A 52,813-nucleotide genomic window follows, 5' to 3' on the forward strand; every position below is an offset into this window, starting at 1 on the left:
TGCCGCCTCGATCGCGGCGGGCGCCGGCGCGGCCGGTTCGGGCTTCGCGGGCGTTGCCTGCGCCTCTTCGACCGGGGCGGGCGCTGTGCAGGCCGAGAGCGCCAGCGCGGCGCCCATGATCGGCAGGATGACCTTCATTCCTCATCTCCTCTGAAGCTGCGAGCCTTGTCGTGGACCGTTAACGGCTCCTCGCGGCCAAGCTTGAGACGCGGCACCATATAGGCGCCGAGGAGAAATCTTGCATTAGCGATGACGTGGGCCTGCTGTTCCGGTTCGAGACGGCGCCAGGCGTCGAGCAGCTGGGTCTCGTCGTCGGCGCGATCGGGGTCAAGCTCGACCGGCGGCGTCGGTTGCCCCTCACCCGTCGCGAGCCAGCGTGGATTACGCTCGAGCGCGTCGGCCAGCGCGAAAAGCTGCGCCGGCTTCGGCAATGTCTTGCCATTCCAATAGCCATTGAGCGTCTGCGGCGCGATTTTTGCTTTCCTACAAAGGTCGGCCTGGCTCAAATTCATCTCATGGGCAGACTTGCGGACGCGCAGCCCGACAGCGTCCGCGCCAGATAGCGCTTGACTTTCCGACTTCTCGGATGCTTTATCCGACTTGTTGGATTTAGGAGCGTTCGTCATGTCATCCGCTGCCCCTCATCCCGAGGCGATAAAAGCGGCCCTGCGTATCAAGCATGGGTCGCTCTACAAGTTCGAGAAAAAGTACGATTTGCCAAGGAAATCCGCCGCCGACGTGCTGCGCGGACGCGCGGTCGCCAAGACCGCAACGGCCATCGCAAAGGATCTCGGCAAGAGTGTTCAAGAGCTGTTTCCTGGGCGTTTCAAATCATCCGACTTGTCGGACGCTAGCACCCCTGATTCGGTCGTGCAGCATCTAATTGCGGAGGCGAAATGAATATCGCCGCTGCAACAGCACCTTACGCCGCAACCGAAGTCTTCCAGATCAATCCCGCCGATGTTCGTGTCGGTGAGCGGATTGGCCTGTTCTGGCCGGAAAAGGCGGCTGCGCTCGGCGCGCTGATCGCGCGCGACGGGCAGAGCGACCCGATCAAGGTCATCTTCAACCAGCTGGCCGACCAGTGGCAGCTCGTCACCGGCCTGCACCGCCTGCAAGGCGCGCGCGGGCTGGGCCTCCAGTCGATCGACGCGATCGAGGTCAAGGGTACCGCCGCCGAGCTGCTCCGCATGGAGGCCAGCGAGAACCTTCACCGCCGCGATTTCGGGCCGCTGGAGCGCGCGATGTTCATCCGCGCGCTTGCGGACGATGCCGAGGCGCGCTGGTCGGGCGATCATGCCGGATTGTCGGCGCAGCAGATCGGCCAGGTCAAACGGTGGGAGCGCGAACGCGCCAAGGCGCCGGGCGTCGTCCGCGCCGATCAGGCTGCGGCAATGGAGTCCGAGCATAGTGCGGCCACGATGTCCGGACTATATGGCTGGCAGGAAGAGGTCGCGGAATCGCTGGGCCTTTCCGCCCGCAGCATCCGCCGATCGCTGCTGATCCACCGCCAGCTGATCGCCCCGTTCGAGCGTGAGCTGGTCGACGAGCTGGCGCGCACCGACCTTGGCAAAAAGCAGGCCGCGCTGTTCGAGCTGGCCGACATCGTCGACGAGGGCACGCGCCGCCTGGTGATCGACACGATCATCGGCGACGACGCCGGCGAGATCGGGTCGGTCGCCGACGCAATGATCGCGGCGGGCGCGAAGGCGCGTACCGAGAAGCCCCGCCTGACGGGCGACACCAAGCATATGAACGGCGCGCAGTCAGCGCTGTCGCGGCTGTCGGTCGCGGGCTGGAAGAGCTTTGCCCCGACGCTGGTCGAGATGGTGAAGCCAAGCGCGCTGCCGGTGCTGATGGCCGAGATCGAGGCGCGCATGGCCGAGCTCGGCGACAGCATGATTGGAGGCGAGGAAGAATGACGCGCCGCCCCGTACCCTGCGCGGCGCCGTGTTGTCGTACGCCGGTCGAGGAAGGCCGCTGGCTTTGCCCTACGCATTGGTTCGCGTTGCCCGAGCGTCTGCGCAAGGCGCTGGGGGCGACGTGGCGCGCGCGGCATGTCGCGGCCTTTCAGGAGCTCTGGACCGAGGCGCTGGTCCTTCTGGACCCCGCGCCGCGGCCGTTCGATCCTCCGCGCCATCGCGGCACCACGCCCATGACGATCGCCTATGAGGGAAATCGTCCGGTCGTCTATGCGACGGGGCGGCTGCTGTGAGCGCCGCCGAACTGACCGCGCTGGCCGAGGATCGCCATCCCTGGGATTGGTATGTCGACGAGAGCTGGTGCACCGAGGCGCTGATCGCGACCCTCGGGCTGGGAGCTTTCGCGGGCCAGCATATCCATGATCCGTGCTGCGGACGCGGGACGATTCCCGAGGTCTTCGACCTGTTCGGATTCGAGGTGTCGGGCGGCGATGTCGAGGACCGGCGCGGCTCTTTCGAGTTCGCGGTCGGCGACTGGCCGTTCGCGATCCGAGATTTCTTTCGCGAGAATCCCGAGGGCTTCGCGGAGCCCACGTCGATCGTCTTCAATCCGCCCTACAGCACGCAAAACGGCTGCATCGTCACCGGCCTCACGTCGATGATGGTCGCCAAGGCGCTCCGAATGGTCAGCGACAAGGTGTGCGTGCTCGTCCCGCTCAAGTGGCTGTCGAGCGACCAGCGGTACCGGCTTTTCCAGCGCAAGATGCCCTCGGACATCCTGATCCTGATGGAGCGGCCGTCGATGCCGCCGGGCCACCTGATCCCGAGCATGGGCGAGAACGCCTTCACCAGCGGCAAGGCCGATTATTGCTGGGTGGTCTTCGACAATCGCGTCGTCACCCAGCCTGGTGACACGCGCACCCATTTCGTGAAGCCGCGCGATGCGGCGTTCAAGCAGGCGGAGCGCGGCCGATGACGAAGGCGAAACTGACGCGCGCCGAGCAGCTCGCGCGGCACCGCAAAATCTTCCTCCTCGCGCGCGAGCGCGATGTCTCGCTGGGCGAGGCCGAGCAGCTGCTCGCGCGCGAGGAATGGCTTGCGGCGCAAGAGCGGCTGAAGGCGACGCGCGCCTGTGGCCGCACCTTCGCCGCGCGCCAGATCGAGGGCGGCGCGCCGCGCCGATTCCGCTTTCAGATCAAGGGCGACGAGCCCTGGATGATGAGGGACTGACCCATGCCTGACGCCTGTTACGTCTGCGATTCCCCCGAGCTGGTCGACGGCGCCGACCTGCGCAATCCGACCTGCGCCGGTCATGTTTCGGCGCGCGATCATGTGGTCAGCAACCAGACCGCCCCGGCGCCTTATGGCGGCACCTATTCGCTCGCCATCTGCCAGTGCGGCTGGTCGGTGCGCCGCCTGCGCGGCGGGAAGGCGGTCGCCGACGAGATCACGCGGCTGGTTCGCGCGCATTGGATCGCCGTTGCGGAGGCCGCGCAGTGAGCAATATTCGCCAGATCAGCGACCCGGCGATCGCCACCGCCATGCTCGCGACGATGCAGTCGATCGACAGCTCGCGGTCGGCGCCGTCGAGCATTTCCCAGCCGCGCTGGCGAATCCTGCAGTGCATCGCGAAGGCGGCGCCGAACGTGCCCACTTCGCGCGAGTTGATGCTTTGCAGCGGGCTCAACAGGGCGGCCTTGGCGGAGCATGTCCAGGCGCTCCAGTGGAAAGGCTTGCTCGCAATGGGCGGGTATCGCCTGTCGCCGAGCGCTGCCGCGATGGTGGGGCTGGAGAACGCCCGTCCGTCGAGCGATGCGAAGTCGATGACGTCCACGCCGGCGCCGACGATCATCGGTGTCGACCTGTCGAGCCGCCCTGATATCTCCGTCGAGACGACCATCACTTTCGGCGCTGATGGCAAAATAGCCAAGATCGTGCCGCACTTGCCGATGGACCCCGCCGATGTGCCGGCTTGCATGCGGCCCGATTGCCTGCCGCCAGTGGAGCCCGTGTCCGAAAAATGCGGCATTCTTCGGACAAACAAACAGGGAAACAAACATGGCCGGGGTAGCGCAGCGGTAGCGCGCCCGATCGAAGGGGATGGTCAACTCGATCGGGTCGCTCCCGATCGTGCCCTGCCGACAACGGAGGAGGTCGCAGGTTCGAATCCTGCCCCCGGCCAACCTGCCGAGCGCCGCGTCGCCGATCTGACACCTGAGCTGGTCGCCAGCCTTCGCGCGGGAATGCCGGCGCGGAAGGTGTTGCCGCAGGCCGCCGATGCCGATCTTGTCTGGACGGGTCGCGGCGAGCAGCGCGACGATGGCTGGCAGAGCGCGGCGCGCGCCGGCAGTGCCATGCTTCTTGATGCGCTTCGTCGCCATCACCCCGAACGCTGCGGGGCACGGTGATGGGCAAGCGCCAACCCGCCTTTGACGATCGCCAGCTGGCGTTCAACCTCGACGCGTTCAACGTGCCGATGCCGGAGCGCTTCGACGGGGCTCTCGCCCATCTGCCGCGCATGATCTCTTCGTCGGTGGCGCGGATTCTGCAAGAGGACGGCCGCTCGCGGCACGTCATGGCCGGCGAGCTGTCGCGACTGCTCGGCACCGAAGTCAGCAAGATGACGATCGACGGCTGGGCCAGCGAGTCCCGCGACCGATTCAATATCTCGGCCGCGCACTGGATCGCGCTGCTCGCCGCTACCGACCGCGTCGACGTGCTCGACGGCATCGTCCGCCCGGCGCTGGGCGTCGCGGTGTTCGAAGGCCCGGAGGTCGCCACGGCCGAGCTGGGACACATCGACCGCCAGATCGCCGCGCTGCGCGATCGCCGCAAGAAAATCGAACAACGGGCGGTGCCAATCCGCCGAGCCGAGGGATCACGATGAAGTTCCAAGGGGGGAAATACTGGTTCACCGCTGCCGAGCTCGCCGAGCTGAAGCTGCCGGGGCTCCCGTCGACGAAGCGCAAGGTGAACGAGCGCGCGTCGAAGGAATGCTGGGCGCTTCAGGTCGACGGCGACGGCATGCCGCTGGCGCGGACGCGCCAGGCGCGCGGTGGCGGACTGGAATATCATGTCTCGATCCTGCCCGCGGCGACGCAGGCGGCGCTGATGCGGCGCGGCATCTCGGCGGCCTGTGAGCCGGTCGAGGACGAGCGGCTGCGCCAGGGCACGATGTGGAGCTGGTACGAAGCGCAGTCCGACAAGGTGAAGGCCGAGGCCGAGCGCCGCAACGCAATCCTGACGCAGGTATTCGCGCTGATCGAGCAGGGCATTTCGACGTCGACCGCGGTGTCGGCGCTGTCGATCGGCGAGAAGGTCGGCATGTCGACGCTCTACAGCTGGATGGCGCTGGTCGACGGCGTCGCTGCGTCCGATCGCCTGCCGCACCTTGCGCCGCAGCGGAAGGGCGGCGGGCGCGAGGCCGAGTGTCACCCCGAGCTGATGCAAATTCTGGTCTCGGACTATTTGCGGCCCGAGCAGCCGACATTCTCCTCCTGCTATTGGCGCACCAGCCGCATCGCCGAGGCGCGCGGCCTCTCACTGCCCGGTGAGAAGACCCTGAAGCGTCGTTTCGACCGGGAGATCGACAAGCGGCTCGTCACGGCAAAGCGCGGCGGCAAGGATGCGCTGCGGCAAATGCTGCCTCCGCAGCGCCGCTCGCGCGCGCACTTCCACGCGATGGAAGCGGTGAACATCGACGGCCACAAGCTCGACGTCTTCGTCCGCACGCCCAGTGGCAGGGTGATCCGCCCGATCATGGTCGCGATCCAAGACCTCTTCAGCGGCAAGATGCTGGCATGGCGCCTAGGCGAGAGCGAGAGCGCGCTGCTGACTCGTCTGGCCTTCGCCGACCTGTTCGCCAATTACGGGATTCCCAAGGCCTGCACGCTCGACAACGGCCGCGCGTTCGCGTCGAAGGAAATCACCGGCGGCGCGAAGACCCGATATCGCTTCACGATCCGGGCCGACGATCCGACCGGCCTGCTGACTGCGCTGGGCATCAAGACCAACTGGGCACGCCCGCATCACGGCCAGGCGAAGCCGATCGAGCGCTTCTTCCGGGATGTCGCAGACGTGATCGCTCGCGACCCGCGGTGCGCCGGCGCCTACACCGGCAACCGGCCCGATGCGAAGCCCGAAAACTACGCCTCCAAAGCCGTCGAGTGGGATGATTTCGTGCGCATCGTCAACGCCGGCATGGTGGCGCTAAATGCCCGGCGCGGCCGTCGCAGCGAGACGGCGAACGGGCGCAGCTATGACGAGACCTTTGCCGCGAGCTACGCCACCGCGCCGATCGGCAAGGCAACCGAGGAGCAGCTGCGCCTCGCGCTGCTGACCGCCGACCGCGTCACCACCGACCGCAAGAGCGGCATGATCAAGCTGGCGCACAACCGATACTGGGCGCCCGAGCTGATGCAGATCGCGGGCCAGAAGGTCACGATCCGCTTCGACCCCGACCATCTGCACGGCGACATCCACGTCTATGACGCGGCGGGCCGCTTCCTGGTCACCGCGCAGCTGATCGAGGACAGCGGATTCGACAGCCTGGACGCGGCGCGCGCCCGCGCGAAGCTGGAGCGCGAGCATCGCCGCGCGGCCCGCGAGCTGGAAGAGCGCGAGCAGCTGCTCGCCGCCTCGGCGATCGCGTCGATGCTGCCCGACGTCGGCGAGGACGATCTGCCCGAGCCGCAAGTCATTCGCCCGATCCGCGTCGCACATCGCAACGGCGCCGCCGCTGCTGCGGTCAAGGTCGAGCACCATGAGCCAGTCAGTTTCATGAACAAGTTCGGGGCGGCGGTGTCGCAGCTCCGGATTGTTGAGTGAAAGCCGCGGCGGAGGGGTCTGAGCCTCCGCCGCGGACAGTGTCCCTGAGAAGACGAGAAGGAAAGTAGCATGAACAACCCCGAAAACCAGCCTATCGATATCGAAGACCAGCGCGCCTTCATCATCGATCACAAGGCTGCAACCGGCATGAGCTGGACGGAGATCGGCAAGCGCACCGGCATCGCGGCGGGCACGATCAGCCAGTTCGGCAGCGCCAAGGGTTATGCCGGCGACGAGAAGCGCCTTGCCGAACAGGTCTATCGATATCGGCAGCAGCTCGCCGCTCAGGCCGCGATCAAGGTCACCGCCCCCGAAATTCCGGGTTTCTTTCGCGGGCCGACCGCCCAGGACGTCGAGACCGCGCTTTCGTGGGCGCAGCGGGGCCGCATGGTCGTCATCGCGACCGGCGCCGGCATGGGCAAGACCAAGACGATCCAGAATTATCGGGATAGCGTGTCGAACGTGTGGGTCGTAACGATCGCGCCGAGCAGCGCGGGCGTGATGACGATGCAGCAGAAGACGCTCGCGGCGCTCGGCGATCGGGAGGCCAACGGCCCGCCGAACAAGCTTACCGCGCTGATCATTGCAAAGATCAAGGACACCGGCGGCCTGCTCATCTTCGACGAGGCACAGCATCTGTCCGAAAAGGCGATCGAGGAAATCCGCGCCTGGCATGACGAAACGGGCGTCGGCATCGTCCTGTCGGGCAATATCAAGGTGCTGACCCGCCTCGAGGGCGGCAACCGCCGCGATGCCTTTGCGCAAATCTTCAGCCGCGTCGCGCACCGTATCGTGCGCGCCCAGCCGCTGCAGGGCGATGCCGACGCGCTTTGCGATGCATGGGGCGTTTTCGACGACGCGAGCATCCGCGCGATCCGTGAAATCTGCATGAAGCCGGGCGCGCTCCGCGGCGCGACCTTCACGCTCGAGCTGGCGCACATGATCGCGGCCAGCGAGGGCGTGGCGGTCACCGCGGGCCATATCCGCGATTGCTGGGCGCAGCTTTCGACCCGGCAGGTGGCGGTATGAGCGCGCTCACCAGCACCGAAACCCATCTGGCGGGACAGCTGGGCGTCGCCGACGATCTGCTCTCACGGGCCAATCTGTTCCTGCGGATCGAGGTCTCGGCCGCGATCGAATGTCACAGCACGCTTCGCGGCGAAGGCAATGCGGTGGTGCCGGTACCGGGAACGCTCTGCGCCGATGTCGTCGACGACATTGAGCGCCATGTCCAGCTGATCCGCGACATCGAGGCGCATCTGGCGGGCGAGCCCTGGGAAGGCCCGGTTGGGTGGTTCGATGACGTGATTCAGCGCCGAAACGGCTGGGAAGGCGGTGTGCGATGAGCAGGCTCTCAAAGGTTCGTGATGCCCTGACGCGCAATGGCGTCGACAGCGCGGCGGTCATCCTCGCGCAGCTGGCGATCATCACGGTGGCCGAGATCGTCGCGATCTCGCTGATTCTGCTGATTGCGGGGGCGGGCCGATGACCGCGCTGCGCACCCCCGCCGAGCGGATCGACATGATCATTGAGGAGGCGTGCCAGCGCTGGTCGGTCGACCGTGCCGAGCTGCTAGGCACGTCACGCCTTCCCAGCCTGGTCACGGCGCGGAAGGCGGTCGTCCTCGCGCTGCGCGAGTTCGCGCCGCGGCGGATGTCCTATGAGCAGATCGCCCATGTGCTCTGCCGCACCGGACACGTCTCGCTCCTCCGCCTCGCCAAGGACGGCAGGGCGCTGCGCCAGGCGTCGCCCGGCTTCGCGCGGGGTGTGGACGCGCTGGTCGCGATCGCGCAGGGGAGCATAGCGCGCGGCGGCTCGTTCCTAATGGTCGATCTGCCCGGCGTCGGACTGGTCCCCGAAATGAACCGACCGGCACTGTCGAGGTCGGTCCAGTGAGCGCCCCCGCCCGCCAGACATCGATCGACTCGCGCGATCAGCGCCGCCGCGCGCTGCTCGCAAAGGTCCATATCGCGAAAAAGCAGCTCGGCCTCGACGAGGACGATTATCGCGCCGTCATCTTCCAGTATTGCGGATCGATGTCGGCGGCCGACGCGACCGAGCAGCAGCTGGCAAAGGTCGTCCAGCATTTCGGCCAGCGCGGATTCCGGACCAGCGCCAAGGGCGTGCCGGGCCGCCGAGCGCCTGCCGTGGATACGCCCAGTGCGCGCAAGGCGCGGGCGCTGTGGATCTCGCTCCATCATCTCGGCGCGGTGCGCAATCCGTCCGAGCAGGCGCTGGAGGCCTTCGCGTGCCGCCAGCTCAAATGCGAGCAGTGGCGCTGGTCAGACCAGTCGCTCGCCTATCGCCTGATCGAGGCGCTGAAGGCGATGGCAAAGCGCCACGGCTGGGATGTCGGCGACGGCAAATATGTGAAGCTGCACGCCAGCAAGGCGCGGCTGGTCCGGGCGATTCTCGCCAAGCTGGTCGCAGCCGGCATTGCGCATCCCGACTGGACGGTAACCGACGCTCTGTTCCGTCTTACCGGTGAAGAGATCCGCGCGATCGACCTTTCGATGTCGATCGAGGATCTGACGCGCGCCGCGCAGCTGCTCGGCCGCGTCCTCGCCGACCGTTCCCCGCACGTTTCCCCGGAGGCCTGACATGGACAATCAATCGCTCTATCGGAGCACGCTGCGCCGCGATCGCGAAAATATGGAATTCTGGTCATTGCCCTTACTCGAGTCCGCGGCCGATCGACGCCGGCACAAGGCCGCGCGCGATCGCGCGATCGCCTTTACTCTGGGCAGCGGCCTGACCTTTTTCGCGATCCTCGCGCTGGCCGTGCTTATCTGATTTGTCGGAGACGCGCCGCCTCGATTCCCTGGCATTCGACCAGGTGGCTGCCGTGATCGGCAGCGAGGCGGCGCTGCGCCTGTGCGAGCATTTCGGCGGCACCAGCCTCTATGTCCCGCACCGTATGCATGACGGGCACCCGATCGTTGCCGCGCTCGGCCTGGACGCCGCCACGCTGCTCAGCTCCCATTTTACCGGCGACTTCATCACCCTGCCGAACATCTCGCGCCGGCGCGAGATCCACAACCGGCGCCGCGAGGTGCTGCGCCTCGCGGCCGAGAACCCGAACCGCACCGCAAAATCGATCGCGCTTGCCACCGGCTACACGGAGCGGCATGTCCATAACATTATCGGCGAATCCGGCGGCGACCCCCGCCAGCTGAAGCTCTTCGACGACAATTGAAATAGTTCACCTGACCGCCGCTCGCCCCAAGCGTCAAAGCAGCGGCATGGGGAGCGAAACCAACCAATCCGATATCGCCGGAATCGGCCATAACCTGCCCGAGGAAATTCTCGTCCAGGCATGGTCGACGCGCTACGCTTCGGCCGTCGTCGAGCTGCTGAAGACCGAGGGCGGCTTCGTCGACGATCCCGCCGATCGTGGCGGCACCACCAAATATGGCTGGTCGCTGCGCACGCTGGTCATCGAAGGCAAGGTCGACCTCGACGACGACGGCCGCGCCGACTTCGATCTCGACGGCGACGGCGATATCGACGGCTATGACGTTCGCAAGCTTACGCGCGGCGACGCCAAGTTCCTCTATCACCATTGTTTCTGGAAGCGGATGGGCTGCGACAATCTGCCGCGCCCGGTGGGCGAGATGATGTTCGACCAGGGCGTCAATGCCGGCATCGGCAGCGCGCGCCGCCTTCTCCAGCTCGCGATCAATCGTTGCCTCGAGCGCGCGGCCTCGGCGCCGGCGAAGCTGAAGGTCGACGGCGCGATCGGCAAGCAGACGCTCGACGCGATGAATTGGGTGCTGCGCTGGGGCGCGCTGGGCATGCCCGCGCTGGTCGACGCGTTCCGCGTCGAGGTGCGGCTCCGGTACCGCGCGATCGCCGAGCGCACTCCGTCGCAGAAGAAGTTTCTGAAGGGCTGGCTGGCGCGCGCCGACCGGTTGGGGAGGATTTGATGTTCGGCCTGTCGGGACTTCGACTTTGGGGATCGATCGGGGGTCTGCTGGCGTTCGTGGCGCTGCTCGTCGCGGCGTGGACCGGCATCCAGGCGCGCGCCGATCTTCGCGAGCTCCGCGCCGACGTCAAGGCCTGCTCGGCCGCGGCGGAGAAACAGACGGCCGCGGCCGACCGATGCAGCGAGCCGGTGAAGGCGGCGATCGCCGCGGCCCGCGCTGCGAAGGTCTGCGACATCGCGCTGCAAGCCGCGAACCGCAATGCCACGTCGTTCGCGATCCAGTCGGCGTGCTCGACCGCGGTGAAAACCGAGGTAGCGCATCGCATGACGGCCGAGGCGGCAGCGCTGAACGCGGAATTGGAGGTCGACCGGCTGATCGCCGACCAGGCGAAGATCGCCGATCGCGCCGAAGCGCGTGGTCGAGCCGAAGCCAAACGAAAGGATGAGGCCGATGCCGCTATCAAAAGCGCGCCTCCGGCTGCTGGTGGGGTTGGCAAGCGTTGCGACGCTGGCTGCCTGCGCCGGCTCACCGGAAAAGCCTGACCCCGGCGCCGCGCCCGATCCGGTGATCGAGCGCAAGATCGTCGTCAAGCCCGTCTGCCCACCCGAGCTGCTCCAGGACGTGCCCGTCGCGCCAGCGATGCCCGCAGAGGCACTGGTCGAGGCGAGCGACGAAACACTGCGCTGGCTAGGCGCCATATTCTCTCACGCCGCGCTCCTCGAGGAGCGGCTGCGCGACGCAAGGACCGCGTGCCCCGATGACTAACCCAACAACGATCGAAACACGCCCGATCGAACAGCTCCCTGCTGCGACGGCAGTGTCCCCGGCGGCGTTGACGGCCATTCAGGAACCTGGTGGACCGGTCCAGAAGGTTTCCATCGCGCAGCTGTTGGGTCGCCTGATCTCAACCAACGCGGCGAAGGAAACGCGCGCCAACCTGCTCGCCGACCTTGCGCATGCAGCGAACAGCATCGCGCTCGTTTATGCCGATGCCGATCCGGCGTGGAACGGCTGGTATCGCAAGCAGGGCAATTCGGGGGTCGGCACCTGGCTCCAGTTCGAAAAGCTGTCGTCCTTTGCCGAGGCCGAGGTCCAGCAATGGGTCGAGTATGCCCAGTCGGGGGCGCAGGCCGCCGCGGCGACCGCGAACTTTTATGATGGTGGCTTGCTCGCTGCGCATGCGGCGACAGTCGCCGGCGATTATTTTGCCTGCGAGTTCCCGGCGGGCATCATCAGCTATCGCCGCCGTACCGCCAACGGTTCGGCCCAGATCGGCACGGCGCTGACACCCGCGGCGCTGGCGCGAGAGATGGGGGTCGCGCGGGCGCGCCTGCTGCTCACCTCCGACCAGCCCGCCGATGGCGTGCCTGGCGACGCATGGCTGTCGCCGACCTGCATCTTTTACGAACGCCGTCCCCGCGCGCAGATCATGGCCGGCGGCGTCATGGTCGTCGCGGGCGGCATCGCCCCGGTATCCGAATGGGCGCGCGCCGAGAGCCAGCCCATCGCCACCATCCATGAAGCCCTGGTCAACGAAGGAATCCTGTAGTGTACGACGCCAATCCCACGATCTTCGTTCCTGTTCCCGGCGTCGACAACGGCCCCGCGATCCGCGCCCTTCTGGCGAGCGGCAAGCGCTGGATCCAGATCAACGGGTCGGCGCTGCGCCTCGATACGCCGGTGCTGCTCGAGGACGACGGCGTGCCTGCCGATTTTGTCCATATCCAGCCGCATCCATCGATCGCGACCGTCGTCGTCGATCCCAGTGGCATCGGCCGCGACGCAGGCGATCCGACGAACCCGAGCTACGCTGCGTTCGAATATGGCGGGAAGCGCACGACCGCAGGCTATCTTTCGGCACTGGTCGCTGCTGGGTCGCGCGTGCTGCCGGTCAATAATGGCGCGCTCTATGCGCCCGGCGACTGGATCAACGTGTCGAATGCGTCGACCAATCCCGGCGCGACGCTGCTGCCGCTCGACGGACCCGGCGCGAAATACCGCGTCGAAGCGGTGGTCGGCAACAACCTGACCATCGACAGGCCGACCGAGCGTGCGCACCCGAACAACGCCACCGCCAGCAAGTGCAAACCGCTGGTGGGCGCGATCATCGAAGGGCTAACCTTCACCGGCGACTGCACGGTCGGTATCCATATTCATGACGACATAAACGGCACCTACCGCGGCATCCGCACTGTCGGCTGGACGGGCCGAGTGGGCGTGCTCATTGACAATTGGAATATCGGCTCTCTGATCGACGATTGCTTCATCACCGGAACCACGCCGGGCACCGGCGCTCTGGAAAGCGCGTGGGGCGTTGCGATCGAAGGCGGATCGGGGTCGCGCTACAGCCAATGCGGCGGGACGATGTGCGGTACGGGGATCACGATCAATTATGGCTACGATGTCCGCGGGGTCGATACGCTTGCCTTCAGCAACACGGTCAATGTCGCGCAACTGACCGAGTGCGTCGATTGCTTCAATATCCGCCCCCGCACCGCGAACGCATCGGCCCTCGATGTCTCGGAGTCGGGGAGCAACGTCAATTGCGCGGTCGTCGATCGTCGCCAGGCCACCGATGTCGAGATGGGAACGGGCGACAATACGAAAGCCGAATGGCGATCGCTGACGATGGGCGGGCAGTTCGCCGCCACCGAATCGATCCTGGCCTGCGATGAAAACAACGGCCTGCGGCAGGTGAATCCCGCCACGGCGCTGCTGGCTCTAAAAGTCGACGGGTCGATGGAGCGGGAGAATATCTGGGTCGACAGCCCCCAGAACTATGGCGGCAACGTGCAGCTGTCTAATAATCTTCAGCACTGGGCCATCGGGATGCTGTCGTCGGACCCGTTCCGCGACATGGTCATCTACAATGTAACTGCCGGGCAGGTCGATCTTCGGGTCGCCTATGATACAGGGATGATCACGACGCGTGGCGACGTCAACATCGGCGCGGGCAAGGCGTTGAAGATCAACAATGTCACGATGCTAACCGGACGCGGCGCCGCGATCCCCAATGCGGCGGGCGGCGCAACGGTCGATGTCGAGGCCCGCGCTGCGCTAAACGCGCTGCTGGCGCAGCTTCGTCTCGGGACGTTGCCGACGACATGACGATGACGCCATCCGCCTTCTATGCGGCCTGGACGCCGACGCTGCTGTTTGCCGGCGCCGTGAACAAGGCTTCGCCGGCCGACGTGATGATCGTCGCCGGCGGCTTTGAATGGCCGGTCGTTACGCTGGCGCTTGCCGCGATCGGCGTGCTCGCCGCGCGGCCGCTCGCGCCGAAGCGCAACCCGCCGATGGGCCTGGCGAAGAATATCCTGGTCACCGTGATCATGCTCGTCGCTGCGCTGCTCTGGGTACTCGACAGCCGGCCTGGCCTGCTCTTCGCGTTCGTCGTTTCGATCGGCCTCGGTTTCTCCGGCTACACGGTGATCGAGCTGCTGGGCGAAGAGATCGCCGCCTACATCAGACGCGCGATCGGCGCGCTCCCGCTTCCCGGCCTGAAGGCCGGCCAGACAACCAAGCCCGATCAGGAGCCTTCATGAGCGACGTTTTGCAGCTGGCGATTATCCTCTTCATCATTCTCGGCATCGGTGTCGCCGTGTGGCGGGGCGGCCAGGCCAATCCCGAGGGAACTGGCCGCCTCGGCCGCCGCCTCGGCAAGGTAGAGCAGGCCTTGTCGGGGAAAGCGACGACCGAGGACGTCGGCGAGGTTCAGAACGAGATCGCCTCGCTCAACAACAAAATTGCAAGGCTGGAAGCCGAACAGGCCGCCGATCGACGAGTCAACCAGCTGACCTATGAAGCGGTGCGGCGGCTCGAGGACTATTTCCTGAAAAAGGGCACGGGGGTCTGATCGTGGATGTATTCTCCATCATGGCGCAGCTGCTGGTTGGCTGGCTAATCGCGGACTTCCTTTCCGGGATCGTACATTGGGTCGAGGATCGCCTGCTCTGGGTCGACATGCCGCTGATCAGCAAGGCGATCGTCGAGCCGAACCGCCTACATCATGTCGATCCGCAAGCCTTTCTCGCGAGCCCGCTGCTCTCGCGCAACTCGACGACATGGGCTTCCGCGATCGCGATCGCGCTGGCTTGGCTGATGATCGCCGGCTTCAGCTGGATCTGGCTCGGCGCGATCGCCGGCGGGCTCGCCGTGACCGAGGTTCATGCATACTCGCACCGCCAGACCGCGCGTTCCGGATGGTACCGCGCGCTTCAGGAGATCGGCATAGTCCAGTCGGCGCCGCACCATTGGGGCCATCATGCCGGCAGGATGGACACCCGCTATTGCATCCTGACGGGCTGGCTTAATCCGCTGCTCGATCGGCTGCGCCTGTGGGCGCGCCTGGAGAGCGGCATCGAGGTAATCGGCTTGAAACCGAACCGGGGGACCGCGTGAGCTACACTGACTATCATTTCCAGCATGTCCGGCTGACGATCCTTCGGCTCCTGGCCGAGGTGCCGACATATTCTGCCAACGACAGCGTTCTCAACCAGGCGGTGAACGCGATGGGCCTGAGCTGCACCCGCGACCAGCTCCGCACGAACCTCACCTGGCTCCAAGAGCAGCGGCTTGTTTCGCTCATTCTTCCCACGCCCAGTCTGATTGTTGCCGAGCTGACCGAAGCCGGCGCCGACGTCGCCGCGGGACGTTCGATCGTTTCTGGCGTCCAGCGCCCTTCGCCGGGCGCCTGACATGGCGCGCCCTGCTCGCCCCAAGGCCGCGCGCCACCGCCCGTCGTCGATCGACAAGCTCGACAAGGAGGTGCGCGAGCTGATCGGCCAGCTCCGGATGGATCATGGCTGGACGATCGACGAGATCCGCACCCGGCTGCTCGACATGGGGCAAACCGTCAGCCGCTCGGCGCTCGGGCGGCATGTCCGCACGCTTGAGGATATGGCGGCCGAGCTCCGCGAATCGCAGATGATGGCGACCGCACTCGCGCGAGAGACCGGCAACGCCGACCAGTCGCAGATGCTCGACCTCAACAGCCAGCTGCTCCAGGCGAACATGTTCAAGCTGATGCTCGCGACCAAGGACGGCGAGGGCATCCAGCTCGGCGCGAAGGATGCAAAGGATTTCGCCGACGCGCTGCGCTCGATCGCGCTGACCCGCAAGACCGAGCTCGACGTGATCGAGAAGGCGGAGAAGCGCGCGGCGGAGAAGGCGACGAAGGAGGCGGCCGAGAAGGCGACCCGCGCGGCTCGCGCGAAGGGACTGTCGAAAGAGACCGTCGAATCCATCCGCTTCGCGGTGCTGGGCAGCGACACATGAGGCAGTCGCCCGAGGAGGATTTTAAGCGCGCCCAGGACAGTCGCGCTGAGTGGATCAAGCTGCGCGAAATCCAGGGCGATCGTGCGGCGGCCGAGTCCGCGATCTTTCGCCTGCCAAAGGGCGACCTCCTCCTCGGGTACCAGCAGCGGCCCGTCGACTCCCTCTTCAACGGCACCGCGCTGCTCGTCATCGAAAAGTCGCGCCGTATCGGTCTCACCTGGGGGATGGCGGCGTTCGCGGCGCTGAAGGCGGCAGCGGCGCCGGAGGCAGGCGGCCAGAACATCTGGTACATGGGTTACGACAAGGACATGACGCTGGAGTTCATCCAGGTTTGCGCCATGTGGGCTCGCGCCTTCGGCCTCGTCGCCAGCGAGATCGAGGAAGAGGAGGTGCTAGAGGCCGATGAGAAGGGCGTGAAGGCCTTCTCGATCCGCTTTGCCTCGGGCTTCCGTATCACCGCGCTTCCCTCGGTGCCGCGCGCCCTGCGCGGCAAGCAGGGCATCGTCATCATCGACGAGGCGGCGTTCCACAAGAATGTCGGCGAAGTGATCAAGGCCGCGATGGCGCTGCTGATCTGGGGCGGCCAGGTCGTCGTCATCTCGACCCACGATGGCGTGTCGAACCCGTTCAACCTGCTCATCCAGGACATAAAGACCGGCAACCGCGCAGGCGAAACGATGAAGATCACGTTCCGCGACGCGCTCGACGCCGGACTCTATGAGCGGGTGTCGATGGTTTCAAAGACCAAGGGCGTCGATCTTCCCCCGAAGGAAGAATGGGTCGCCGGGATCTACGCCGCCTATGGCGAGGATGCGGACGAGGAGCTCGATTGCAATCCGAAGATCGGCTCGGGCTCGCTGCTCAACATCGCCGATATCGCCGCGTGCGAGCATGCCGATTGCGGCCTGCCCGAGCTGTACCAGGGCGGCATCTGCTATGTCGGCCGCGACGTCGCGCGTCGGCGCGACGGGCAGGTCCAATATTGCATGGAGCTGCTCGGCGACGTCCTCTGGCAGCGCGATACCTATGAAGAAATTGGCCAGTCGTTCGCGCACCAGGACGCCTTCTTCAACCAGCTCTTCAAGACCCGCCGCATCGGCGCGGCCTGGATCGACCAGACCGGCATGGGCGAGAAGGTCGTCGAAGATCTTCAGCGCCTTCACGGTACCAGCCGCGTTCATGGCGAGCTGCTGACTGGGCCGTCGCGCATCGACCTTGCGCTCAGCCTGCACAAGCGCATCCAGGAGCACCGCATCCGGATTCGGTTCGATCCCTTCACCCGCGCCGACCTGATGGCAATCAAGAAGATCGGTTCCGAGCAGTCGGGCGGCATCCGGATCGTCAATGCCGACGACGAGGTCCACGCCGATCGCTTCTGGGCCTATGCGCTCGCCAGCCGTGCGGCCGACATGCCGCCGGCCTTTTATGCATATCGGGGCGTCAATCGCCGCCCCGATCGAGCCGGATCGGAACGCGGCCCCAGCGGCAGGCGCCGCGACGATCGCCCCGATCGGCACGGCCGCGGTAGCCGTTTCGATAGAGGAGCCTTTTAATGCGTGAAGTCGTCCCGCCTGCACCGAAGGCGCCGCCCCTCGTCTGGTCGAACGGCCAGCTGATGCGAACCGAGACGCTGGCGCGCGAGGTTGCGGCGCCGCGGATGATGTCGGTGCGCTCGATCGTCTCGGGCCACCCGGCGAAGGGTCTGACCCCGGCGCGCCTGGCGAGCCTTCTCCTCCAGGCCGAGCAGGGCGACATGATCGCCTATCTCGAGCTCGCCGAGGAGATGGAGGAGAAAGACCCCCATTATCTGTCGGTGCTCGGTACCCGGAAGCGCGCGGTCGCGCGCATGCCGATCGAAGTCGAGGAGGCCGACGACAGCGAGGAGGCGAAGGCTGACGCACAGCTCGTCCGCGACTGGCTGGATCGGGACATGCTCCAGGCCGAGATCTTCGACATCATGGACGCGGTCGGCAAGGGCTTCAGCGTGACCGAGATGATCTGGGATCTTCAGCCCGGCCTTTGGCAGCCCGAGGATCTGAAATGGCGCGACCCGCGCTGGTTTGAATTCGACCGGGTCAACGGCGAAACCTTGCGGCTGCGCACCGCCGGCGAGCCCGAGGCGCTGCCCGCCGGCAAGTTCATCGTCCACTTCCACAAGGCGAAGTCGGGCCTCCCCATTCGTGGCGGTCTTGCGCGTGTCGTCGCCTGGGGATGGATGTTCAAGAATTTCTCGATCAAGGACTGGGTCAGCTTCCTCGAGACATACGGCATGCCGCTGCGCGTCGGTCGCTATGACAATGGCGAGACCGAGGACAATATCGAGATCCTCGCGCGCGCCGTCGCCGATCTCGGCGCGGACGCCGCGGCCGTCTTCCCGAAGACGATGGAGGTCGAGTTCATCGACGGCAAGGGCGGCAGTGCGCCCAGCGACCTCTGGCGATCGATGGCCGAATATATCGACGACCAGGTGTCGAAGGTCGTGCTCGGCCAGACCAACACCACCGACGCAAAGGCCGGCGGGCTCGGTTCGGGGCAAGCCGAGGTGCATGACGGCGTGCGCGAGGATATCGCCGATGCCGACGCCGTGATGGTCGCCGCGACCCTCAACCGCGATTTCGTCAAGCCGCTGATCATCTTCAACCGCGGGCCGCGCCGGAAATATCCCCGGCTGAAAATCGGCAAGCCCGACGAGGTCGACGTCAAGGCGATGACCGAAGCGGCGGCGGCGCTGGTCCCGCTGGGTGTCAAGGTCGGCGCCGACCAGATCCGCGAGCGTGCCGGATTGCCCGCCCCTGAAGCGGGCGAAGACGTGCTGACGGCCGCCGCATCGCCGACCCCGGAAAATTTGCCCGTAGGAGCCCCTCCAGGCACCGCACCCGCCCAGCCCCAGCGCTCGGGTACCCGACTCGGCCTCTTAGACCCTCTTAAACGGCCTGACGGGCAAATCGGTACCGCCAGCGCACCCCCCAATGATCCATCCAGCCGCGATGCGATCGACGAGGCCGCCGATTCCTTCCTCGACGACTGGACCGCGCTGGTCGATCCCGTTCTGTCGCCGGTCGAGCAACTGATCGCGTCGGCCTCTTCGCTCGAGCAGGTCCGCGACGGGCTGACCGGGCTTATCGAACGGATGGACGCCGGCGAGCTGACCGGGATGCTCGCCCTCGCAGGCTTCGCCTCGCGTCTCGCCGGCGATGCCGCGCAGCAGGGTGACGAGCGGGAGGCGAGCTGATGGATATCGGCCGCGGGCTGTTCGACGCCTGGTTCGATTTCGGCCGCCCGACCGCGGCGCCGCATCGGAACGCCGCGGGTGCGATCGTCGTTGCGCCCGTCGACGCACCGCGCTTCGACCATGATCTCGCGGGTAAGCCCACCGGTCTGCTCGTCGAACCGGGAGCCGCGCTGGGCCAGGCAGACCGCGCGCGGCTCCAGATTGATGCAATCGGAGCCACGGTGGCGACCGTGCTGCACGCCCTGCGCGAGGACGACGGGTCGATCTCCCGCCGAGCCTGGTACAGCCGCGACCCGCAAGTGACGATCGACGCATGCTTGGGTCAGGCGGGGCGCCATATCAGTATCGCGGCAATTCCGGGTTATAGGCCCAACGCGGGCGGCTTTGTCCGGTACCGCGGCGTTGACTGGCAGCTCGCAGGTGTACTGGACGGCGGCGTCGGCACGGCGATCGGCGACGGCAGCGGCCGCGCTCTGATCGAGGGCTGAGATGGCCGACGACGCGATTCCGGTCGGCCTGCCACCGCGCGAGGCGGTCGAATGGTTCCGCGCTAAAGGCTTTGTCTTCGGATTCTCGTGGCAGGATGTCGAACGCGAGGAGCACGGCCGCGCCTTCACGGTCGCCAAGGCGATGACGCGCGATGTTCTCGAGACAATCCGCGAAGCGGTCGACCGGGCGATCGCCGAGGGCGAGACGCTCCAGATGTTCGCGAAAGAGCTGCGCCCGCGGCTGGAGGCGGCGGGCTGGTGGGGTCGGCGGGAAATGACCGACCCCGCGACCGGCGAGACCGAGCTCGTCCAGCTCGGCAGTCCGCGGCGGCTGAAGACGATCTTCGAGACCAACATGCGCACCAGCTATGCCGCCGGGCGATGGGAGCGGATCGAGCGGAACAAGCGCGCCTTTCCCTACCTCGAATATGTGTCGGTGATGGACGGGCGCGAACGGCCGCAGCATCACGCCTGGCACGGCACCGTGCTGCCGGTCGACGATCCCTGGTGGGACACGCATTATCCGCCGAACGGCTGGGGTTGCCGCTGCCTGCCCAAACCGGTGTCGCGCGGCCAGGCCGAACGGCGCGGGCTGAAGCTGACGCCGCCGCAGGCCTTTCCCGATCGCCAGTGGATCAACCGCCGCACCGGCGAGATCCAGTCGATCGAGCGCGGCATCGATCCGGGCTGGGATTATCATGTCGGCAAGGCGCGGAGCGATGGGCTGGCGCCGACGCCCTATCGCGGCGACGGCCTCGCGGCGATGAGCAGCGTCTCAGGCGTCCATGCGAAGGCCGTGAGCGCCTTCTTGTCCGCCTTCGGCATGACGACCGAGGCGGCGCAGATCGCGGGTACCAGCTTCGTCGACGCCGGCGGCTGGCCGATTGCGATCGCGGCGAGCTGGTTTCTGGACCAAGGCGCGACCGTGCTGCCCGCGGGCCTCGCCGCGTCCGGGCTCGTCGACGTCGGAACCGCGATCCGTTCGCCCGCCGAGATCCGCTGGCTCTGGATCGCCGCGAAGGATGGACCGGTGCAACTCGTCCGCCGCTATTTCGGGCCGGCCGACGCCGCCGGCAACGTGATGGTCGTCGATATCGCGCGCTGGTGGCGCGCGCGTCGCGTCTCCGCCGATCGCGCCGCCATGATGCGCAAGGGCATCGTCGCCTGGTCATCGAACGACAGCCGATAGCCTCTGGCCCGAATCGGACGGGCATGCCATGACCGCGATGGGCGCTGCCCTCATTCCCCTGAAATAGTTCATCTGACGCGGCTTGCCCGCCGCCTTCATAGCACCCTCATCGACCGGCGCAGGGCCGGACGCGGGGAGCGTTGTCCAGGTGAACAGGGGGAAGAAACCGTGCGTTGACCAATATGCCGTGGGCGGCGCGATCGCGATCGCGTCGGCCGCCGGTCAGGAGAGCACGCCCCCCAAGGTCATCCAGCTTTTCCGCATTGGCGCGCACCCGTCACGCAACGGCAAGCCGCCAGTCATCCGTATCGACGATCTTGCCCATGCCGAGCGCATCGTCGCGGCCAGCGCCGCCTATCACAGCTCGAACGACATGGTCATCGACTATGATCACCAGTCGGTGTTCGGCGCCAAGCCTGGTGTCGGCGGCCGCGCCCCCGCCGCGGGCTGGGCGCCCAAGCTGTTCGCCAACGACGAAGGCATCTTTGCCGAGGTCGACTGGACCGAGGGCGCGGCCAGCGCGCTCACGAAGCGCGAGTATCGCTATATCTCGCCGGTCTTCACCCACGATCGGCAGGGACGCCCGATCGCCGTCATCAACGCGGCGCTGACCAACACGCCGTCGCTCGATCTCGCCGCAGTGGCGAGCGCCCTTTCACAAACCGATGGAGACGAATCCATGAATTATGGACCCATCGCCAAGGCATTGGGCCTTGGCGAAGACGCGACCGAGGAGGAAGTCCTCCGCGCGATCGCGAACATGAATGGCAGCGCCGCCACGATGACGGCGATCGCCACGGCGCTCGGCGCCGAAGCCACGGCCGATCTGGTCGCCGCGGCGACCGCGCTGAAGGCGAAGGCCGACAACGCCGGTAATCCCGACCCGGCGAAGTTCGTCCCGGTCGAAACCGTCGCGCAGCTGACCCAGTCGGTCCAGTCGCTCTCCGCCGGCCTCGCCGCCGTGCAGGAAACGAACCGCAAGGCAAAGATCGATGCGGCGCAGGCCGATGGCCGCCTGCCCCCCGCGCTCGTCGCCCATGCGTCGTCGATCACCGACGAAACCGCGCTGGACGCCTTCCTGGGCGCGCTGTCGCCTGGAGCGCTCGGCAAACCGGCGGTCGAGGGCGATCCTGGTAGCGCCAGCGGCCAGCTGACCGCCGAAGAACTCGCCGCCTGCACTGCGCTGGGCGTGACCGAGGAAGAATTCATCGCCGAGCGCGATGGTGACGCGAAGGGAGCGAAATAATGGCGTTGGCCGCTGAAAAGGGGACCAAGTCCCGCGATGGCAAGACGTACAACCGCGCGGTCGCGGCGAACGTCAAGATCTGGCAGGGCGCCTTCGTGGCGCTCAGCGCGACCGGCTATGCCACGCCTGGTGCGGTCGCAACGACGCTGAAGGCGGATGGTATCGCGCTTTCGACCGTCGACAACACCGGCGGCGCCGCCGGCGACAAGACCGTCGAGGTGGAAAAGGGCGTTTTCCAGTTCAAGAACAGCACCGCCGGCGACGCCATCGCGATCGCCGATATCGGGAACGATTGTTACATCGTCGACGATGAAACCGTCGCCAAGACCAACGGCGGCGCCACCCGCTCCATCGCCGGAAAGATCGCAGACGTGGACGCCCAGGGCGTCTGGGTCCGCATCGTCTGACGCGCGCACCGAAACGAAAGGAAAGCATCCGTGATCGTCAATACCGGCAATCTCAAGACGCTCGGGACCGGCTTCAGCGCCGCGTTCAACCGTGGCCTTGGCCAGGCTGCATCGCAGCTGGGCGTTATCGCCACCACCGTGCCGTCGACCACTGGCCAAAATGAATATGGCTGGCTCGGCAAATTCCCCAAGATGCGCGAATGGCTGGGCGACCGTGTCATCAACAGCATCTCGCAGTCCGATTATGTGATCAAGAACAAGGACTGGGAAAACACGATCGAGGTCGATCGCAACGACATCGAGGACGACAATATCGGCATCTACAGCCCGCTCTTTACCGAGATGGGCCTCGCAACCGCCGCGCACCCCGACGAGCTCGCCTGGGGGCTGCTGAAGAACGGCTTCGCCACCAACTGCTATGACGGCCAGTATTTCTTCGACACCGATCACCCGGTGCTCGACGAGAACGGCGTCGCCTATTCGGTATCGAACAGCGGCGGCGGGGCCGGTTCGCCCTGGTTCCTGATCGACGACACGCGCGCGCTGAAGCCGATCATCTTCCAGGAACGCAAGAAGGCGCAGTTCGTCGCGAAGGATTCGCCGACCGACGACAATGTCTTCAGCCGCAAGAAGTTCGCCTATGGCGTCGACGCCCGTTACAACGTCGGCTTCGGATTCTGGCAGTTCGCCTATGGCAGCAAGCAGGCGCTCGACGCCGCTGCCTACAAGGCGGCCCGCGCGGCGATGATGGCGCTGAAGGGCGACTATGGCCGTCCGCTCGGCATCCGCCCGACCCTGCTGATCGTCGCCCCGGCGAACGAAGAAGCGGCGCTGAAGATCGTCAACAGCGAATATGCCGCCGGCGGTGAAACCAACCCCTGGAAGGGCACCGCGAAAGTCGAGGTCGTGCCGTGGCTGGCCTGATCCGCGTTCGCGCGATCGCGACCTCGCGCCGTCGCGCGGGCCTTGCCTTCACCCGCGAACCGCTGGTGGTCGGACCGGAAAGCCTGGGCGATGGCCTCGACGCGTTGCGCGCCCTTGCGTCGATCGTCGGCGATCCGGTGCTCGTCGTTGAGACCAGCGGCGAGGATGATCCCGAAGCCTTTGTCGAGATCGGCCACGACGATCGCCAGGCACTCATCGACATGGCGACTGCGGCCGAGCTCGCGGTCGACGAGGACGAGGCGAAGGCGGCGATCGCCGATATCGTCGAGCGGCTGATCGGCACCAAGGAATTGCAGAGCCCGGAAGGGGCCGACGATGAAGGGGACGACGCCGCGGCGCCGGAACCGGAGCCCGAGGCAAAGGCGGACGGCGGCACGATCGCGGCCCCCGCTGTTGAAACCCCTCCGGCATCGGACGCGTCGGCGGCGCCCGGTGAGCAGTCTCGCGCTGGGGCGGACGCATCGGGGGCGGTACCGGCCGCCGGTGCGGACGCAGGGAATCAACCGGAGGACACCCAGCATCCTCCGGTCGCCGAAGCCAAATCCGGCGATGCTTCGAAGGATGAGCCGGCCCCGTCCACGACGGTTGCCAAACCGGCTCGCTCTTCGGGTCGCAAGCCTGCGGCGCCCACGAAGGCCGCGGGCTGACGGGGGAAGGCGCGGCGGCTCCTTGCAGATACGCCGCGCCTGACCTCTCCCTCATTTCCAGCATGAGCACCCATGTCGATCGTCTATGCCACCCTTGCCGATATGCAGGCCACGTTCGAGGAGCGCGACCTTGTCCAGCTCTCGGACTGGGCGGGTGCGGGCGAGATTGACGCGGATCGGATCGAGCGCGCCCTCAAAAAGGCCGGTAACGAGATCGACGGCTATGTTTCCGCCAAATACGGTGATCGCAGCGCGCTGCCGGTCCCGCCGCTGCTGACCGAGATCGCCTGCGACATCGCATTTTACGAGCTGCACCGCTCGACCCCGCCCGAGGGCGTGACCAAGAAGCGCGACAATGCCGTTGCCCGGCTGCGCGATATCGCCTCTGGCAAGATGAAGATCGACGAGGGCGTCATCGACGCCCAGCCGGCGCGGGCCGGCGCGATCCACTTTGCCGGTCGCAAGCGCTTCAGCCGCGAAGAGCTGGACGGCTCGCTATGAGCGGCACGTCCTTCCGCGTCAGCATCTTCGGCGACACCCAGGCGGAGCGTGAAATGGCCGCGCTGGTCGATGCCGGCGAGGATCTGACCGAATTCAATGACGCGCTCGGCCTGGTGCTCGAGTCGAACACGATCGACCGCTTCGACCGCGAGACCGCGCCCAGCGGCGCGCGCTGGCCCAAGAGCATGCGCGCCGAGGTCGAGGGCGGCAAGACGCTGACTGACACCGCGCGGCTGAAGGGTTCGATTGCCTATGAATCGAACGCGACCGAGATCCGCGTCGGCACCAATGTCATCTATGGGGCCATCCACCAGCTCGGCGGCACGATCCGCGCCAAGGGCGGCGGCAAGCTGAAATTCCAGCTGCCCGGCGGGCTGGGTTTTCGCTCGGTCGAACAGGTCACGATCCCGGCCCGCGAATATCTGGGCTTCGGCGCCGAGGATCGCAGCGACGCCGCGGCGCTGTTCGAGGACTTCTTCGCTGGCAAGGCGCCCAATCTCTTCGTCGGGGGCCGCGCATGATCTGGATCTTTCTCGCCATCATTTGGATCGGCGGCATTTTCGGCCTGATGTCGCAGCGCTTCATCCGGTCGCGCACCGATGTCTGGCCGCTCGTCGCGATCTGGCCGATCCTGCTGCTCTACATCGTCTTCATCCTGCTCTATGAGGGCGCCGGCCTCGCCGCGCGCAAGCTTATGGAGCTGCGGCTGTGATCGCCTCGATCGAGCTCGCCATGATCGCGGCGCTGCGCGTCGTGGCGGAGACCCGTCCGCTCGGCTACGCCTGGCGCACGCTCGAAACCTATCCCGAGGAGTGGGACAGCTACCTCAAGGAGAAGGGCGACTGGAAAGCGCCCGCGGCCTGGGCGGTGTTCGCCGGCGCCACGTCGCTGCGCTTCACCGATCTCGGCGGCATCCGCGTCGAGGGGGCACAGTTCGGCCTGGTCGTCGCGGCGGAGAATTTGCGCAACGAGGCCGCCACTCGCCACGGCGGCCCTGAAGGCACGGCGGAGCCGGGCAGCTATCAGCTCGCCCTGGACGCGCTGTCGATCCTCGCTGGCAGCAAGCTCGGCCTCGACATCGATCCGCTTCAGCCGCGCGCCATCCGCCTCGTCCGGCCCTTCGACGCGCTGAAGGAGCGCAAGGTCTCGATGCTCGCGCTCCAGTTCGAGACCGGCTTCGAATTCTCGACCTTCCCGGTCAACGCCGAGCTCGACGCTTTCGAGACGCTGCACATGGATTGGGACGTCCCGCCGTTCGGCGGCATCGATGGCGACGACGAAGAGGACGGCATCCAGCTGCCCGCACCCGCAACCGGTCCCGGCAGCGCCGACGCCGCCGACCATCTGATCCTTCCGCAGGAGTAGTTCATGATCAGCTTCAACCAGATCCCGGTCAGCCTTCGCGTTCCCGGCGCCTATGTCGAATTCGACAGCAGTCGCGCCGGCGGCGGCCTTCCCGCACTGCCCAACCGCGTGCTCGTCATCGGACAGAAACTCGCCGCCGGTACCGCGCCGTCGCTGGTCCCGCAGCGCATCTTCGGAACCGCCCAGGCCGAGCAGCTGTTCGGCAAGGCCTCGATCCTCGCCCGCGCGATCGGCGCGTTCAAGGCGGCGGACCAGTCGAGCGAGTGCTGGGCGATCGCGCTGACCGATCTGGCCGGAGGTACCGCCGCCACCGGCACTATCACCGTCACCGGCCCGGCCACCGCCGCGGGCACGATCGCGCTGATGATCGCGGGCCAGAAAGTACCGGTCGGCGTGGCGAACGCCGCCGCCGCGGCGACCGTCGCCACCGCGATCGCCGCCGCGATCAACGCGAAGACGACGTTGCCGGTGTCGGCCGCCGCGGTCGGCGCCGTGGTCACGCTGACGTGCCTGCACAAGGGCACGGCGGGCAACGATATCGATGTTCGCCACAGCTATTACCAGGGCGAGGCGCTGCCCGCCGGCATCGGCCTGGCCATCGTGCCGATGGCCAACGGGGCGGGAGATCCGGACTATGACGCGCTGGCCGACGCGATCGCGGACGGCGATTACCGCACCTTCATCCTCGCGCACCACTCGGCGCCGGTGCTGACGTCGGTCGAGACCGAGCTGCGCGACCGCATGGGGCCGACGCGGATGCTCGAGAGCTTTTGCTGGACCGCGAAGCGCGGCGACCTTGCCAGCCTTGTCGCCTTCGGCCCGACGCGCAACAGCGAGTTCGTGAGCATCATCGGCACCGGCGTCTCGCCGACGCCGACTTGGGAATGGGCGGGCAATTACGGCGCGGTCGGCGGCTACTACAGCGCGATCGACCCGGCGCGCCCGCTCCAGACGCTACGCCTCGACCAGGTGCTGCCGCCGGCGGAGAATGTCCGCTTCGGCCGTGCCGATCGCGAGGCACTGCTCGCGGTGGGCATCGCGACCTATGCGGTCGGCGGCGACGGCAGCGTGACGATCGAGCGCACGGTCACCAGCTATCAGAAGGACGCCTATGGCCAGCCGTCGACGGCTTTCCTCGACGCCGAGACGACGCTGACCCTGTCCTACATTCGCGTCGCGGTGCGGTCCCGCTTCCTGTCGAAGTTCCCGCGCCACAAGCTCGCCGACGATGGCACCCGCTTTGGCGCCGGGCAGTCGATCGTCACGCCGTCGACACTGCGCGCCGAATATGTCGCGCTGTTCCGCGAGCTCGAGGAGGCGGGGCTGGTCGAGAATATCGACCAGTTCAAGGCCGACCTGATCGTCGAGCGCGATGCGGCCGACCGCAACCGCGTCAACGCGCTGCTGCCGCCCGACCTCGTCAACCAGCTGCGCATCCACGCCAGCCAGGTCCAGTTCCGCAGCTGAAGCAATCGCCGCTGAAGCGGGCGTGAGCGCCCTCTTTGCGGCCCATAAGAGGAGTATCAGATGGCCAATCCCAACCAGGTCGTCGGCCAGGCGCGCATCAAGGTCGACGGCGACACGCTCGACACCGATGGTGAAAGCACGCTCGAGCTCGGCGGACCCGTCCGCGAGGCCCAGCGCGGCGATTACCAGGCAGGCGCCTTCAGCGAGAAGACCGCCGAATCAAAGCTGACGGTGAAGATCCTCGTCAAGCGTGGCACCAGCCTGACCGCGCTGCGCGACATCGACAACGCGACGATCGATTTCCAGACCGACACCGGACAGAGCTTCCTGATCCGCAACGCCTATGTCGCCGAAGTGGTCAGCCTGTCGACGAGCGACGGCAAGGCCGACCTCGTGTTCCAGGGCCCGCCGGCCGAGGAGCTGAGCTGATGCCGGACACCTACATCCTAAAGCACCCGATCACCGAAAAGGGGACAGGCGCTGTCATCATCGGCGAAGTCGTCGTCCGCCGCCCCAAGGGCAAGGACATGAAGGCAGCGGATAAGGCCGAGAGCGACTTTCACGGGTCGATGGTCCTGATCGACCGGCTTTGCTCGCTACCCGGTGGCGGCGACGTGCCGGCGAATTTCTCGGACGAGCTCGACGTAGAGGATCTCGACGCGCTGGGGGAGCTTGTAACGGCCATGCTGCCCGGTGGCCGGAAGACTGGCGCGACCACCTAGGGTTGCTCGCGGCGCGCTTCGGATGGTCGCCGGGCGCGCTGATGGATCTGGAATGGGACGATGTCGAGCTCTGGCTCGACCAGGCCGAATGGACCGCCAAGGCGGAAGCCGGCGAAAGGGTGGAGCGTTAGATGGCGCTGAAGTTCGCCATGATCGTGGAAATGGTGAACCGGCTGTCGAAGCCGGGGCGCGAGGCGCGCCGCGATCTGCGCGAGCTGGGCAAGTCGGCGCGCGATCTCGGGCGCGCCGGCGCAGTCGCCGGTCGCGGCATGGACAAGGCGTCGCGGTCGGCCGACACGATGCGCAACCGGCTCGGCGCGCGTTTGTTCACCAGCGTCCGCCGCCTCGCGGGACCGATGGGCCTGCGGGCGGTCGAAAAGGCAGGCTATGCCACCGGACGCGCGATCGGCTTCACTATCCGCCAGCTCGGCGGCCTCATGGTGCGGGCGGGCCAGTTCACCGTCGCGATGGGCGCACTGGCGACCGGCGCCCTGTTTGGCGGCGCGATCACCAACACCGCCGATTTCGAGCAGTATCAGATCATGCTCGAGGGGCTGGAAGGATCGGCGACGAAAGCAAGGCAGTCGCTCGATTGGGTGCGCAAGTTCGCCAAGCGCACGCCCTATGAGCTTGACCAGGTCATGCAGGCCTTCGTGAAGCTGAAGGCCTATGGCATCGATCCGCTCGACGGTTCGCTCGCCGCCGCCGGCGACGCCGCCGCCGGCATGTCGAAGGACGTGATGCAGGCGGTCGAGGCGCTTGCCGACGCACAAACCGGAGAATTCGAGCGACTGAAGGAATTCGGTATCCGCGCCCGCGTCGAGGGCAACCGGGTCGCCTTCACCTACATGAAGAACGGCAAGGAGATCACCCGCCAGACGTCGAAGAGTGCGGCGGAGATGAAGGACGCGATCACCGGCATCTGGTCCGACCGATTCGGCGGCCAGATGGATCGCCAGGCGGGCACGATGAAAGGCATCCTCGCCAACCTGAAGGACGGCTGGACCGACTTCACGCTGCGCGTTGGCCAGGCGGGCGTGTTCGACAAGGTGAAGGCCAAGCTTCAGGGCGTGCTCGAGTGGTTGAACGGCAAGCTGGACGACGGCTCGATCGACCGCTGGGCGAAGATGATCTCGGATCGGCTGGGCAAGGTCGTCGACAGCATAAAGGGCGTCAACGACGCCGATATCGGCAGTTTCATCAGCGACCTCGCCTCGGTCGCGAAGGCGTGCGTCGAGATCATCCGTCTGCTGGGCAAGGTCGCCAACGCCGTGCGCGCAATCGACAGTGCCTGGGCGAACTTCGACAAGCAGATTGACCGTTGGCAGCTTGGCGGCGCCGGTTGGGGCGATTATCTGCGCGGCCGCACCACTCTATTCGATTTCGGCGCCCCGTCGCGGGCACCCGCCAAGGCCACCGCCAAGCCGGCTGCGCGTGCGCCGGCCCGCGGCGTCCGCACCCAACCCATGAACCCCGCGTTCCTGCGAACGCCGGGCGCGCAGAAGGTCTCGGTCGGCGGCGCGATGGAGGTTCGGATCAAGGCCGATCCCGGCCTTACCGCCCGTCCCGGCAAGATGACCGCTGCGAATGCCGCGGTGCCGCTGGTCTATCGCGGCGGCGCGATGGTGAGCCGCGGCTGATGGCAATCGTTCCCCAGCAAGCGCCGGTACCGGCGCCCGCCGGCGAGACCCCTACGTGGCGCGATCGCTATGTGCAGGGCAGCTTCCGCGGCGTCCCCTTCAAGACCGAACAGCGCGAGCAGACTGGCGGGCGCCGGGTCGCGCTCAACGAGCTGCCGTTCCGCGACGATCCGGTCGGCGAGGATCTCGGTCGCAAGGCGCGCGACGCGCAGCTCGACTGTTTCGTCATCGGCCCCGATTACATGGACCGGCGCGACGCCCTGATCGATGCGCTCGAGGCATTCGGCCCCGGCACCTATGTCGATCCCTGGACCGGAAAGCAGAGCCAGGTCTATTGCGATGACTATCGCGTCGTAGAAACGACCGAAGAGGGCGGCATGGCCCGCTTTTCGATCCTGTTTCGCGAGAGCGGCGCCGCCAAGCCGATCGCATCGAGCGTCGACACCTCGGCTCTGTCGCAGTCGGTCGCCTCGTCGCTCACCGCTGATCTTCCCGTCCAGTTCGCCGACCGCTTCTCGATCGACAAGGCCGCGGGCTTCGTCGAGGATGCCGCCACCAGCCTGGTCGAGGCCGCAGCGATCGCGGCCGAGCTTGGCGCGGCGTCCTCGGGCGGGCTCGGCCAGGCGCTGCGCAGCTTCGAGACCGGCCTGCGCCTTCTTCCCGGCGGTACCGCGTCGCTACTTCGATCACCGCTTGCGCTGGGGCAGTCGATCGTCGGCCTTGTCGCTGCGGTCGCCGCGCTGTCGCCAGCGCCGCGCGCGCGGCTGCGCACGCTTGAGCCGCTGGCCCGCTACGGGGCTGGTTTGGACGCGGTGCCGCGCGCGACGCCTGCGCGCACACGGCAGGCCGACAATCAGGACGCCTTCGTCCACCTCGTCCGCGCCGCCGCCGGCGCCGAGCTGGTCAGCGCCGTCGCGGCGATCCGCTGGACTAACCAGCGCGACGCCACCGCGACGCGCGATCGCATCGCCGCAATCCTCGACGCCCATGCGCTGTCGGCCGCCGACGCGGGCGAGGATCTGCGCGCCGAACAGTTCGACCGGCTGCGCACCGCGCTGTCGCGCGATATCGGTGCCCGCAGCGCGGGGCTCGCCCGCGGCTATCGCTACACCCCGCGCGCGACTGAGCCGTCGCTGGTGATCGCGCAGCGCCTGCATGGCTTCGGCCGCACGATGGAAAGCCAGGCCGACGCGATCGTCGCGATGAACCGAGTACGCCATCCCGGCTTCGTCCCCGGCGGCGCCGCCCTCGATATCGTTGCGGAGGTGCGCAATGGCTGACCCCGCCGCCCCGCCGCGCGCCTCGCTGAAGATCAACGGCCAGCGCTATGAAGGCTGGACGTCGATCCGCATCACGCGCTCGATCGAGAGCCTCAGCGGCGAATTCACGCTGGAGATCGTCGTCCGCGAATATACCGATGCCCCCCGCTGGCCGCTCCGCACCGGCGACGCCTGCATCGTCGAGATCGACGGCGAGACCGTCATCACCGGCTTCATCGACGACATCGCGCCGCAGATCGACGATCGCGGCTATGGCATCACGGTCAGCGGCCGCGATCGCGCCGGAGACCTGGTCGACTGTTCGGCGATCGCCAAGCCGGGCAGCTGGACGGGCAAGAGCATCGAGGCGATCGCCGCCGAGCTGGCCAAGCCCTTCGGCATCGATGTCGTCGCGCGCACCGACACCGGTGAGAAGGTAAAGCGCTTCGCCCTGCAGCAGGGCGAGACCGTGCACGCCGCAATCGAGCGCCTGGCGCGCTATCGCGGCCTGCTCGCCGTGTCGAATGCCGCGGGCCAGGTCGAGCTGATCCGTCCGGGCGCCGGCGAAATTGTCGCGCAGCTCGTCGAGGGTGAGAATATCCTGCCGAACAGCAGCGCCCAGCACAGTGCGCGGGATCGCTTCAGCGACTATGTCGTCAAGGGGCAGGCATCGGGCGATGACCAGGTCAACGGCAAGACCGCGGCCTCGATCAAGGCCGAGGCCCGCGATCCCGCTATCACCCGCTATCGCCCGATGCTGGTCATTGCGGAGGATCAGTCGACCCCCGCCAACCTGCGCAAGCGCGCCGCCTGGGAAGCGTCGACCCGCGCCGCGAAGGCACAGCGCGGGACGATCCCCGTCGCCGGTTGGCGCGCCCCCAACGGCCAGCTCTGGCGGCCCGACCTTCGCGTCGGGGTCACCGCGCCCTTCCTGAAGATCGAGGGGACGATGCTGGTGACCGAGGTCGCGCTGGTGATGGACGAGCGCGGCACGGTGACCGAGCTCAGCGTCACGCCGCCCGAGGCGTGGAGCCTGCTGCCCGTTTCCGAGAGCGCGGACGCATCCGCAGTGGGGGCACCATGATGGAGGCCGTTCGCCGTGCGATGGCGCCGCTCGCCGGGCGCATCGAGCTGATGATCGGGCGCGCCGTCATCGCGGCCGTGAACGACGGTGCGCAGGCGCAGGCGCTCCAGCTCGAGCTCCTCGCCGACGAGGTGCAGGATGGCGTCGAGCGCTTTCAGGGCTACGGTTTCACCAGTCATCCGCACCCCGGCGCCGAAGCGCTGGTCGCCTTCGTCGGCGGCACGCGCAGCCACGGCGTCGTCGTCCAGGTCGAGGATCGCCGCTACCGCGTGAAGGGGCTTGCCGAGGGCGAGGTCGCGATCTTCGACGATCTGGACCAGATCGTCGTGCTGAAACGCGACGGCATCCGCATCGAAAGCCCGAACAAGGTCACCGTCGAGGCGCCCGAGGTCGAGGTCATCGCCGAAACCGTGACCGTCGAGAGCGACGATATCCGGCTCGGCGGCGCCGGCGGCGCCAAGGTCGCGCGGATCGGCGACGACGTCGACCTGGGAACCGGCAAGATCATCAGCGGCAGCGACAAGGTGACGGCGGAATGAGCGGGAAGACGCCAAACAGGGCGAGCCGCAGGGCAAACCGATCTCGCCAGCCGTGCCGTTCTTCCTACCGATGGGAAGTCGAGAAAGGCGACGCATTCGACGATGCCGCCGCCCTGATTAGCAAAATGACGTGTCACGTGTTCAAGGGAAAGCCGTCCCAGATTATTGGAACGCGCGAACGTGCCGGTGGCCGAGTTCTCGGACTGAAGGCGACCTATGGTCGCGGCGAGACGGTCAGAATCCGCTTTCGCAAGGATGGCAGCTACAGCGTCGAATTCGGTCTCTCAATCGCCACGAAGGTGGCGAAATGACCGACATCGCGCTCCTCTGGTCGAACGAGAGCTTCGGCGGCGATATCGCGGTCGACGGCGGCCGCCTGGTCACCGACGACGGCCTGCGCACCGCGATCATTGCCTCGCTGTTCACCGACGCCCGCGCCCGCGCCGACGATCCGCTGCCCGACGAGGGCGCAGATCGCAGAGGATGGTGGGGCAATGCCCATTCGCCTGTCGCGGGGCGGGAGCTCGGTTCGCGCCTGTGGCTGCTCGGCCGCGAAAAGCTGACCCCGCCCGTCGTCGAGCGTGCCCGCGGCTACGCGGCCGAGGCGCTCGCCTGGCTGAAGGACGACGGCATCGTGTCGGCGCTCACCGTCGAGGCAGCGCGCATCGGCAACCAGCTGCTGGCGCTGAAAATCGTCGTCGACCGCCCCAGCGGCCCCGCGCGGCAGGTTTATGATTTCGTGTGGGAGGCCAGCCTGTGAGTTTCATTCGTCCGACGCTGACCGCGCTGATCGAGCGCATCCGCGCCGATCTCGACAGCCGCCTGCCAGGCGCCGACAGCCGCTTGCCGGCCAGCGTCCTCGACGTGCTCGCGCGGTCCTACGCCGGCGCCGCAAGCGGCCTCTATGGCTATGTCGACTGGCTCTCGCGCCAGATCCTGCCCGACACCGCCGACGAAGAGCTTCTCGGCCGCCATGCCGCGATCTGGGGCTTGACGCGCAAGGGCGCGGTTGGCGCCGCGGGCAATGTCGGCCTGACCGGCGTGCAGGGCACAGCGGTGCCGATCGGCACCTCGCTGCTCCGCGAAGACGATGTCGAGTTCGTCACCACCGCCGCGGTCAACCTTGGCCTGGGCACGACGATCGTCCCGGTCGAGGAGGTTGCGGGCGGACCTGCCGGTAACACCGCGTCGGGCACCGTGCTGCGCTTCACCGCGCCGATCGCGGGCGTCAACGCCGGGGCGGCGGTGCAGGCGCCGGGGCTGACCGGCGGCGCGGCCGAGGAGGATGACGAGGCGCTGCGCACCCGTCTTCTCGCGCGCATCCGCACCCCGCCGACAGGCGGATCGGCGGGCGATTATGAACGCTGGGCGCTGGAGGTGCCCGAGGTGACGCGCGCATGGGTGTTCCCGCAGTGGATGGGCGTCGGCACGGTCGGAGTGACCTTCGTTCTCGACGGCCGCGAGGATATCCTGCCCCAGCCCGCGGACCTTGACGCGGTAGAGGCGTGGATCGAGCCGCGCCGCCCGGTCACGGCCGACCTTGTCGTCTTTGCGCCCGACCCTTTCCCGATCGACCTTCGCATCCGGCTGATCCCCGACAGCGCCGAAACGCGCGCCGCCGTCGAGGCCGAGCTGCTCGACTTCTTCGCCCGCGACGCAGAGCCCGGCGGCACGATCTTCATTTCGCGGCTGCGCGAGGCGGTGTCGATCGCCGCGGGCGAGGTCGCGCATGATCTGGAGCTGCCCGAGCTCAACACCACGGCGCCGGCGGGCTCGCTGCCCGTGCTGGGCGATATCGAGTTCCTATGAGCACGGCCCCGTCGACCAGCCAGATCGCGCCGCACAGCGCGCATGCCTATCAGGCGCAGCTCGCCGCGCTGCTGCCCCACGGCCGCGCCTGGCCGCGCGAGGATGGCAGCACGCTGATGCAGCTTGCCCACGCGAAGGCGGAGGAGCTGGCGCGCATCGACGGCCGCGTCTCCGATCTCCTCGAGGAGGTCGACCCCCGCACCACGCTCGAGCTGCTCGACGACTGGGAACGCGTCGCCGGCCTGCCCGACAGCTGTATCGCCGCGCCCGATTCCATCGCCGAAAGGCGCGCCGCCATCCAGTCGCGGATCACGGCGATCGGCGGCCAGACGGTCGGCTATTTCGTCGACCTGGCCGCGACGATCGGCTTCGCGATCACGGTCGACGAATTCCGGCCCTTCCGCGTCGGAAGCGGCGTCGGCGACCGGCTTTGCGGTGAAGGCTGGGCGCATGTGTGGCGGGTCAACGTCCAGCCGCCCGCCGCCGACGCCGGCTTCGGGCTTACCATCCGCTATTTCCGTGTCGGGCAGAGCGCGGTCGGCGAACGCCTCGTCGGCTTTGGCTCGCTCGACCTCGAATGCATCATCCGCCGCGCGGCGCCGGCGCATTCCACCGTCATCTTTGCTTACGACATCGATCCCGACCCCATCGTCTGGTTCGATTTCACCCTGCCTTAAGGAGGCCAAAATGCAGCGTATCGCCGGACCCGGCCATGTCGACAACCGCTTCAGCGAAGGCAATCCGAACATCGGGCAGCAAGCCACGATGGTCACCGCCGCCTTCATGAATTCGGTGCAGGAGGAGATTGCCCGAGCGTGTGAGCTCGCCGGTATCGCGCTCGACCCTGACAACAACGAACAGCTCTATGCCGCCATTCTCGCGATCGCGGTCGGCGCTGCGGGCGCCGGCGGCGGCGCGGTACCGACGACGCGCACCGTCACCGGCGCCGGGCTGGCGACGGGCGGCGGCGATCTTGCCGCCGATCGCGTCATCACCGTGGCCAAGGCGAGCGCGGCCGAAGTGCTGGCGGGGGTCAACGATACCAAGGCGGTGACGCCGCTGGCGCTTCAGGGCGGCGCGGGCGGCCGCCTGCTCGCCGGCATCGGCTATGTCACCATCTTCGGCTTCATCATCCAGTGGGGTACCTACAGCGTCGGCGCGAACAGCTCGGTCAGCGTCACCTTCCCGACGACTTTCCCCACGATGTGCGTCCACGCCGACGTCGCCGGCGGCCGCCTCGACTATGGCGCCCAGGACAACAATCCCGTCGTCAGCGGCAAATCGGCCAGCGGCATGACCGTTTTCAACGCGACCGACGGGGTTGGCGTAACCGGCACCTATCTGGCCATCGGCTACTGAGGAGATCGACATGGACCATTATTTCAGCCCCTCGACCGGCGGTTTCTATAACGAGGCGATCCACGGCGCGCGCATGATCGCCGAGACGCTGACCGAGCGGCAGATCAAGGCCGGCCGCCAGCCGAAGTTCCTGCCCAACCCGCTGTGCCGGATTCCGCCCGATGCAAAGCTGATCAGCAAGGCCGAATGGGAACGGCTGATGGCCGCGCAGGGCGAGGGCAAGGTTATTGCCGTGCAGGTCGATCGCGTCGTCGCCATCGATCCCGCGCCGTCGACCGCCCAGGAACAGATCGCCGCGATCCGCGCCCGCCGCGATCGCCTGCTCGCCGCGACCGACCCGATGGTCACCGTGCCCGACTATCCGATCGCCGACGATCGCCGCGCGGAACTGCTCGCCTGGCGCGCCGCGCTGCGAGACTTTCCCGCCGAGGTCGAGCCGTTGCTCCCGGCCGACACGACGAACCTGTGGCCGCCGCGTCCGCTGTGGCTGGGCGAGAATGGAGAACTGCTATGAGCCGCCGCAAGCAGGCCGCCTTGGCGGTACCCGCGACCGACGAGGGCGCGATCGCGCTGATCGCCACCTATGGCGAGGTCGAGCGGACGATCCGCATATCAGCCGAGGAAGCCGACAGGATCGCCGCGGAAGCGAAGGCTGTTCACGACGCGCTCGTTGCCGAATGTGCCCCGCTTCAGCGTGAGCGGTTCGCCGCGTTGAAATCATGGTGGGAAGCCGGGGGCGCCGCGCGCATGGCCGGCAAGAAGCGGTCGGCCGAGCTCGCCGGCGCGAAGATCGGCACCCGCCTCGGCAACAAGTCGGTGCGCCTGCCGCGCGGCACGAAGGTCGAAGCGATCGTCGAATATCTCCGCAGCCTGCGCTGGATTGGCTCATCGCGCTTCGTCCGGACGAAATATACGCTCGACAAGGACGCGATCATCGCTGCCTGGCCCGACGAAGCCGACACCCGCAAGGTTTTTGAAGACCAGGGTGTCACCGTCGCCCAGGACGACGAATTCTTCATCGACGTCGGCCCGGCCGAGGCGGCGATCGCCGCGAACAAAGCCGACTGATCGAGATGTCGACGATCCCTTCATTGAGGCGCGGCGAGACCTGGACGATCCTGCTCGACGACGTTGATGGCACAATCGCTGCCGACGTCGTGGCGATTACAGCCGATCTGCGCCGGGGAATTCTCACGCCACCGAAGGTTCATCCGGTCGGCAAGCCGAAGGTCGCTTCCTTCGAAATAGCTGCGCGCGCTTCGGAGGGGCAAGGCGATCCGGCTGGGTGGACGCTGACCCTGTCGGACGAGGCGAGCGCCCTCGTTCCGGCGGGCGGTTATGTCGTCGACGCGCGCCTGACCTTCGCGGGCGGGACGGTGCTGGTCACCGACCCGCTGCCGATCCGTTGCGTCGAGCCCGCGACGGTGCCGGCATGACGTGCGCCGCGAACCTTCGCTGGCGCGTTCCCGCGACCTGCACGACGGCGGCGGCCGCCGCGATCGGCCCAGCTGGCCGATCGGCAACATGGATCGAGGGGACGCTGGGCGACGGCGTCGCCGCCGAATTCACGATCACCCACGACCTGGGGACGCGCAACGTCGGGGTCGAGGTCATCGAGAATGCCCCGCCTTATCGGACGCGCATCGCCAACGTCGAGCGGCCGACCGACGACACGGTCAGGATCGTCTTCGGCACCCCGCCGACCGTCAACCAGTATCGCTACATCCTGCACGGCCCGCCGGGCCCGGCAGGGCAATAAGGAGACTTAGAGTGCACAAGATTGTTTTCGATCGCCGGTACAAGCATGGCCGGATCGACTATCAACCAGGCCCGACCTACGGGTTCGAAGACCCTGACGCCGCGCCCTTTTTCAAGGCGCTGGGCATCGCGGCCGACAGCGACGGCGAGGCCGACGTCATCATCACGATCGGCGAATGCGACGTCCATCCCTGCACCGTCTGGGGCACCGGCCCCGACAAAGGGCGTTTCGTGATGCCCGAGCGGGCCGCCGCGGCGCGTGGCCTGACGATCGAAGAGGCCCAGGCTTTCGTCTGGGACGGAGTGGAGAACCTCGATGCCTAAATGGATGAACGACAGCGGCGCCGACGCGGCGCTCAACTGGTGGACCGACGCCGATCGCATGACGGCCTGCTCGGCGCAGCCGGCGACCTATGCCGAAGGCAATGCGACCTATGCGCTTGCCGATGTGGTTCCGACCTTCGACGCGCTTGCGAACGGCGATACGAGCGGGCGAAAGCGCGGCATTCAGGCAAAGTCGGCTGTCGTCGTCGACGTGTCGGGTACGGTGAACGGCATCGCGCTGTTGAAGACCGGGGACACGACGCTGCGATATTTCACGACGACGACCCCGCAGGCCGTCGTCAATCCGGGCACCGTCGACATCGGCGCCTGGAAAATCGAAATCGCAGATCCGGCGTAGTTCGATGTCCTTCCTCCTCGACATGGTGAAGGTCAACGTGACGTCGACCGGCACCGGCACCCTGACGCTCGGAACGGCGATCGCCAGCTTTCTGACTATTGCGGGCAGCGGAGGAGTTGACGGGCGAGAATATTCTTATGTGATCGAAGAGGGTTCGGCGCGCGAGGTTGGCTGGGGGGTGGCCGGATCGAGCGGCACGACGCTGACCCGTAATTGCCTGCGCTCGACAAACTCGAATTCGCCGATCAGCCTGTCGGGCTCGGCGATCATGTATATCTCGCCCAACACCCGTGATTTCGATCAGTTGCCGGGATTGAAGACCGCCTATCGGTCGGGGATGATGTACGGCCCGTCTGGCTGGGTCCAGACGAACGATGCCGACGCTCCCGTCGCTGACCGGATGCAGCTTGTTCCGTGGCCGATCCTGCGCCGGGTTTCGATCAAGAGCCTGCATTTCTACATGGCGACGGGCGCGACCACTGGTCACAAGACGCGCATCCTCATTTATCGCATGGGGCCAAATGGCCACCCGCTCGGCGCACCGGTTTACGACAGCGGTGCCCTGACCACGGAAACCGCAAGCACCGACATCGATATTACCGGCCTTAGCCTCATTCTGGAGGCTGGCATGTATCTGGCGTGTTTCTGGGCCAACAACGGCACCTACCGCTTCGGACGGTGCAATGGGACTACAAACGCCGTGATGATGGCCATAGCAGCCGGCGCCTTGCTCCGGGGCGGTGGTTTCGGAGCGGGGATGGTGGCCAATGCAACGTTCACCGGGTCCGCTCCGACGTTCACCGACACCGCGAGCGAGATGTATTCACCGATTGGCGGGGAGCCGTCCTATTTGGGCGCGGACGCGCCTTGCCTGACGTTCAAGGTGACCTGACATGAGGCTCGAATTTACCCCCGAAGGGACGATGCTCATTGCCGACGATGGCACGCGTCGCGAATTGAAAGAGGGCGAGGATCAGGAGACGGTCGCGGCTGCATTTCGTGCCGAGCATCCCGACAAACCGGGGCCCGTCCCGCAAAGCGTCTCGCCCGCTGACTTCCGCATTGCGCTGGATCAGATGGGGCTGCTCGACGAGGTGGAGGCCTATGTAGCGACGCTGCCCAAGGCCGCGCAGATCAAGTGGCAGTGGGCCGTCTCCATTGACCGCGACAACCCGTTGATCGCCGCCGCCGCGCAGTCCGAAAACTGGTCGGTCGAACAGGTCGACGGGGTGTTCCGACTGGCAGGCTCGCTGGCGAGCTCGCTGGCGTGACGATGCGCGCGATCCGCATCCAGCAGGTCGCGCTGATGATCGCGTTCGCCCTGATCGCGATGCTCTGACATGCTGGGCTTGTATCCGCTTGGCGGGGCGGCGCTGGGGGATGACGGCGCCCCCACGACGCCGACTGCCACGGTCGGCAGCGCGGCCCATGCTCATACGGCGACCAGCCCGACGCTCGGCGCGAAATCGTCGGTATCACCTGCTGACGCAGCGCACGGCCATGCCGCGACGTCGCCGACGCTCGCGGCGAAAAGCAGCGTATCGCCCGCGGCCAGCGGGCACGGGCACAGTGCGACGACGCCTACCCTCGCCGCAAGGAGCTCGATCGCCCCGGCAGACAGCGCGCATGGGCATGCCGCTAGCGCTCCGACGATCGCCGCCAAGAGCGCCGTAGCCCCAGCTTCGGCCGTACATGGGCATGAGGCATCGCAGCCGAGCGTCGGCGTTGCGGGCACAGTATCGCCCGCCAGCGCCCTTCACGGCCACGCTGCGACATCGCCCGCGCTCGCGGCGCGGACCAGCGTGGTCGTGGCAAGCGGCGGACATGGCCATCTCACGACCTCGCCGATCCTTGCGGCCCGCTCGATCGTCGTGCCTGCATCCGCGCTTCATGGCCACGTCACCACAATGCCGCTGGTCAAGCCGCCATCATCGGAAGGGGCAATGTACGTCGGCGCAATGAGCGAGGCCGAATTGTTCGTCGGCACCGAAGGCGCGGCCGATCTGTATGTCGGCGCGGGGAGTTTTTTTTGAGATGACCGGGCTCGATGCGCTCCTGGCGCGACGAAGCACGGAATGCCGCCTGCTCCTTTAAGGGGGAGGCAACGGGCGCGCCAACGCCCGTCACCGCAGGGTTTGGGCCCCGCACCTCGCGATGCCGCGGCATCGCTCCGTTCCCCCGCCGGCCAGCCGGCAGGGGCTGCGATAGGTAGCGAATGTGAACGAAGAATTGACGCATATGGAGCCTGTGGCTCCGACCCGGCCCGTCGCCGGATACATCGGCGGGAAGAAGAAGCTGGCGCCGCGCTTGGTCCAGATCATCAACGCCACGCCGCACGATCTCTATGCCGACGTCTTCATGGGCATGGGCGGCGTTTTCCACCGCCGCGATCGGCGGCCCAAGGTCGAGGTCATCAACGATATCTCGCGGGATGTCGTCACGCTGTTCCGCATCTTGCAGCGGCATTACCAGCAGTTCCTCGACACGCTGAAATGGCAGCTCGCGAGCCGGGACGACTTCGAACGGCTGATGCGGGTCGATCCGGATACCCTGACCGACCTCGAGCGCGCGGCTCGCTTTCTGTATCTCCAGAGGCTCGCCTTCGGGGGCAAGGTCACCGGCCGTAATTTTGGCACGACCAAGACGGGGCCGGCGCGCTTCGACCTGACAAAGCTGGTGCCGCTGCTGGAGGCCGCGCACGATCGGCTTGCGCGTGTCCATATCGAGCGCCTTCCGTTCGATCAGCTGATCCGGCGCTATGATCGCCCAGGCGCGCTCTTCTATTGTGACCCGCCTTATTTCGGCAATGAGGACGACTATGGGGAGGGTGTCTTCTCACGCGCCGATTTCACCCGTCTGAGAGACCTCTTAGAAGCCGTCGAAGGTCGCTTCATCCTGTCGATCAACGACCGGCCCGAGATCCGCGAGCTATTCGCCTGCAGCGCGATCGAGGAGGTGGAGCTGGACTATACGGTCAGCGGCAAGGCGACGGCGGCGCGGGAGCTGATCATCACTGGCGGCAAGGGCGCCGCGGCGCTACAGGGTGTCCATGAACGGTGATGCCAGTGCTCCAGAACCTCTTGTCCGAGACTCCAGAACCTCTCGCCGCGCTACAAGCAGCTGCGGCCGTTCGTCTCCCCTCCCGCGGGCGGGAGGGGTTGGGGGTGGGCCGGCGACGGTGCGGTTATGCCCACCCCGCTGCGGCTAGCCAGCAAGCTGGCAAGCCTCGCTGCCCCTCCCGCCTGCGGGAGGGGAGGTTATGACTTTTCGCGTCATCCCGGACTTGATCCGGAATCCACTGGAGCGCGGACCTTCTAGACCCCGGATCACGTCCGGGGTGACGAAATTCCGCTCACCACCGCACGGCAGAAAGAAACGTCAGGCCTCGGTCAGGTCGAGCAGGGTGCGCGCGTCGAGGCCGATGCGGCGCATCTGCTGCGCGACGGGCGGCCAGACGTTGGTCAGGAAATCCTCGCGCATCAGCGTGCGCAGCCGGTCGGTCGCGCCATCGGCGACGAACATGCCGACCCCGCGCTTTACCGTAACGAGCCCTTCGTCCTGAAAGGTCTGATAGGCCTTCGCAACCGTCAGCGGGTTCGCGCCCTCGTCCGCCGCGAGCGACCGCACCGACGGGAGCATATCGCCATCGCTGTATGTGCCATCAAGGATGGCGTTGGCGATCACGTCGCGGAGACGCTGATAGACGGGTTTGGACTGATCGAGCATGGCGCCTTAATGCCATAAGACAGCAGCACAGTCAAATCGCGAAAATTAGCAAAACATCGTCAACATTGAAATTAAATATCCCAAGCGCTTACGACGTCGTCATATTCGGGTCGCGGACGCTCCGAGAGGTCGGCGGCGGCGGTTCCGAAGAAGAAATAGCCGACGATCGTGTCGCCGTCGGCGACTCCGAAAGCTTTCGCCACATTGGGGCTGTACGCGGCCCAGCCGGTCAGCCAGCTGCCGACGAAGCCATGCGCATGCGCGGCATGGAGCAGATTCATGCCGACCGCGCCCGCCGACATCTGTTGTTCCCAGACCGGAATCTTCGCACCCGGCACCGGGGTCGAGATCAGCACGACGAGGCTCGGCGCCTGATGCGCGAACTGGTCGAGCGCCGACAGGTCCATCCCCGCGGCACCGGGATTCTCCGCCACCCATGCGTCCTTGAGCACGGTGGCGAAACGCTCGCGCCGGTCGTCGGCGATCGTGACGATGCGCCACGGCGCGAGCTTGCCATGATCGGGGGTGCGCAAGGCGAGGGCGATGATGTCATGGAGCTGCCCGGCGTCGGGGCCGGGGGCGACCATGTCGCGTGCCTTTCCCGAGCGGCGGGTGGCGAGGTGTGCGCGGAGCGAGGAGGTGTCGTTGAACATGCAGCGCATTTGGGCGCCTTTGCACGCTTTCGCAAGTGTTGCGAACGGTTCGCAATAATTTTGACGGCAAGCGCAACATAGTTTCACGCGCAATTAGATTCTTCCCTTGAGCAATTTTCGCGCTAGGTTGCCCCATTCGCGCGGCGGAAAGCCGCGGCAAAAACATCCGGGAAAAGGGACGCGTTTCAATGAAATCTATGGGTATGTGGGACGAGGGTGACTGGATCGCGGTCATCGCACTCGTCGTCCTCGCGGTGTTTCTGAGCATCGGTGCGCTGATCGCCGGCAGCAAGAAACCGGAGTTCGCCGGCCATCCCAAGGGCCTCTACATGCTCTTCTTCGCCGAAATGTGGGAGCGTTTTTCCTATTACGGCATGCGCGCGATCCTGATCTTCTACCTGACCCAGCACTGGCTGTTCAGCGACAGCAAGTCGAACCTGATCTACGGCGCCTATACCAGCCTCGTTTACATCACCCCGGTTCTCGGCGGCTATCTCGCCGACCGGTACCTCGGCCAGCGCAAAGCCGTGCTGTTCGGCGGCCTGCTGCTCGCAGCGGGGCATAGCCTGATGGCGGTCGAAGGGGGCGGAGGGCAGGAGGACGCGACGATCAACGTCTTCTGGGCCGCGCTCGCCTTCATCATCGTCGGCTCGGGCTTCCTCAAGGCCAATATTTCGGTGATGGTCGGTCAGCTCTACCGGCTCACCGACGTCCGCCGCGATGGCGCCTATACGATCTTTTACATGGGCATCAACGTCGGCGCCGCGCTCGGCACGATCCTCGTCGGCTATCTCGGCCAGCGGATCGGCTGGGGCTATGGCTTCGGGCTTGCCGGTATCGGCATGCTCGCCGGTCTCGTCGTCTTCGTCCTCGGCAAGAGCGCGCTCCTCGGCGCCGGCGAGGCGCCCGCGCCGCTCGCAAAGTCGCGCGAATGGACACTTTACGGCATCGGTTTTGCCGCAGTCGCGGTGATCTGGGCGCTCGTCCAGTATCAGGACGTCATCCAGTCGCTGCTCGCGGTCTCGGGCATCGCGCTGCTCGGCTATGTCCTTTACGAAAGCTTCAAGCTGGAGAAAGAGCCGCGCGAGCGCATGTTCGCCATCCTGTTCCTGATCGCGCTCAACCCGCTGTTCTGGGGCCTGTTCGAACAGGCGGGCGGGTCGATGAACCTGTTCACCGACCGCTATGTCGACCGCGGCGCGGTTCCCGCCTCGATCTTCCAGTCGATCAATCCGATCTACATCATCCTCTTCGCCCCCTTCTTCGCGGGGCTGTGGCAATGGCTCGGCAAGCGCGGCATGGAGCCGTCGGCCCCCGCGAAATTCGGCATGGCGCTGGCGCAGATGGGGCTTGCCAACCTCGTCCTCGTCTGGGGCGCCGAAGCGTTCGGCGTGGCGGCGATGACGCCGGTGCTGTTCGTCTTCCTCTATTATCTCCTCGCCACGACCGGCGAGCTCTGCCTCAGCCCGGTCGGCCTGTCGGCGATGAACCGGCTGGCGCCGTCCTATCTCGCGTCGCTCATCATGGGCGCGTGGTTCTATATGACCGCGGTCGGCAATTTCGTCGCCGGCAAGATCGGCGAGGCGACCGGCGGCCATGGCGGCGAGATGAGCAAGGCCAAGCTGCTCGAAATCTATGAGATGTTCGGCTGGATCGCGATTGGCGCCGCGGTCGCGGTGCTGCTGGTCAGCCCGATCGTCAAGCGCTGGATGCACCTCGACACGCTGCGCGACCGCGACGAGGGCCTGGCCGGTGTCGGCGAGGCCGAGCCGCAGGCCGCGGGCATCCACCCCGAACCGAAGGGGGCGTAATCGATGGTCGGGAGCGTGAAGGGCGGCCTGCTGGCTGCGGTGTCGCTGGCGCTCGTCGGCTGCGCGGCGGGCGGCGAGGCGCCGAAATCGGCGGGCGACAAGCCCGCCACCGCCGCGGCCGAAAAGCCGGTCAAGTTCGACAAGGATCCCTATCCCTCGACCTACAAGGGATATCCGACGCGGCTGACCGTCGTGAAGGGCGCGACGATCTTCGACGGCGAGGGCGGGCGGTTCGACAATGGCACGGTGGTGCTGTCGAGCGGCAAGGTGCTGGCGGTCGGCGGCCCCGATCTGGAGGTGCCGACCGACGCCGATGTCGTCGACGGGACGGGCAAATATGTGACGCCGGGTGTGATCGACATCCACAGCCACCTCGGCGACTATCCCTCGCCGGCGGTCGACGCGCATTCGGACGGCAATGAGGCGACCTCGCCCACCACGCCCGAGGTGTGGAGCGAGCATAGCGTCTGGCCGCAGGACCCGGGCTTTACCCGCGCGCTCGCGAATGGCGGGGTGACGACGCTGGAGATCCTGCCGGGCAGCGCCAATCTGATGGGCGGCCGCTCGGTCGTGCTCAAGAATGTGCCCGCGCGCACGATGCAGGGCATGAAGTTCCCGGGCGCGCCGTACAGCCTGAAAATGGCGTGCGGCGAAAATCCGAAGCGCGTCTATGGCGCCAAGGGGCGCATGCCCTCGACCCGCATGGGCAATCTGGCGGTCAATCGCCAGACCTGGGCGAAGGCGGCGGCCTACAAGAAGAAACTCGACGAGGGGAAAGCGGTCGACCGCGACCTGGCGATGGAAACGCTGGCTGGCGTGCTGTCGGGCGAGATTCTGGTGCAGAACCACTGCTACCGCGCCGACGAAATGGCGATCGTCATCGATATGAGCCACGAGTTCGGATACAAGGTGGCGGCGTTCCACCACGCGGTCGAGGCGTACAAGATCGCCGACCTGCTCAAGAAGGAAGGCATTTGCGCCGCGATGTGGGCCGACTGGTGGGGCTTCAAGATGGAAGCCTATGACGCGGTGCCCGAGAATATCGCGCTGATGTACAAGGAAGGCGCCTGCACGATCGTCCATTCGGACGATGCGAACCAGATCCAGCGGCTCAATCAGGAAGCCGCGAAAGCGCTCGCCGCGGGCCGCCGCATGGGGATGCAAATCAGCGACGAACAGGCATGGACCTGGCTCGCGATCAACCCGGCGAAGGCGCTCGGCATCGGGGACAAGACGGGCAGCCTGAAGCCCGGCAAGATGGCCGACGTCGTGCTGTGGAACGGCAATCCGTTCAGCGTCTATACGCGGCCCGAAAAGGTCTGGATCGACGGTGCGCTGATGTTCGACGCGATGGACCCGAAACGGCGTCCGGTGACCGACTTCGAGCTCGGCCAGCCGGGCGAAGGGGATGTGAAATGATGCGCGCACTCCTTCTGTCCGCCGCCGCGCTGGTCGCGCTTCCCGCTGCGGCGCAGGACGTCGCGATCACCAATGCGAAGCTCGTCATCGGCGACGGCAGCGCGCCGATCGAGGGCGGCACCGTCGTCGTGCGCGGCGGCAAGGTCGTCGCGGCGGGCCGCGGTGTGGCGGTGCCTGCGGGGATCGAGCGCGTCGATGCGGGCGGCCATTATGTGACGCCGGGCATCGTCGCGGCGTTCAGCCGCGTCGGGCTGGTCGAGGTCGATGCCGTTGCCGGCACCAACGATCGGTCGGCGACGCGGTCGCGCTTCTCGGCGGGGCTCGATATCGCGCCCGCGCTCAACCCGATGGGATCGCCGATCGCGGTCAATCGCGCCGCGGGCGTGACGCGCGCGATCGTCGCGCCGGGCAGCAGCAGCAATTTGTTCGCCGGGCAGGGCGCGGTCGTCGACCTTGGCGACGACAACGACATGGTGACGCGCCCGCGCGCGCTGCAGTTCGTCGCGTTCGGCGAGGACGGGTCGGCGAAGGCCGGCGGCAGCCGCGCCGCGACCTTCCTGCTGTTCCGCGAGCAATTGCTGGCGGCGCGCAGCTATGCCCGCAACCCGGCGACGCTGGCCGAATGGAGCAATGATTCGCTGATCCAGCGCGCCGATGCCGAGGCGCTGGTGCGCGTGATCAATGGCACGACGCCGCTGTTCGTGCGCGTCGACCGCGCGGCGGATATCCTGAACGTGCTGAAGCTCAAGGGCGAATTCCCGGCGCTGAAGCTGGTGCTCGTCGGCGCGACCGAGGGCTGGCTGGTCGCGCGCGATATCGCGGCGGCCAAGGTGCCGGTGCTGGTCTCGCCGCTCACCGACCTGCCCGGCAGTTTCGAGCAGCTCGGCGCGACGCAGTCGAACGCCGGGCGGCTGAAGGCGGCAGGGGTCGAGGTGTCGGTCGGCGTGTTCGACGACGACGATGCGCACAAGATGGGATATACCACCCAATATGCCGGCAATCTGGTCGGGCTGTCGAAGCTGCCGGGCGCGAGCGGGCTGACATGGGATCAGGCCTTCGCCGCGATCAGCAGCGTGCCCGCGAAGGCGGTGGGGATGGACGGCGCGATCGGGTCGCTGCGCGCGGGGCGCGCGGGCGATATCGTGATCTGGGACAATGACCCGCTCGAACTCGGCAGCCGTCCGACGATGGTGTGGATCGATGGCAAGCGCCAGTCGCTCGTCACGCGGCAGGACCGGCTGCGCGATCGCTACCTGACCCCGACCGAAGGGGCATTGCCGAAGGCATATGATCGGTGATTATAATGGTTGCGGGCGTTCGTCCCCATTTCGTCATCGCGGCCCGTCGACTGCGCGGGTGAGACCCCGGCCTTCGTCGGGGGTGACGATTTGAAGGGAATGGCGCCAAAGGGAGAGGGGGCGTCCAATGCAACCCATGTCGCTTTTGATCACGACCTGCGCGCTGTTCGTCGGTTCGCACCTGCTGCTGTCGCATCCGATGCGTCCTGGGCTTGCCGGGCGGCTTGGCGAGCGCGGCTTCATGATCGTCTATTCGATCGTCGCGATCGCCACCTTCGTCCTGATCGTGCAGGCATGGCGCGGGATGCCGCCCGAGCCGCCGCTGTGGGCCGTCGACGATCCGCTTTGGATCCTCGCGTCGCTGCTCGTCCTGGTCGCTAGCATCCTGTTCATGGGATCGCTGATCGGCAATCCGGCGATGCCGGCGCCAAACGCCGCGGCCGCAGCGCAGGCGGCGCCGCGCGGCGTTTTTGCGATCACCCGGCACCCGATGATGTGGGGGTTCACCCTGTGGGCGCTCGCGCACGCGCTGGTGATGCCGACGCCGGGGCAGATCGTGCTGTCGGCGACGATCGCCTTCCTCGCGCTCGTCGGATCGGCCGGACAGGATGCGAAGAAGGCGCGGCTGATGGGCGACAGTTGGAGGCACTGGGCGGCGCGGACCAGCTTCGTGCCTTTTGCGCGCCAGGTTGCAGGTACGACGCCGTGGGGCGATGCCCTGCCGCGCGGCCATGCGCTGCTCGGCGGGATCGTTCTGTGGCTTGCCGCGACATGGGCGCACGGCGCGCTGGGCTTCATGGTTGCCGGGATATGGCGCTGGGTGGGATAGGAGGTGCATGAACAGCACCGCGCATCTCAACGATTTGTCGCTGCGGCTGCTTGGCCGCGCCTATGACGATCTGGATATAGAGGAAAGCCGCGTCCTCGAGGCCATCGCCGCACGGGCCCCCAGCAGCCGCGATGCGGCGGACCTTGGCGACGCGCAGGCGAGCCGCGGCGACCGGCTGGCCGATCGTGTCGCGGCGGTCGGCGGTTCGTGGGGCTTCATCATTGTCTTCACGCTGGTGCTGTTCGGCTGGATGCTGCTCAATTCGGAGGTGCTGCAGCGTTTCGGGCTGGCGTTCGACCCCTATCCGTTCATCTTTCTGAATCTTATGCTCTCGACGCTCGCGGCGGTGCAGGCGCCGATCATCATGATGAGCCAGAACCGGCAGGCGGCGAAGGACCGGCTGACCGCGAGCGTCGATTATGAGATCAACCTGCGCGCCGAGCTGGAGATCATGCGGTTGCACGAAAAGCTGGACCAGATGCGATTTCATGAGCTGCGCGAGAAGGTCGACGAGCTTTGCGACCGGCTGGATCGGAAGGAGTAGGCGGGAAGGCGGCTTCGGGGTGGGAAGCTGATGTATCAACTGCGTCGCCCCCGCGCAGGCGCGGGCCGCCATCGGCCTTTTCCTGCGCCGCAGCTTAAACCGACAGCGGCCCCCGCCTGCGCGGGGGCGACGGCTTATTTCGGTCGCTAGCGGCCGCTACAACCGCACCATCCGCATTCCCATTTCGCCATAGCGCGGCCCGCTTGTCCCGCCCATCGGCGCTGCGGCGTCGATCGTGGCGAGGTCGTCGGCGGTCAGCGTCACGTCGGCGGCGGCGACGCTGTCTTCCATCGTGACGCGGCGCTTGGTGCCGGGGATCGGGACGATGTCGTCGCCCTGCGCGAGCAGCCACGCGAGCGCGATCTGTGCGTTCGAGACGCCATGCTTTGCGGCGACCCCGGCGATGGCGTCGACGATCGCGAGGTTGGCGGGCAGGTTCTCGTCCGAATAGCGCGGGTCGTTGCGGCGCCAGTCATTCTCGGGCAGCTCGTCGCGGCTGCGGATCGTGCCCGCTAGGAAGCCGCGTCCGAGCGGCGAATAGGGGATGAAGCCGATACCGTTGTCGCGGCAGGTTCCCAGGATTTCCTCTTCGACGTCGCGTTCCCAGATCGAATATTCGCTCTGCAGCGCGGTGATCGGGGCGGCCTTCGCGGCGCGGCGGATCGTTTCGGGACCGGCTTCGGATAGCGCGATGTGGCGGACCTTGCCCTCCTTCACCAGCTCCATCATCCCGCCGACCGTCTCCTCGATCGGCACCGAGGGATCGACGCGGTGCTGATAGAAAAGGTCGATCGTGTCGATGCCGAGCCGCTGGAGCGAGCCCTCGCACGACCGGCGCGCATTCTCGGGGCTGCCGTCGACGCCGACGATCTGCTTGCCGTCGAACTTGAAACCGAATTTGGTGGCGATGACGAGGCCGTCGCGCTTGCCCCTGATCGCCTCGCCGAGCAGCTCCTCGTTGGTGAAGGGGCCATAGATTTGCGCGGTGTCGAAGAAGGTGACGCCAAGGTCGATCGCACGGTGGATCGTGCGCGTCGATTCATCGAGGTCGGCCGCCTCGCCATATAGGATGTTGCCGCCCTTGATCATCGGCATGCAGCCGATGCCGATCGCGGAAACTTCGAGGCCGTGGCCGAGGGTGCGATATTTCATGAAACGACTCCTGCGGGGGATGCATCCTCTTCTACACCATCGGCGGCATATTTGGTTGCGGCGACATCGGCGACGACATTGCCGAGGGTGCGGAAGATGTCAGGGAAGGTTTCGACCGCGACGAGCAGGCCGAGCGGCGCGACCGGAACCCCCATCGCGATCGCGATCGGCGCGATCGAGGTGACGAAGCTGATCGAACCGGGAAGGCTGACCGACGAGAGCGCCGCGGCGAGCGCGACGGCGAGGCCGACCGCCATCTCCCACGGGGTCAGCTCGATGTTGAACAACCAGGCGACATAGATGACGACCGCGAGGTTCATCGCCGGGCTGGTGAAGCGGAACAGCGCCACCGCGAGCGGCAGGACAATGTCGGCTTTCTTGGGATCGACATCGAGCTCGGCCGAGGCACGGAGCATTGCGGGCAGGCTGGCGAGCGAGCTTTGCGTGCTGAGCGCGACCGCGAAGGTCGGGACCATCGCGCGGACGAAGCGCGGCAAGGAGACGCCGACCACGAAGACCGCGAGCAGCAGGGCGAGGATGATCGTGCCGGTTCCGATCATCGAAAGCATCAGCACATAGTGGAGCAGGCCGCCGAACGCTGCGACCCCGGCCTTGACCGCGAGCGCATAGCCGAGCGCGAAGACGCCGATCGGCGCAAGCGCGAGCACCCAGCCGATGACGACGAGCATCGCGTCGCCGAGCGCCTTGAAGAAGCCCGACAGGGTTGCGCGCTCCGCCGTGCCGACGCGCGTGATCGCGAAGGCGAAGATCGTCGTGAAGACGATCAGCGGCAGGATCGAGGTTTCGGCGGCGGCGGCGATCGGGTTGGTGGGGATCAGGCCGAGGATGAAGTCGGCGAAGGTCGGCGATGCGGCGGTTTCGGTGTGGCCGCCGAGTCCGTGGCGCAGCCCCTCGGCGGCGGCGGCCGACATCGGAAAGGCGCGGAGCAGGAGCGGCAGCAGGAGCAGGGTCATCAGCCCCGCGATCAGGTTGCCGGCAATGAAGATCGCGACGGCGCGGCCCGCGAGCTTGCCCGCGCGCGCCGCATCGGCGGTCGCGGTAATTCCGGTGATGAGGAGCGCGACGATCAGCGGGATGATCGTCATCTTCAGCGCGTTGAGCCAGAGCAGCCCGGCGGTCTCGACATAGGGGAGGCTGGCGGTTCCGGCGGCGGGAGACAGGCTTTCGACCGCGACCCCCAGCAACATGCCGACGACGAGCGCCGAAAGGATGATCCATGCCGATTTCAAGTTCGATTCTCCCGGAGCCGGTCCCGGCCAGCTTGCCAAGCCAAAATGGGTGACCTAGGGCCGTCCGGTATTACGGGTGGGCTCTTGTCCTGCCCACCGGATTAGGTAGCAGAGGTGCCATGCGCAAGTTTTTCGGAACCGACGGGATTCGCGGGCTGACCAACCGGGCTCCGATGACCGCGGAAACCGCGATGCGTGTCGGAATGGCGGCGGGCGCACACTTCCTGCGCGGCGACCACAAGCATCGCGTCGTGATCGGCAAGGACACGCGTCTGTCGGGCTATATGCTCGAGAACGCGCTCGTCGCGGGGTTCACCAGCGTCGGCATGGACGTGGTGCAGGTCGGGCCGATGCCGACCCCGGCGGTCGCGATGCTGACGCGGTCGATGCGCGCCGATCTGGGCGTGATGATTTCGGCGAGTCATAATCCGTTTCTCGACAACGGCATCAAGCTGTTCGGCCCCGACGGTTACAAGCTGTCGGACGAGGACGAGATGCAGATCGAGTTCCTGCTGACGCAGGAAGCGCGCCTTGCCGACCCGTCGCATATCGGGCGCGCCAAGCGCATCGACGACGCGCGCGGCCGCTATATCCACGCGGTGAAGCAGAGCTTGCCCGAATCGGTTCGGCTCGACGGGCTGAAGATGGTGCTCGATTGCGCGAACGGCGCCGCGTACAACAGCGCGCCGACGGTGTTCTGGGAGCTGGGCGCCGACGTCGTCGCGATCGGGGTCGAGCCCAATGGCACGAACATTAACGCCCAATGCGGGTCGACCGCGCCGGGCCTGTTGCAGGAAACCGTGGTCGCGAGCGGCGCCGACATCGGCGTCGCGCTCGACGGCGATGCCGACCGCTTGATCATCGTCGATGAAAAGGGCGCGATTGTCGACGGCGACCAGATCATGGCGCTGATCGGCGCGAGCTGGGCGCGGCAGGGGCGGCTGAAGGGCGGCGGCGTCGTTGCGACGGTGATGTCGAACCTGGGGCTCGAGCGCTTCCTTCAGGGCGAAGGACTGACCCTCGAACGGACGAAGGTCGGCGACCGTTATGTCCTCGAGCGGATGAAGAGCGGCGGCTTCAATGTCGGCGGCGAACAGTCGGGGCATATGATCCTGTCGGACCATGCGACGACGGGGGACGGCACGCTGGCGGCGCTGCAGGTGCTGGCCGAGCTGGTATCCGCGGGGAAGCCCGCGAGCGAACTGCTGCACCAGTTCGATCCCGTGCCGCAGCTTTTGAAGAATGTCCGCTTCGCGGGCGGCAAGCCGCTGGATAACGCGCAGGTGCAGGCGGCGATCGCCGAGGGCGAAGCGGCGCTGAACGGACGCGGACGCCTCGTCATCCGGGCGTCGGGAACCGAACCGGTGATCCGTGTCATGGCCGAGGGCGACGACGCCGGCCAGGTCGAGCGGGTCGTCGATTTGATCTGCGACGCGGTGCGCGTGGCGGCCGCCTGATGAATCATCCCGTCCGTACGGACGGAACTGGAAGGAAAATACCATGCTTGAAATGCGACCCGATTGCGAACGCTGCGGCCGCGACCTGCCCGCGGATATCCACGGCGCGTTCATCTGCTCGTTCGAATGCACCTTCTGCGCCGATTGTGCCGACAAGCTCGACGAGCGATGCCCCAATTGCGGCGGCGATTTGCTCGACCGGCCGCTGCGCGAAGGCGCGGCGCTCGCGAAATTCCCCGCCTCGACGGAGCGGAAGTTCAAACGTTGATTTCTTCCACCCGTCGTCATGCTGAACTTGTTTCAGCATCCATGGCCTATCCCCTCGGTCAACGCCGTGTTGAAGGGATCGTCGGGCCATGGACTCTGAAACAAGTTCAGGGTGA

The 52,813-nt window shown here is 66.7% G+C and carries 74 protein-coding genes and 1 tRNA gene (1 of these 75 only partly in view); 68 read left to right on the forward strand and 7 right to left on the reverse strand.

Features of this window, described 5'->3' with window-relative positions; genetic code table 11:
• Both ATE64_RS11840 and ATE64_RS11845 read right to left on the reverse strand, forming a co-directional pair.
• On the reverse strand, positions 1-138 hold the 5' end (the start) of the coding sequence (locus tag ATE64_RS11840; protein ID WP_058456134.1) for a hypothetical protein. It extends 270 nt beyond the left edge of the window; 138 of the gene's 408 nt are visible here — the first part of the coding sequence; its start codon is at positions 136-138; its stop codon lies beyond the left edge, outside the window.
• Positions 135-626, reverse strand: a complete 492-nt coding sequence (locus tag ATE64_RS11845) for a helix-turn-helix domain-containing protein (protein ID WP_082657720.1) — start codon at positions 624-626, stop codon at positions 135-137. Before ATE64_RS11845 ends, ATE64_RS11840 begins: the two co-directional genes overlap by 4 nt.
• Here ATE64_RS11845 and ATE64_RS11850 point away from each other — a divergent pair.
• From ATE64_RS11850 to ATE64_RS11875, 6 genes are read left to right on the forward strand one after another with little or no spacing between them, the layout of a single operon-like run.
• On the forward strand, positions 625-900 hold the full coding sequence (locus ATE64_RS11850) for a helix-turn-helix domain-containing protein (RefSeq protein WP_058800170.1): 276 nt from the start codon (positions 625-627) through the stop codon (positions 898-900). The two genes, ATE64_RS11845 and ATE64_RS11850, sit on opposite strands and share 2 nt — an antisense overlap.
• Complete coding sequence (locus tag ATE64_RS11855) at positions 897-1,922, forward strand: ParB N-terminal domain-containing protein (protein ID WP_058456137.1); 1,026 nt, start codon at positions 897-899, stop codon at positions 1,920-1,922. The genes ATE64_RS11850 and ATE64_RS11855 overlap by 4 nt, the downstream gene beginning before the upstream one ends.
• On the forward strand, positions 1,919-2,215 hold the full coding sequence (locus ATE64_RS11860) for a hypothetical protein (RefSeq protein WP_156416572.1): 297 nt from the start codon (positions 1,919-1,921) through the stop codon (positions 2,213-2,215). The genes ATE64_RS11855 and ATE64_RS11860 overlap by 4 nt, the downstream gene beginning before the upstream one ends.
• A complete protein-coding gene (locus tag ATE64_RS11865) occupies positions 2,212-2,898 on the forward strand; it encodes a hypothetical protein (RefSeq protein WP_058456139.1) in 687 nt (228 codons plus the stop codon). The genes ATE64_RS11860 and ATE64_RS11865 overlap by 4 nt, the downstream gene beginning before the upstream one ends.
• A complete protein-coding gene (locus ATE64_RS11870; RefSeq protein ID WP_058456140.1) occupies positions 2,895-3,152 on the forward strand; it encodes a hypothetical protein in 258 nt (85 codons plus the stop codon). The genes ATE64_RS11865 and ATE64_RS11870 overlap by 4 nt, the downstream gene beginning before the upstream one ends.
• A gap of 3 nt (positions 3,153-3,155) precedes the next feature.
• The gene (locus ATE64_RS11875) at positions 3,156-3,422 is read left to right on the forward strand and encodes a hypothetical protein (RefSeq protein ID WP_058456141.1); all 267 of its coding nucleotides are present in this window, start codon (positions 3,156-3,158) and stop codon (positions 3,420-3,422) included.
• Here the strand turns inward: ATE64_RS11875 and ATE64_RS21650 are convergent.
• Positions 3,370-3,900 (reverse strand): hypothetical protein, encoded by a 531-nt coding sequence (locus tag ATE64_RS21650; protein ID WP_156418173.1) that lies wholly within the window; start codon positions 3,898-3,900, stop codon positions 3,370-3,372. The two genes, ATE64_RS11875 and ATE64_RS21650, sit on opposite strands and share 53 nt — an antisense overlap.
• Before the next feature lie 83 nt (positions 3,901-3,983).
• Between ATE64_RS21650 and ATE64_RS21655 the strand changes: the two genes are divergently transcribed.
• The 55 genes from ATE64_RS21655 to ATE64_RS12135 all read left to right on the forward strand — a co-directional run bounded on the left by ATE64_RS21655 (position 3,984) and on the right by ATE64_RS12135 (position 41,351).
• Positions 3,984-4,103, forward strand: a tRNA-OTHER gene (locus tag ATE64_RS21655).
• Positions 4,104-4,165: 62 nt separating this feature from the next.
• Positions 4,166-4,330: a hypothetical protein gene (locus ATE64_RS21660; protein WP_156416574.1), complete on the forward strand. Its 165-nt coding sequence runs from the start codon at positions 4,166-4,168 to the stop codon at positions 4,328-4,330.
• On the forward strand, positions 4,330-4,809 hold the full coding sequence (locus tag ATE64_RS11885; RefSeq protein ID WP_058456143.1) for a hypothetical protein: 480 nt from the start codon (positions 4,330-4,332) through the stop codon (positions 4,807-4,809). Before ATE64_RS21660 ends, ATE64_RS11885 begins: the two co-directional genes overlap by 1 nt.
• Positions 4,806-6,749 carry a transposase domain-containing protein gene (locus ATE64_RS11890; protein ID WP_058456144.1) on the forward strand — a complete coding sequence of 648 codons (1,944 nt, stop codon included), beginning with the start codon at positions 4,806-4,808 and terminating at the stop codon, positions 6,747-6,749. The genes ATE64_RS11885 and ATE64_RS11890 overlap by 4 nt, the downstream gene beginning before the upstream one ends.
• Positions 6,750-6,818: 69 nt before the next feature.
• Positions 6,819-7,778, forward strand: coding sequence for an AAA family ATPase (locus ATE64_RS11895; protein ID WP_058456145.1), 960 nt, complete (start codon positions 6,819-6,821; stop codon positions 7,776-7,778).
• Positions 7,775-8,095, forward strand: coding sequence for a hypothetical protein (locus ATE64_RS11900; RefSeq protein WP_058456146.1), 321 nt, complete (start codon positions 7,775-7,777; stop codon positions 8,093-8,095). The genes ATE64_RS11895 and ATE64_RS11900 overlap by 4 nt, the downstream gene beginning before the upstream one ends.
• Complete coding sequence (locus ATE64_RS21665) at positions 8,092-8,238, forward strand: hypothetical protein (protein ID WP_156416575.1); 147 nt, start codon at positions 8,092-8,094, stop codon at positions 8,236-8,238. Before ATE64_RS11900 ends, ATE64_RS21665 begins: the two co-directional genes overlap by 4 nt.
• Positions 8,235-8,645 (forward strand): hypothetical protein, encoded by a 411-nt coding sequence (locus ATE64_RS11905; RefSeq protein WP_058456147.1) that lies wholly within the window; start codon positions 8,235-8,237, stop codon positions 8,643-8,645. The genes ATE64_RS21665 and ATE64_RS11905 overlap by 4 nt, the downstream gene beginning before the upstream one ends.
• Positions 8,642-9,349, forward strand: coding sequence for a regulatory protein GemA (locus ATE64_RS11910; RefSeq protein WP_058456148.1), 708 nt, complete (start codon positions 8,642-8,644; stop codon positions 9,347-9,349). The genes ATE64_RS11905 and ATE64_RS11910 overlap by 4 nt, the downstream gene beginning before the upstream one ends.
• A 1-nt stretch (position 9,350) precedes the next feature.
• Positions 9,351-9,542, forward strand: coding sequence for a hypothetical protein (locus ATE64_RS11915; protein WP_058456149.1), 192 nt, complete (start codon positions 9,351-9,353; stop codon positions 9,540-9,542).
• Positions 9,543-9,585: 43 nt separating this feature from the next.
• Entirely contained in the window at positions 9,586-9,945 is a 360-nt protein-coding gene (locus ATE64_RS11920; protein WP_156418172.1) for a hypothetical protein, read from the forward strand.
• A 46-nt stretch (positions 9,946-9,991) separates the two neighbouring features.
• Positions 9,992-10,675 (forward strand): glycosyl hydrolase 108 family protein, encoded by a 684-nt coding sequence (locus ATE64_RS11925; RefSeq protein WP_058456151.1) that lies wholly within the window; start codon positions 9,992-9,994, stop codon positions 10,673-10,675.
• Between the two features lie 56 nt (positions 10,676-10,731).
• Entirely contained in the window at positions 10,732-11,217 is a 486-nt protein-coding gene (locus ATE64_RS11930) for a hypothetical protein (RefSeq protein ID WP_156416576.1), read from the forward strand.
• A 22-nt stretch (positions 11,218-11,239) separates the two neighbouring features.
• The gene (locus ATE64_RS11935; RefSeq protein ID WP_058456153.1) at positions 11,240-11,440 is read left to right on the forward strand and encodes a hypothetical protein; all 201 of its coding nucleotides are present in this window, start codon (positions 11,240-11,242) and stop codon (positions 11,438-11,440) included.
• Positions 11,433-12,224: a hypothetical protein gene (locus ATE64_RS11940; RefSeq protein WP_156416577.1), complete on the forward strand. Its 792-nt coding sequence runs from the start codon at positions 11,433-11,435 to the stop codon at positions 12,222-12,224. Before ATE64_RS11935 ends, ATE64_RS11940 begins: the two co-directional genes overlap by 8 nt.
• Positions 12,224-13,783, forward strand: a complete 1,560-nt coding sequence (locus tag ATE64_RS11945; RefSeq protein ID WP_058456155.1) for a hypothetical protein — start codon at positions 12,224-12,226, stop codon at positions 13,781-13,783. Before ATE64_RS11940 ends, ATE64_RS11945 begins: the two co-directional genes overlap by 1 nt.
• Positions 13,784-13,785: 2 nt before the next feature.
• A complete protein-coding gene (locus ATE64_RS11950; protein ID WP_058800318.1) occupies positions 13,786-14,220 on the forward strand; it encodes a hypothetical protein in 435 nt (144 codons plus the stop codon).
• Positions 14,217-14,531 carry a hypothetical protein gene (locus ATE64_RS11955; protein WP_058456157.1) on the forward strand — a complete coding sequence of 105 codons (315 nt, stop codon included), beginning with the start codon at positions 14,217-14,219 and terminating at the stop codon, positions 14,529-14,531. The genes ATE64_RS11950 and ATE64_RS11955 overlap by 4 nt, the downstream gene beginning before the upstream one ends.
• Before the next feature lie 2 nt (positions 14,532-14,533).
• Positions 14,534-15,076, forward strand: coding sequence for a fatty acid desaturase CarF family protein (locus tag ATE64_RS11960; protein ID WP_058800317.1), 543 nt, complete (start codon positions 14,534-14,536; stop codon positions 15,074-15,076).
• Positions 15,073-15,372, forward strand: coding sequence for a hypothetical protein (locus ATE64_RS11965; protein WP_058456159.1), 300 nt, complete (start codon positions 15,073-15,075; stop codon positions 15,370-15,372). The genes ATE64_RS11960 and ATE64_RS11965 overlap by 4 nt, the downstream gene beginning before the upstream one ends.
• Before the next feature lies 1 nt (position 15,373).
• The gene (locus ATE64_RS11970; protein WP_058456160.1) at positions 15,374-15,952 is read left to right on the forward strand and encodes a phage protein Gp27 family protein; all 579 of its coding nucleotides are present in this window, start codon (positions 15,374-15,376) and stop codon (positions 15,950-15,952) included.
• Positions 15,949-17,505, forward strand: a complete 1,557-nt coding sequence (locus ATE64_RS11975; RefSeq protein ID WP_058456161.1) for a terminase family protein — start codon at positions 15,949-15,951, stop codon at positions 17,503-17,505. The genes ATE64_RS11970 and ATE64_RS11975 overlap by 4 nt, the downstream gene beginning before the upstream one ends.
• Positions 17,505-19,184 (forward strand): DUF935 domain-containing protein, encoded by a 1,680-nt coding sequence (locus tag ATE64_RS11980; protein ID WP_058456162.1) that lies wholly within the window; start codon positions 17,505-17,507, stop codon positions 19,182-19,184. The genes ATE64_RS11975 and ATE64_RS11980 overlap by 1 nt, the downstream gene beginning before the upstream one ends.
• Positions 19,184-19,672, forward strand: coding sequence for a hypothetical protein (locus ATE64_RS11985; RefSeq protein ID WP_058456163.1), 489 nt, complete (start codon positions 19,184-19,186; stop codon positions 19,670-19,672). Before ATE64_RS11980 ends, ATE64_RS11985 begins: the two co-directional genes overlap by 1 nt.
• A 1-nt stretch (position 19,673) precedes the next feature.
• Positions 19,674-20,861 (forward strand): phage minor head protein, encoded by a 1,188-nt coding sequence (locus ATE64_RS11990; protein WP_058456164.1) that lies wholly within the window; start codon positions 19,674-19,676, stop codon positions 20,859-20,861.
• Between the two features lie 148 nt (positions 20,862-21,009).
• A complete protein-coding gene (locus tag ATE64_RS11995) occupies positions 21,010-22,107 on the forward strand; it encodes a phage protease (RefSeq protein WP_167541764.1) in 1,098 nt (365 codons plus the stop codon).
• The gene (locus ATE64_RS12000; protein ID WP_058456166.1) at positions 22,107-22,514 is read left to right on the forward strand and encodes a hypothetical protein; all 408 of its coding nucleotides are present in this window, start codon (positions 22,107-22,109) and stop codon (positions 22,512-22,514) included. The genes ATE64_RS11995 and ATE64_RS12000 overlap by 1 nt, the downstream gene beginning before the upstream one ends.
• Before the next feature lie 30 nt (positions 22,515-22,544).
• Positions 22,545-23,438 carry a Mu-like prophage major head subunit gpT family protein gene (locus ATE64_RS12005; RefSeq protein WP_058456167.1) on the forward strand — a complete coding sequence of 298 codons (894 nt, stop codon included), beginning with the start codon at positions 22,545-22,547 and terminating at the stop codon, positions 23,436-23,438.
• Positions 23,426-24,106, forward strand: a complete 681-nt coding sequence (locus ATE64_RS12010) for a hypothetical protein (protein ID WP_058456168.1) — start codon at positions 23,426-23,428, stop codon at positions 24,104-24,106. The genes ATE64_RS12005 and ATE64_RS12010 overlap by 13 nt, the downstream gene beginning before the upstream one ends.
• Before the next feature lie 72 nt (positions 24,107-24,178).
• Positions 24,179-24,607 (forward strand): DUF1320 domain-containing protein, encoded by a 429-nt coding sequence (locus tag ATE64_RS12015; RefSeq protein WP_058456169.1) that lies wholly within the window; start codon positions 24,179-24,181, stop codon positions 24,605-24,607.
• The gene (locus ATE64_RS12020) at positions 24,604-25,128 is read left to right on the forward strand and encodes a phage virion morphogenesis protein (RefSeq protein WP_058456170.1); all 525 of its coding nucleotides are present in this window, start codon (positions 24,604-24,606) and stop codon (positions 25,126-25,128) included. Before ATE64_RS12015 ends, ATE64_RS12020 begins: the two co-directional genes overlap by 4 nt.
• Positions 25,125-25,319 carry a hypothetical protein gene (locus ATE64_RS12025; protein WP_058456171.1) on the forward strand — a complete coding sequence of 65 codons (195 nt, stop codon included), beginning with the start codon at positions 25,125-25,127 and terminating at the stop codon, positions 25,317-25,319. Before ATE64_RS12020 ends, ATE64_RS12025 begins: the two co-directional genes overlap by 4 nt.
• Positions 25,316-25,972, forward strand: a complete 657-nt coding sequence (locus ATE64_RS12030; RefSeq protein ID WP_058456172.1) for a phage protein Gp37 — start codon at positions 25,316-25,318, stop codon at positions 25,970-25,972. The genes ATE64_RS12025 and ATE64_RS12030 overlap by 4 nt, the downstream gene beginning before the upstream one ends.
• A gap of 3 nt (positions 25,973-25,975) precedes the next feature.
• A complete protein-coding gene (locus tag ATE64_RS12035; protein ID WP_058456173.1) occupies positions 25,976-27,439 on the forward strand; it encodes a phage tail sheath C-terminal domain-containing protein in 1,464 nt (487 codons plus the stop codon).
• A 60-nt stretch (positions 27,440-27,499) separates the two neighbouring features.
• Positions 27,500-27,868, forward strand: a complete 369-nt coding sequence (locus ATE64_RS12040) for a phage tail tube protein (RefSeq protein WP_058456174.1) — start codon at positions 27,500-27,502, stop codon at positions 27,866-27,868.
• The gene (locus tag ATE64_RS12045) at positions 27,868-28,161 is read left to right on the forward strand and encodes a phage tail assembly protein (protein WP_058456175.1); all 294 of its coding nucleotides are present in this window, start codon (positions 27,868-27,870) and stop codon (positions 28,159-28,161) included. Before ATE64_RS12040 ends, ATE64_RS12045 begins: the two co-directional genes overlap by 1 nt.
• Positions 28,162-28,292: 131 nt before the next feature.
• On the forward strand, positions 28,293-29,801 hold the full coding sequence (locus tag ATE64_RS12050) for a tape measure protein (protein ID WP_058456176.1): 1,509 nt from the start codon (positions 28,293-28,295) through the stop codon (positions 29,799-29,801).
• A complete protein-coding gene (locus ATE64_RS12055; protein ID WP_058456177.1) occupies positions 29,801-31,081 on the forward strand; it encodes a DNA circularization N-terminal domain-containing protein in 1,281 nt (426 codons plus the stop codon). Before ATE64_RS12050 ends, ATE64_RS12055 begins: the two co-directional genes overlap by 1 nt.
• The gene (locus ATE64_RS12060) at positions 31,074-32,144 is read left to right on the forward strand and encodes a phage baseplate assembly protein (protein ID WP_058456178.1); all 1,071 of its coding nucleotides are present in this window, start codon (positions 31,074-31,076) and stop codon (positions 32,142-32,144) included. Before ATE64_RS12055 ends, ATE64_RS12060 begins: the two co-directional genes overlap by 8 nt.
• Entirely contained in the window at positions 32,141-32,683 is a 543-nt protein-coding gene (locus ATE64_RS12065; protein WP_197410140.1) for a phage baseplate assembly protein V, read from the forward strand. The genes ATE64_RS12060 and ATE64_RS12065 overlap by 4 nt, the downstream gene beginning before the upstream one ends.
• Entirely contained in the window at positions 32,680-32,994 is a 315-nt protein-coding gene (locus tag ATE64_RS21675; RefSeq protein WP_156416579.1) for a hypothetical protein, read from the forward strand. The genes ATE64_RS12065 and ATE64_RS21675 overlap by 4 nt, the downstream gene beginning before the upstream one ends.
• Complete coding sequence (locus ATE64_RS12070) at positions 32,991-33,443, forward strand: phage GP46 family protein (RefSeq protein ID WP_058456180.1); 453 nt, start codon at positions 32,991-32,993, stop codon at positions 33,441-33,443. The genes ATE64_RS21675 and ATE64_RS12070 overlap by 4 nt, the downstream gene beginning before the upstream one ends.
• Entirely contained in the window at positions 33,440-34,492 is a 1,053-nt protein-coding gene (locus ATE64_RS12075) for a baseplate J/gp47 family protein (RefSeq protein WP_058456181.1), read from the forward strand. The genes ATE64_RS12070 and ATE64_RS12075 overlap by 4 nt, the downstream gene beginning before the upstream one ends.
• A complete protein-coding gene (locus ATE64_RS12080; protein ID WP_058456182.1) occupies positions 34,489-35,169 on the forward strand; it encodes a putative phage tail protein in 681 nt (226 codons plus the stop codon). The genes ATE64_RS12075 and ATE64_RS12080 overlap by 4 nt, the downstream gene beginning before the upstream one ends.
• Before the next feature lie 10 nt (positions 35,170-35,179).
• A complete protein-coding gene (locus ATE64_RS12085) occupies positions 35,180-35,851 on the forward strand; it encodes a hypothetical protein (RefSeq protein ID WP_058456183.1) in 672 nt (223 codons plus the stop codon).
• 10 nt (positions 35,852-35,861) lie between these two features.
• Complete coding sequence (locus ATE64_RS22100; RefSeq protein WP_058456184.1) at positions 35,862-36,365, forward strand: phage tail assembly chaperone; 504 nt, start codon at positions 35,862-35,864, stop codon at positions 36,363-36,365.
• Positions 36,362-36,919: a host-nuclease inhibitor Gam family protein gene (locus tag ATE64_RS12095; protein ID WP_058456185.1), complete on the forward strand. Its 558-nt coding sequence runs from the start codon at positions 36,362-36,364 to the stop codon at positions 36,917-36,919. Before ATE64_RS22100 ends, ATE64_RS12095 begins: the two co-directional genes overlap by 4 nt.
• Positions 36,920-36,924: 5 nt before the next feature.
• Positions 36,925-37,287 carry a hypothetical protein gene (locus ATE64_RS12100; RefSeq protein ID WP_058456186.1) on the forward strand — a complete coding sequence of 121 codons (363 nt, stop codon included), beginning with the start codon at positions 36,925-36,927 and terminating at the stop codon, positions 37,285-37,287.
• Entirely contained in the window at positions 37,284-37,610 is a 327-nt protein-coding gene (locus ATE64_RS12105; RefSeq protein WP_058456187.1) for a hypothetical protein, read from the forward strand. The genes ATE64_RS12100 and ATE64_RS12105 overlap by 4 nt, the downstream gene beginning before the upstream one ends.
• Positions 37,611-37,621: 11 nt before the next feature.
• Positions 37,622-37,933 carry a hypothetical protein gene (locus ATE64_RS12110; RefSeq protein WP_058456188.1) on the forward strand — a complete coding sequence of 104 codons (312 nt, stop codon included), beginning with the start codon at positions 37,622-37,624 and terminating at the stop codon, positions 37,931-37,933.
• Complete coding sequence (locus ATE64_RS12115) at positions 37,926-38,291, forward strand: hypothetical protein (RefSeq protein ID WP_156416581.1); 366 nt, start codon at positions 37,926-37,928, stop codon at positions 38,289-38,291. Before ATE64_RS12110 ends, ATE64_RS12115 begins: the two co-directional genes overlap by 8 nt.
• Positions 38,292-38,295: 4 nt before the next feature.
• On the forward strand, positions 38,296-39,183 hold the full coding sequence (locus tag ATE64_RS12120) for a hypothetical protein (RefSeq protein ID WP_058456190.1): 888 nt from the start codon (positions 38,296-38,298) through the stop codon (positions 39,181-39,183).
• A 1-nt stretch (position 39,184) separates the two neighbouring features.
• Positions 39,185-39,562, forward strand: a complete 378-nt coding sequence (locus ATE64_RS12125; protein ID WP_058456191.1) for a hypothetical protein — start codon at positions 39,185-39,187, stop codon at positions 39,560-39,562.
• A gap of 69 nt (positions 39,563-39,631) precedes the next feature.
• Positions 39,632-40,324 carry a hypothetical protein gene (locus ATE64_RS12130; protein ID WP_058456192.1) on the forward strand — a complete coding sequence of 231 codons (693 nt, stop codon included), beginning with the start codon at positions 39,632-39,634 and terminating at the stop codon, positions 40,322-40,324.
• A 184-nt stretch (positions 40,325-40,508) separates the two neighbouring features.
• Complete coding sequence (locus tag ATE64_RS12135) at positions 40,509-41,351, forward strand: DNA adenine methylase (RefSeq protein WP_331458613.1); 843 nt, start codon at positions 40,509-40,511, stop codon at positions 41,349-41,351.
• 318 nt (positions 41,352-41,669) lie between these two features.
• Here the strand turns inward: ATE64_RS12135 and ATE64_RS12140 are convergent, their stop codons facing one another.
• Both ATE64_RS12140 and ATE64_RS12145 read right to left on the reverse strand, forming a co-directional pair.
• Positions 41,670-42,017: a GntR family transcriptional regulator gene (locus ATE64_RS12140; protein ID WP_058457206.1), complete on the reverse strand. Its 348-nt coding sequence runs from the start codon at positions 42,015-42,017 to the stop codon at positions 41,670-41,672.
• A 71-nt stretch (positions 42,018-42,088) separates the two neighbouring features.
• Positions 42,089-42,670: a nitroreductase gene (locus ATE64_RS12145; RefSeq protein ID WP_058457214.1), complete on the reverse strand. Its 582-nt coding sequence runs from the start codon at positions 42,668-42,670 to the stop codon at positions 42,089-42,091.
• A gap of 188 nt (positions 42,671-42,858) precedes the next feature.
• Here ATE64_RS12145 and ATE64_RS12150 point away from each other — a divergent pair, with 188 nt between their 5' ends.
• The 5 genes from ATE64_RS12150 (at position 42,859) to ATE64_RS12170 (ending at position 48,571) form a co-directional block, all read left to right on the forward strand.
• Complete coding sequence (locus ATE64_RS12150) at positions 42,859-44,481, forward strand: peptide MFS transporter (protein WP_058457205.1); 1,623 nt, start codon at positions 42,859-42,861, stop codon at positions 44,479-44,481.
• A gap of 3 nt (positions 44,482-44,484) precedes the next feature.
• A complete protein-coding gene (locus ATE64_RS12155; protein WP_082657723.1) occupies positions 44,485-45,900 on the forward strand; it encodes an amidohydrolase in 1,416 nt (471 codons plus the stop codon).
• The gene (locus tag ATE64_RS12160) at positions 45,897-47,198 is read left to right on the forward strand and encodes an amidohydrolase family protein (protein ID WP_197410141.1); all 1,302 of its coding nucleotides are present in this window, start codon (positions 45,897-45,899) and stop codon (positions 47,196-47,198) included. The genes ATE64_RS12155 and ATE64_RS12160 overlap by 4 nt, the downstream gene beginning before the upstream one ends.
• Before the next feature lie 136 nt (positions 47,199-47,334).
• Positions 47,335-48,027, forward strand: coding sequence for an NnrU family protein (locus ATE64_RS12165; RefSeq protein WP_331458614.1), 693 nt, complete (start codon positions 47,335-47,337; stop codon positions 48,025-48,027).
• A 7-nt stretch (positions 48,028-48,034) separates the two neighbouring features.
• Positions 48,035-48,571, forward strand: coding sequence for a DUF1003 domain-containing protein (locus ATE64_RS12170; RefSeq protein WP_058457203.1), 537 nt, complete (start codon positions 48,035-48,037; stop codon positions 48,569-48,571).
• Between the two features lie 156 nt (positions 48,572-48,727).
• Here the strand turns inward: ATE64_RS12170 and ATE64_RS12175 are convergent, their stop codons facing one another.
• Together ATE64_RS12175 and ATE64_RS12180 are read right to left on the reverse strand one after the other, a co-directional pair.
• On the reverse strand, positions 48,728-49,723 hold the full coding sequence (locus ATE64_RS12175; protein ID WP_058457202.1) for an aldo/keto reductase: 996 nt from the start codon (positions 49,721-49,723) through the stop codon (positions 48,728-48,730).
• Positions 49,720-50,973, reverse strand: a complete 1,254-nt coding sequence (locus tag ATE64_RS12180; protein ID WP_082657724.1) for a cation:dicarboxylase symporter family transporter — start codon at positions 50,971-50,973, stop codon at positions 49,720-49,722. Before ATE64_RS12180 ends, ATE64_RS12175 begins: the two co-directional genes overlap by 4 nt.
• Positions 50,974-51,092: 119 nt before the next feature.
• On the opposite strand from ATE64_RS12180, the gene glmM reads away from it, so the two are divergent.
• Together glmM and ATE64_RS12190 are read left to right on the forward strand one after the other, a co-directional pair.
• On the forward strand, positions 51,093-52,430 hold the full coding sequence (gene glmM, locus ATE64_RS12185; protein WP_058457201.1) for a phosphoglucosamine mutase: 1,338 nt from the start codon (positions 51,093-51,095) through the stop codon (positions 52,428-52,430).
• A 43-nt stretch (positions 52,431-52,473) separates the two neighbouring features.
• Complete coding sequence (locus ATE64_RS12190; protein ID WP_058457200.1) at positions 52,474-52,698, forward strand: DUF1272 domain-containing protein; 225 nt, start codon at positions 52,474-52,476, stop codon at positions 52,696-52,698.
• Positions 52,699-52,813 lie beyond the last annotated feature (115 nt).

This window comes from Sphingopyxis sp. H073 (assembly GCF_001468395.1).
Taxonomy (GTDB): domain Bacteria; phylum Pseudomonadota; class Alphaproteobacteria; order Sphingomonadales; family Sphingomonadaceae; genus Sphingopyxis.

Coding starts and splice junctions, on each gene's coding strand:
- ATE64_RS11850 (WP_058800170.1), top strand. CDS start 625: ATGTCATCCGCTGCCCCTCATCCCGAGGCGATAAAAGCGGCCCTGCGT.
- ATE64_RS11845 (WP_082657720.1), bottom strand. CDS start 626: ATGACGAACGCTCCTAAATCCAACAAGTCGGATAAAGCATCCGAGAAG.
- ATE64_RS11855 (WP_058456137.1), top strand. CDS start 897: ATGAATATCGCCGCTGCAACAGCACCTTACGCCGCAACCGAAGTCTTC.
- ATE64_RS11860 (WP_156416572.1), top strand. CDS start 1,919: ATGACGCGCCGCCCCGTACCCTGCGCGGCGCCGTGTTGTCGTACGCCG.
- ATE64_RS11870 (WP_058456140.1), top strand. CDS start 2,895: ATGACGAAGGCGAAACTGACGCGCGCCGAGCAGCTCGCGCGGCACCGC.
- ATE64_RS11875 (WP_058456141.1), top strand. CDS start 3,156: ATGCCTGACGCCTGTTACGTCTGCGATTCCCCCGAGCTGGTCGACGGC.
- ATE64_RS21650 (WP_156418173.1), bottom strand. CDS start 3,900: ATGCAAGCCGGCACATCGGCGGGGTCCATCGGCAAGTGCGGCACGATC.
- ATE64_RS21660 (WP_156416574.1), top strand. CDS start 4,166: ATGCCGGCGCGGAAGGTGTTGCCGCAGGCCGCCGATGCCGATCTTGTC.
- ATE64_RS11885 (WP_058456143.1), top strand. CDS start 4,330: ATGGGCAAGCGCCAACCCGCCTTTGACGATCGCCAGCTGGCGTTCAAC.
- ATE64_RS11890 (WP_058456144.1), top strand. CDS start 4,806: ATGAAGTTCCAAGGGGGGAAATACTGGTTCACCGCTGCCGAGCTCGCC.
- ATE64_RS11895 (WP_058456145.1), top strand. CDS start 6,819: ATGAACAACCCCGAAAACCAGCCTATCGATATCGAAGACCAGCGCGCC.
- ATE64_RS11900 (WP_058456146.1), top strand. CDS start 7,775: ATGAGCGCGCTCACCAGCACCGAAACCCATCTGGCGGGACAGCTGGGC.
- ATE64_RS21665 (WP_156416575.1), top strand. CDS start 8,092: ATGAGCAGGCTCTCAAAGGTTCGTGATGCCCTGACGCGCAATGGCGTC.
- ATE64_RS11905 (WP_058456147.1), top strand. CDS start 8,235: ATGACCGCGCTGCGCACCCCCGCCGAGCGGATCGACATGATCATTGAG.
- ATE64_RS11915 (WP_058456149.1), top strand. CDS start 9,351: ATGGACAATCAATCGCTCTATCGGAGCACGCTGCGCCGCGATCGCGAA.
- ATE64_RS11925 (WP_058456151.1), top strand. CDS start 9,992: ATGGGGAGCGAAACCAACCAATCCGATATCGCCGGAATCGGCCATAAC.
- ATE64_RS11940 (WP_156416577.1), top strand. CDS start 11,433: ATGACTAACCCAACAACGATCGAAACACGCCCGATCGAACAGCTCCCT.
- ATE64_RS11950 (WP_058800318.1), top strand. CDS start 13,786: ATGACGCCATCCGCCTTCTATGCGGCCTGGACGCCGACGCTGCTGTTT.
- ATE64_RS11955 (WP_058456157.1), top strand. CDS start 14,217: ATGAGCGACGTTTTGCAGCTGGCGATTATCCTCTTCATCATTCTCGGC.
- ATE64_RS11970 (WP_058456160.1), top strand. CDS start 15,374: ATGGCGCGCCCTGCTCGCCCCAAGGCCGCGCGCCACCGCCCGTCGTCG.
- ATE64_RS11975 (WP_058456161.1), top strand. CDS start 15,949: ATGAGGCAGTCGCCCGAGGAGGATTTTAAGCGCGCCCAGGACAGTCGC.
- ATE64_RS11980 (WP_058456162.1), top strand. CDS start 17,505: ATGCGTGAAGTCGTCCCGCCTGCACCGAAGGCGCCGCCCCTCGTCTGG.
- ATE64_RS11985 (WP_058456163.1), top strand. CDS start 19,184: ATGGATATCGGCCGCGGGCTGTTCGACGCCTGGTTCGATTTCGGCCGC.
- ATE64_RS11990 (WP_058456164.1), top strand. CDS start 19,674: ATGGCCGACGACGCGATTCCGGTCGGCCTGCCACCGCGCGAGGCGGTC.
- ATE64_RS12000 (WP_058456166.1), top strand. CDS start 22,107: ATGGCGTTGGCCGCTGAAAAGGGGACCAAGTCCCGCGATGGCAAGACG.
- ATE64_RS12015 (WP_058456169.1), top strand. CDS start 24,179: ATGTCGATCGTCTATGCCACCCTTGCCGATATGCAGGCCACGTTCGAG.
- ATE64_RS12020 (WP_058456170.1), top strand. CDS start 24,604: ATGAGCGGCACGTCCTTCCGCGTCAGCATCTTCGGCGACACCCAGGCG.
- ATE64_RS12025 (WP_058456171.1), top strand. CDS start 25,125: ATGATCTGGATCTTTCTCGCCATCATTTGGATCGGCGGCATTTTCGGC.
- ATE64_RS12035 (WP_058456173.1), top strand. CDS start 25,976: ATGATCAGCTTCAACCAGATCCCGGTCAGCCTTCGCGTTCCCGGCGCC.
- ATE64_RS12040 (WP_058456174.1), top strand. CDS start 27,500: ATGGCCAATCCCAACCAGGTCGTCGGCCAGGCGCGCATCAAGGTCGAC.
- ATE64_RS12045 (WP_058456175.1), top strand. CDS start 27,868: ATGCCGGACACCTACATCCTAAAGCACCCGATCACCGAAAAGGGGACA.
- ATE64_RS12050 (WP_058456176.1), top strand. CDS start 28,293: ATGGCGCTGAAGTTCGCCATGATCGTGGAAATGGTGAACCGGCTGTCG.
- ATE64_RS12055 (WP_058456177.1), top strand. CDS start 29,801: ATGGCAATCGTTCCCCAGCAAGCGCCGGTACCGGCGCCCGCCGGCGAG.
- ATE64_RS12060 (WP_058456178.1), top strand. CDS start 31,074: ATGGCTGACCCCGCCGCCCCGCCGCGCGCCTCGCTGAAGATCAACGGC.
- ATE64_RS12065 (WP_197410140.1), top strand. CDS start 32,141: ATGATGGAGGCCGTTCGCCGTGCGATGGCGCCGCTCGCCGGGCGCATC.
- ATE64_RS21675 (WP_156416579.1), top strand. CDS start 32,680: ATGAGCGGGAAGACGCCAAACAGGGCGAGCCGCAGGGCAAACCGATCT.
- ATE64_RS12070 (WP_058456180.1), top strand. CDS start 32,991: ATGACCGACATCGCGCTCCTCTGGTCGAACGAGAGCTTCGGCGGCGAT.
- ATE64_RS12080 (WP_058456182.1), top strand. CDS start 34,489: ATGAGCACGGCCCCGTCGACCAGCCAGATCGCGCCGCACAGCGCGCAT.
- ATE64_RS12085 (WP_058456183.1), top strand. CDS start 35,180: ATGCAGCGTATCGCCGGACCCGGCCATGTCGACAACCGCTTCAGCGAA.
- ATE64_RS22100 (WP_058456184.1), top strand. CDS start 35,862: ATGGACCATTATTTCAGCCCCTCGACCGGCGGTTTCTATAACGAGGCG.
- ATE64_RS12095 (WP_058456185.1), top strand. CDS start 36,362: ATGAGCCGCCGCAAGCAGGCCGCCTTGGCGGTACCCGCGACCGACGAG.
- ATE64_RS12100 (WP_058456186.1), top strand. CDS start 36,925: ATGTCGACGATCCCTTCATTGAGGCGCGGCGAGACCTGGACGATCCTG.
- ATE64_RS12105 (WP_058456187.1), top strand. CDS start 37,284: ATGACGTGCGCCGCGAACCTTCGCTGGCGCGTTCCCGCGACCTGCACG.
- ATE64_RS12115 (WP_156416581.1), top strand. CDS start 37,926: ATGCCTAAATGGATGAACGACAGCGGCGCCGACGCGGCGCTCAACTGG.
- ATE64_RS12120 (WP_058456190.1), top strand. CDS start 38,296: ATGTCCTTCCTCCTCGACATGGTGAAGGTCAACGTGACGTCGACCGGC.
- ATE64_RS12125 (WP_058456191.1), top strand. CDS start 39,185: ATGAGGCTCGAATTTACCCCCGAAGGGACGATGCTCATTGCCGACGAT.
- ATE64_RS12130 (WP_058456192.1), top strand. CDS start 39,632: ATGCTGGGCTTGTATCCGCTTGGCGGGGCGGCGCTGGGGGATGACGGC.
- ATE64_RS12140 (WP_058457206.1), bottom strand. CDS start 42,017: ATGCTCGATCAGTCCAAACCCGTCTATCAGCGTCTCCGCGACGTGATC.
- ATE64_RS12145 (WP_058457214.1), bottom strand. CDS start 42,670: ATGTTCAACGACACCTCCTCGCTCCGCGCACACCTCGCCACCCGCCGC.
- ATE64_RS12150 (WP_058457205.1), top strand. CDS start 42,859: ATGAAATCTATGGGTATGTGGGACGAGGGTGACTGGATCGCGGTCATC.
- ATE64_RS12155 (WP_082657723.1), top strand. CDS start 44,485: ATGGTCGGGAGCGTGAAGGGCGGCCTGCTGGCTGCGGTGTCGCTGGCG.
- ATE64_RS12160 (WP_197410141.1), top strand. CDS start 45,897: ATGATGCGCGCACTCCTTCTGTCCGCCGCCGCGCTGGTCGCGCTTCCC.
- ATE64_RS12165 (WP_331458614.1), top strand. CDS start 47,335: ATGTCGCTTTTGATCACGACCTGCGCGCTGTTCGTCGGTTCGCACCTG.
- ATE64_RS12170 (WP_058457203.1), top strand. CDS start 48,035: ATGAACAGCACCGCGCATCTCAACGATTTGTCGCTGCGGCTGCTTGGC.
- ATE64_RS12175 (WP_058457202.1), bottom strand. CDS start 49,723: ATGAAATATCGCACCCTCGGCCACGGCCTCGAAGTTTCCGCGATCGGC.
- glmM (WP_058457201.1), top strand. CDS start 51,093: ATGCGCAAGTTTTTCGGAACCGACGGGATTCGCGGGCTGACCAACCGG.
- ATE64_RS12190 (WP_058457200.1), top strand. CDS start 52,474: ATGCTTGAAATGCGACCCGATTGCGAACGCTGCGGCCGCGACCTGCCC.